The organism is Burkholderia sp. BCC0405 (assembly GCF_902833075.1).
GTDB lineage: Bacteria > Pseudomonadota > Gammaproteobacteria > Burkholderiales > Burkholderiaceae > Burkholderia.
Genome location: NZ_CADFEO010000010.1, coordinates 112,438 through 170,108 on the forward strand (window position 1 = coordinate 112,438; position 57,671 = coordinate 170,108).

At 66.0% G+C, this 57,671-nt stretch carries 51 protein-coding genes, 1 tRNA gene and 1 pseudogene (2 of these 53 only partly in view); 21 read left to right on the forward strand and 32 right to left on the reverse strand.

What is annotated here, in order from left to right:
• Together HWX36_RS18360 and HWX36_RS18365 are read right to left on the reverse strand one after the other, a co-directional pair.
• Positions 1–1,039 carry the 5' portion of an extracellular solute-binding protein gene (locus tag HWX36_RS18360; RefSeq protein WP_175953425.1) on the reverse strand. Its footprint begins 833 nt before the window's first position, so 1,039 of the gene's 1,872 nt are visible here — the first part of the coding sequence; it begins with the start codon at positions 1,037–1,039; its stop codon lies off the left edge, out of view.
• Positions 1,040–1,180: 141 nt separating this feature from the next.
• Positions 1,181–1,528 carry a hypothetical protein gene (locus tag HWX36_RS18365; protein ID WP_175953426.1) on the reverse strand — a complete coding sequence of 116 codons (348 nt, stop codon included), beginning with the start codon at positions 1,526–1,528 and terminating at the stop codon, positions 1,181–1,183.
• A gap of 297 nt (positions 1,529–1,825) precedes the next feature.
• Here HWX36_RS18365 and HWX36_RS18370 point away from each other — a divergent pair.
• Positions 1,826–2,676, forward strand: a pseudogene (locus HWX36_RS18370) (efflux RND transporter permease subunit); the annotation flags it as partial.
• Between the two features lie 82 nt (positions 2,677–2,758).
• On the opposite strand, the gene cyoD reads toward HWX36_RS18370, so the two are convergent.
• The 5 genes from cyoD to HWX36_RS18395 all read right to left on the reverse strand — a co-directional run bounded on the left by cyoD (position 2,759) and on the right by HWX36_RS18395 (position 8,405).
• Positions 2,759–3,091, reverse strand: a complete 333-nt coding sequence (gene cyoD / locus HWX36_RS18375; protein ID WP_011352504.1) for a cytochrome o ubiquinol oxidase subunit IV — start codon at positions 3,089–3,091, stop codon at positions 2,759–2,761.
• Entirely contained in the window at positions 3,092–3,700 is a 609-nt protein-coding gene (cyoC, locus tag HWX36_RS18380) for a cytochrome o ubiquinol oxidase subunit III (RefSeq protein WP_175953427.1), read from the reverse strand.
• Positions 3,700–5,706 carry a cytochrome o ubiquinol oxidase subunit I gene (gene cyoB / locus HWX36_RS18385; RefSeq protein WP_175953428.1) on the reverse strand — a complete coding sequence of 669 codons (2,007 nt, stop codon included), beginning with the start codon at positions 5,704–5,706 and terminating at the stop codon, positions 3,700–3,702. Before cyoB ends, cyoC begins: the two co-directional genes overlap by 1 nt.
• Before the next feature lie 3 nt (positions 5,707–5,709).
• Positions 5,710–6,597 carry a ubiquinol oxidase subunit II gene (gene cyoA / locus HWX36_RS18390; RefSeq protein ID WP_175953431.1) on the reverse strand — a complete coding sequence of 296 codons (888 nt, stop codon included), beginning with the start codon at positions 6,595–6,597 and terminating at the stop codon, positions 5,710–5,712.
• 278 nt (positions 6,598–6,875) lie between these two features.
• On the reverse strand, positions 6,876–8,405 hold the full coding sequence (locus HWX36_RS18395; RefSeq protein WP_175953433.1) for an NADH-quinone oxidoreductase subunit M: 1,530 nt from the start codon (positions 8,403–8,405) through the stop codon (positions 6,876–6,878).
• Positions 8,406–9,454: 1,049 nt separating this feature from the next.
• On the opposite strand from HWX36_RS18395, the gene HWX36_RS18400 reads away from it, so the two are divergent.
• The 6 genes from HWX36_RS18400 (at position 9,455) to zwf (ending at position 18,810) form a co-directional block, all read left to right on the forward strand.
• Positions 9,455–10,450, forward strand: a complete 996-nt coding sequence (locus HWX36_RS18400; RefSeq protein ID WP_244136445.1) for a LacI family DNA-binding transcriptional regulator — start codon at positions 9,455–9,457, stop codon at positions 10,448–10,450.
• Positions 10,451–10,579: 129 nt separating this feature from the next.
• Positions 10,580–11,977, forward strand: a complete 1,398-nt coding sequence (locus HWX36_RS18405) for a sucrose-specific PTS transporter subunit IIBC (protein WP_175953437.1) — start codon at positions 10,580–10,582, stop codon at positions 11,975–11,977.
• 1 nt (position 11,978) lies between these two features.
• Entirely contained in the window at positions 11,979–13,391 is a 1,413-nt protein-coding gene (locus HWX36_RS18410) for a glycoside hydrolase family 32 protein (RefSeq protein WP_175953439.1), read from the forward strand.
• 48 nt (positions 13,392–13,439) lie between these two features.
• The gene (locus HWX36_RS18415) at positions 13,440–14,678 is read left to right on the forward strand and encodes a carbohydrate porin (protein ID WP_175953440.1); all 1,239 of its coding nucleotides are present in this window, start codon (positions 13,440–13,442) and stop codon (positions 14,676–14,678) included.
• 52 nt (positions 14,679–14,730) lie between these two features.
• Positions 14,731–17,259 (forward strand): phosphoenolpyruvate--protein phosphotransferase, encoded by a 2,529-nt coding sequence (ptsP, locus tag HWX36_RS18420; protein ID WP_175953441.1) that lies wholly within the window; start codon positions 14,731–14,733, stop codon positions 17,257–17,259.
• A gap of 75 nt (positions 17,260–17,334) precedes the next feature.
• The gene (gene zwf / locus HWX36_RS18425; RefSeq protein WP_175953442.1) at positions 17,335–18,810 is read left to right on the forward strand and encodes a glucose-6-phosphate dehydrogenase; all 1,476 of its coding nucleotides are present in this window, start codon (positions 17,335–17,337) and stop codon (positions 18,808–18,810) included.
• 563 nt (positions 18,811–19,373) lie between these two features.
• Here the strand turns inward: zwf and HWX36_RS18430 are convergent.
• The 6 genes from HWX36_RS18430 to cysS all read right to left on the reverse strand — a co-directional run bounded on the left by HWX36_RS18430 (position 19,374) and on the right by cysS (position 25,985).
• A tRNA-Ser gene (locus HWX36_RS18430) sits at positions 19,374–19,467 on the reverse strand.
• A gap of 110 nt (positions 19,468–19,577) precedes the next feature.
• A complete protein-coding gene (locus tag HWX36_RS18435) occupies positions 19,578–20,831 on the reverse strand; it encodes an aspartate kinase (RefSeq protein ID WP_027787050.1) in 1,254 nt (417 codons plus the stop codon).
• A gap of 342 nt (positions 20,832–21,173) precedes the next feature.
• On the reverse strand, positions 21,174–22,595 hold the full coding sequence (tilS, locus tag HWX36_RS18440; protein WP_175953443.1) for a tRNA lysidine(34) synthetase TilS: 1,422 nt from the start codon (positions 22,593–22,595) through the stop codon (positions 21,174–21,176).
• A gap of 46 nt (positions 22,596–22,641) precedes the next feature.
• A complete protein-coding gene (locus HWX36_RS18445) occupies positions 22,642–23,613 on the reverse strand; it encodes an acetyl-CoA carboxylase carboxyltransferase subunit alpha (protein ID WP_006478433.1) in 972 nt (323 codons plus the stop codon).
• 103 nt (positions 23,614–23,716) lie between these two features.
• Positions 23,717–24,544 (reverse strand): DNA-3-methyladenine glycosylase, encoded by an 828-nt coding sequence (locus HWX36_RS18450; RefSeq protein ID WP_175953444.1) that lies wholly within the window; start codon positions 24,542–24,544, stop codon positions 23,717–23,719.
• Between the two features lie 43 nt (positions 24,545–24,587).
• Complete coding sequence (cysS, locus tag HWX36_RS18455) at positions 24,588–25,985, reverse strand: cysteine--tRNA ligase (protein ID WP_175953445.1); 1,398 nt, start codon at positions 25,983–25,985, stop codon at positions 24,588–24,590.
• Positions 25,986–26,219: 234 nt separating this feature from the next.
• On the opposite strand from cysS, the gene HWX36_RS18460 reads away from it, so the two are divergent.
• From HWX36_RS18460 to HWX36_RS18475, 4 genes are all read left to right on the forward strand, one after another.
• Complete coding sequence (locus tag HWX36_RS18460; RefSeq protein WP_175953447.1) at positions 26,220–26,942, forward strand: tetratricopeptide repeat protein; 723 nt, start codon at positions 26,220–26,222, stop codon at positions 26,940–26,942.
• Between the two features lie 39 nt (positions 26,943–26,981).
• Complete coding sequence (locus tag HWX36_RS18465) at positions 26,982–27,563, forward strand: peptidylprolyl isomerase (protein WP_011352517.1); 582 nt, start codon at positions 26,982–26,984, stop codon at positions 27,561–27,563.
• Between the two features lie 88 nt (positions 27,564–27,651).
• On the forward strand, positions 27,652–28,143 hold the full coding sequence (locus tag HWX36_RS18470) for a peptidylprolyl isomerase (RefSeq protein ID WP_069257039.1): 492 nt from the start codon (positions 27,652–27,654) through the stop codon (positions 28,141–28,143).
• Between the two features lie 27 nt (positions 28,144–28,170).
• Entirely contained in the window at positions 28,171–28,971 is an 801-nt protein-coding gene (locus HWX36_RS18475; RefSeq protein WP_175953449.1) for a UDP-2,3-diacylglucosamine diphosphatase, read from the forward strand.
• 48 nt (positions 28,972–29,019) lie between these two features.
• Here the strand turns inward: HWX36_RS18475 and cysE are convergent, their stop codons facing one another.
• Positions 29,020–29,793, reverse strand: coding sequence for a serine O-acetyltransferase (gene cysE / locus HWX36_RS37645; RefSeq protein ID WP_175953452.1), 774 nt, complete (start codon positions 29,791–29,793; stop codon positions 29,020–29,022).
• Between the two features lie 302 nt (positions 29,794–30,095).
• The gene (locus tag HWX36_RS18485; RefSeq protein WP_175953454.1) at positions 30,096–30,920 is read right to left on the reverse strand and encodes an RNA methyltransferase; all 825 of its coding nucleotides are present in this window, start codon (positions 30,918–30,920) and stop codon (positions 30,096–30,098) included.
• 280 nt (positions 30,921–31,200) lie between these two features.
• On the opposite strand from HWX36_RS18485, the gene HWX36_RS18490 reads away from it, so the two are divergent.
• From HWX36_RS18490 to HWX36_RS18505, 4 genes are all read left to right on the forward strand, one after another.
• Positions 31,201–32,004: an inositol monophosphatase family protein gene (locus tag HWX36_RS18490; RefSeq protein ID WP_039364710.1), complete on the forward strand. Its 804-nt coding sequence runs from the start codon at positions 31,201–31,203 to the stop codon at positions 32,002–32,004.
• 313 nt (positions 32,005–32,317) lie between these two features.
• A complete protein-coding gene (locus tag HWX36_RS18495; protein ID WP_175953455.1) occupies positions 32,318–33,940 on the forward strand; it encodes an NAD(P)/FAD-dependent oxidoreductase in 1,623 nt (540 codons plus the stop codon).
• Positions 33,941–34,151: 211 nt separating this feature from the next.
• The gene (gene mutS / locus HWX36_RS18500; RefSeq protein WP_175953457.1) at positions 34,152–36,809 is read left to right on the forward strand and encodes a DNA mismatch repair protein MutS; all 2,658 of its coding nucleotides are present in this window, start codon (positions 34,152–34,154) and stop codon (positions 36,807–36,809) included.
• Positions 36,790–38,061 carry a hypothetical protein gene (locus HWX36_RS18505; RefSeq protein WP_175953459.1) on the forward strand — a complete coding sequence of 424 codons (1,272 nt, stop codon included), beginning with the start codon at positions 36,790–36,792 and terminating at the stop codon, positions 38,059–38,061. The genes mutS and HWX36_RS18505 overlap by 20 nt, the downstream gene beginning before the upstream one ends.
• Here the strand turns inward: HWX36_RS18505 and HWX36_RS18510 are convergent.
• Positions 38,041–38,583, reverse strand: coding sequence for a peptidylprolyl isomerase (locus HWX36_RS18510; RefSeq protein WP_175953461.1), 543 nt, complete (start codon positions 38,581–38,583; stop codon positions 38,041–38,043). The genes HWX36_RS18505 and HWX36_RS18510 overlap by 21 nt on opposite strands.
• Before the next feature lie 32 nt (positions 38,584–38,615).
• Here HWX36_RS18510 and HWX36_RS18515 point away from each other — a divergent pair, with 32 nt between their 5' ends.
• From HWX36_RS18515 to HWX36_RS18520, 3 genes are read left to right on the forward strand one after another with little or no spacing between them, the layout of a single operon-like run.
• Positions 38,616–39,836, forward strand: coding sequence for a cupin domain-containing protein (locus tag HWX36_RS18515; RefSeq protein ID WP_175953463.1), 1,221 nt, complete (start codon positions 38,616–38,618; stop codon positions 39,834–39,836).
• Between the two features lie 56 nt (positions 39,837–39,892).
• Positions 39,893–40,138, forward strand: a complete 246-nt coding sequence (locus tag HWX36_RS37790; RefSeq protein ID WP_075122947.1) for a hypothetical protein — start codon at positions 39,893–39,895, stop codon at positions 40,136–40,138.
• Positions 40,068–40,331: a hypothetical protein gene (locus tag HWX36_RS18520; protein WP_021162672.1), complete on the forward strand. Its 264-nt coding sequence runs from the start codon at positions 40,068–40,070 to the stop codon at positions 40,329–40,331. The genes HWX36_RS37790 and HWX36_RS18520 overlap by 71 nt, the downstream gene beginning before the upstream one ends.
• 113 nt (positions 40,332–40,444) lie before the next feature.
• Here HWX36_RS18520 and HWX36_RS18525 read toward each other — a convergent pair whose 3' ends face one another.
• The 10 genes from HWX36_RS18525 to HWX36_RS18570 all read right to left on the reverse strand — a co-directional run bounded on the left by HWX36_RS18525 (position 40,445) and on the right by HWX36_RS18570 (position 49,525).
• Complete coding sequence (locus tag HWX36_RS18525; RefSeq protein ID WP_175953465.1) at positions 40,445–41,221, reverse strand: MBL fold metallo-hydrolase; 777 nt, start codon at positions 41,219–41,221, stop codon at positions 40,445–40,447.
• A 4-nt stretch (positions 41,222–41,225) separates the two neighbouring features.
• On the reverse strand, positions 41,226–42,371 hold the full coding sequence (bamC, locus tag HWX36_RS18530; protein WP_175953467.1) for an outer membrane protein assembly factor BamC: 1,146 nt from the start codon (positions 42,369–42,371) through the stop codon (positions 41,226–41,228).
• 111 nt (positions 42,372–42,482) lie between these two features.
• Positions 42,483–43,388, reverse strand: a complete 906-nt coding sequence (dapA, locus tag HWX36_RS18535) for a 4-hydroxy-tetrahydrodipicolinate synthase (protein ID WP_175953469.1) — start codon at positions 43,386–43,388, stop codon at positions 42,483–42,485.
• 48 nt (positions 43,389–43,436) lie between these two features.
• Positions 43,437–44,039 carry a class I SAM-dependent methyltransferase gene (locus HWX36_RS18540; protein ID WP_175953471.1) on the reverse strand — a complete coding sequence of 201 codons (603 nt, stop codon included), beginning with the start codon at positions 44,037–44,039 and terminating at the stop codon, positions 43,437–43,439.
• 8 nt (positions 44,040–44,047) lie between these two features.
• The gene (locus HWX36_RS18545) at positions 44,048–45,250 is read right to left on the reverse strand and encodes a tryptophan--tRNA ligase (RefSeq protein WP_175953474.1); all 1,203 of its coding nucleotides are present in this window, start codon (positions 45,248–45,250) and stop codon (positions 44,048–44,050) included.
• 8 nt (positions 45,251–45,258) lie between these two features.
• A complete protein-coding gene (locus HWX36_RS18550) occupies positions 45,259–45,921 on the reverse strand; it encodes a site-2 protease family protein (RefSeq protein WP_175953476.1) in 663 nt (220 codons plus the stop codon).
• Positions 45,922–45,970: 49 nt separating this feature from the next.
• Positions 45,971–46,603, reverse strand: coding sequence for an L-threonylcarbamoyladenylate synthase (locus HWX36_RS18555; RefSeq protein ID WP_175953478.1), 633 nt, complete (start codon positions 46,601–46,603; stop codon positions 45,971–45,973).
• Positions 46,604–46,676: 73 nt separating this feature from the next.
• Complete coding sequence (locus HWX36_RS18560) at positions 46,677–47,507, reverse strand: 3',5'-nucleoside bisphosphate phosphatase (protein WP_175953480.1); 831 nt, start codon at positions 47,505–47,507, stop codon at positions 46,677–46,679.
• A gap of 81 nt (positions 47,508–47,588) precedes the next feature.
• Positions 47,589–48,479 (reverse strand): alpha/beta hydrolase, encoded by an 891-nt coding sequence (locus tag HWX36_RS18565; RefSeq protein ID WP_175953482.1) that lies wholly within the window; start codon positions 48,477–48,479, stop codon positions 47,589–47,591.
• A gap of 188 nt (positions 48,480–48,667) precedes the next feature.
• Positions 48,668–49,525 carry a ferritin-like domain-containing protein gene (locus HWX36_RS18570; RefSeq protein ID WP_175953484.1) on the reverse strand — a complete coding sequence of 286 codons (858 nt, stop codon included), beginning with the start codon at positions 49,523–49,525 and terminating at the stop codon, positions 48,668–48,670.
• Positions 49,526–49,673: 148 nt separating this feature from the next.
• Between HWX36_RS18570 and HWX36_RS18575 the strand changes: the two genes are divergently transcribed.
• From HWX36_RS18575 to HWX36_RS18585, 3 genes are all read left to right on the forward strand, one after another.
• On the forward strand, positions 49,674–50,198 hold the full coding sequence (locus HWX36_RS18575; protein WP_071334714.1) for a gamma carbonic anhydrase family protein: 525 nt from the start codon (positions 49,674–49,676) through the stop codon (positions 50,196–50,198).
• 25 nt (positions 50,199–50,223) lie between these two features.
• Positions 50,224–51,174 carry an Hsp33 family molecular chaperone HslO gene (gene hslO, locus HWX36_RS18580; protein ID WP_175953486.1) on the forward strand — a complete coding sequence of 317 codons (951 nt, stop codon included), beginning with the start codon at positions 50,224–50,226 and terminating at the stop codon, positions 51,172–51,174.
• 134 nt (positions 51,175–51,308) lie between these two features.
• Positions 51,309–51,671 carry a hypothetical protein gene (locus HWX36_RS18585; RefSeq protein ID WP_175953488.1) on the forward strand — a complete coding sequence of 121 codons (363 nt, stop codon included), beginning with the start codon at positions 51,309–51,311 and terminating at the stop codon, positions 51,669–51,671.
• A 66-nt stretch (positions 51,672–51,737) separates the two neighbouring features.
• Here HWX36_RS18585 and ftsB read toward each other — a convergent pair whose 3' ends face one another.
• The 6 genes from ftsB to HWX36_RS18615 form a co-directional block, all read right to left on the reverse strand.
• The gene (gene ftsB / locus HWX36_RS18590; protein WP_175953491.1) at positions 51,738–52,181 is read right to left on the reverse strand and encodes a cell division protein FtsB; all 444 of its coding nucleotides are present in this window, start codon (positions 52,179–52,181) and stop codon (positions 51,738–51,740) included.
• An 81-nt stretch (positions 52,182–52,262) separates the two neighbouring features.
• On the reverse strand, positions 52,263–53,546 hold the full coding sequence (gene eno / locus HWX36_RS18595) for a phosphopyruvate hydratase (RefSeq protein WP_011352544.1): 1,284 nt from the start codon (positions 53,544–53,546) through the stop codon (positions 52,263–52,265).
• A gap of 106 nt (positions 53,547–53,652) precedes the next feature.
• On the reverse strand, positions 53,653–54,507 hold the full coding sequence (gene kdsA, locus HWX36_RS18600; RefSeq protein WP_175953493.1) for a 3-deoxy-8-phosphooctulonate synthase: 855 nt from the start codon (positions 54,505–54,507) through the stop codon (positions 53,653–53,655).
• Positions 54,504–56,162 carry a CTP synthase gene (locus tag HWX36_RS18605; RefSeq protein ID WP_175953495.1) on the reverse strand — a complete coding sequence of 553 codons (1,659 nt, stop codon included), beginning with the start codon at positions 56,160–56,162 and terminating at the stop codon, positions 54,504–54,506. Before HWX36_RS18605 ends, kdsA begins: the two co-directional genes overlap by 4 nt.
• Before the next feature lie 180 nt (positions 56,163–56,342).
• Positions 56,343–57,188 (reverse strand): alpha/beta hydrolase, encoded by an 846-nt coding sequence (locus HWX36_RS18610; protein ID WP_175953497.1) that lies wholly within the window; start codon positions 57,186–57,188, stop codon positions 56,343–56,345.
• A gap of 190 nt (positions 57,189–57,378) precedes the next feature.
• Positions 57,379–57,671 carry the end of a DNA internalization-related competence protein ComEC/Rec2 gene (locus HWX36_RS18615; protein ID WP_175953500.1) on the reverse strand. 2,191 nt of this gene lie beyond the right edge of the window, so the window shows 293 of its 2,484 coding nt (coding positions 2,192–2,484); its start codon lies off the right edge, out of view; its stop codon occupies positions 57,379–57,381.

Genomic DNA, 57,671 nt, shown 5'->3' on the forward strand with positions numbered 1-57,671 from the left:
CGCGAAACAGCGGCCGGCGCAGGTTCATGAAGAAGCCCTGCATGCCGGCGCCGTTGTGCTGGCGGAATTCGCGCTTGACGAGCTCGCCGTTGTCGAAACGCTTGCCGACGTCGCGGCGCGTCCAGTTGCGCGCGATGTACTCGACGAGCACGTCGTATTCGCCGGCCTTGAACGCCTCGAGCCGCGCGACGCCGTCGCCATACAGCTTGTAGACGATCCGCTCGAAGTTGTTGGTACCCACCCGCACGGGCAGATCGGCGCCCCAATACGCCGGGTTGCGCCGGTAAGTAATGGTGCGGCCGTTGTCGTAGCGCTCGATCAGGTACGGGCCGCTGCCGATCGGCTGCTCGAACGCGAGCTGGTCGAACGGGATGCGCGAGCCGTCCGCGCGCAATCCCCACTTGCGCGAAAACACCGGCACGCCGCCGGCGATCAGCGGCAATTCACGGTTCGCGCTGCGGAACTCGAAGCGCACGGTAGCCGGATCGACGACCACGGCCTTCGCGATCTCCGCGAAATACGCGCCGAACTGCGGCGCGGCCTGCTTGCTCTTCAGCGTGTCGAACGAGAACTTGACGTCGTCGGCGGTGACGCGGTCGCCGTTCGAGAAGCGCGCGCGCGGATTCAGGTGGAACGTGACCGAACGGCGGTCCGGCGCGATGTCGATGTCGTCGGCGAGCAGCCCGTACGCGGATGCCGGCTCATCCGAGCTGCCGGTCGCGAGGCTCTCGAACAGCATGTCGATGCCCGGCGCGGGATTGCCGCGCATCGTGAACGGGTTGAACTTGTCGAACGACGTCAGCCGGTTCGGGTTCGCGAGCACCAGCGTGCCGCCCTTCGGCGCGTCGGGGTTGACGTAGTCGAAATGCTTGAAGCCCGGCGGATACTTCGGCTCGCCATACTGCGCGATGGCGTAGGCCGCGTGCGCAGCGGTCGCGGCCAGCGCCGCCTGCAACGCGAACACCACGGCCGTGCGGCCTGCAACCTTTATGGCACGGCGGGCACGCGCGACGGCGGCCCGGGGCGAACCCTTCGTCATAGAGGCCCTGTCGGTCGAATGAGGGTAGTAACGAGGGACGATTCTACCCATTCAAGCCTGCGAGCCAAAAGAAAACCGCCACGCGGGCGGTTTCTCCACGAGCGGACCGAGGGCGCGCATCAGGCGGGCGCGCCCTGCCGATCAGTGCCAGCCGTTGTGGCGGCCGTTGTCCCAGCGGCCGCGATCGCCGCCCCAGCCGCGGCCGCGGCCGTGATGGCGGTACCACTCGTCACGGCCCCAGTAGCGACGGCCGTCCCAGTAGCGGTCGCCATGCCAGCCGATCACGATGGCCGGCGCCGGCGCGTAGACAGGGGCCGGCTGATAGACGACCGGCGGCGGAGGCGGCGGCGCATACACGGGTGCGGGCGCGACGTAGACTGGCGCCGGAACGCCGAGATTGATCCCGACATTGACTCCCGCCATTGCTGCGCCCGACACGAGCAAGGCCGTCATACCGGTCAAGAGCGAGGCAACACGCAAGGTCTTCATGGATTCCTCTTCTGGTTGTGTCATGTGTGATTCGACTATAACGGCAAGCGCCGTCTCCGCATATTTCCACTTTGTAAGAACTGATGCGCGGCATCGCAACGGGAAGCCTGCGCTAACGTCTTGTAACAATCGGCGCCCGCCCTGCCCGTCGCGCCCCGTTCCCAAAACACCTTCCATCCTGCCCCGCGGCCCGCGTCAAGCGGCGCCAACGCACACTGCGCGAGCCGAACCGGGCTCCCGCCACGCTTCGGCAATTCGCTGTCGGGCCGGCGCCCCGCGCCGGCGGAAACCTCGCCGATGCTGAAACTCGTCCGACTCGCGCTCGCGCGCCCCTGCACCTTCATCATGCTCGCACTGCTGATCCTGATCGCGGGGCCGCTCGCGGCGCTGCGCACGCCGACCGGCATCTTCCCCGACATCCGGATTCCGGTCATCAGCGTCGTGTGAAATTACGCGGGCCTGCAGCCGGCCGACATGGCCGGGCGCATCGTCACCTACTACGAGCGCACGCTCGGCACGCCGGTCAACGACGTTGCGCACATCGAGTCGCAGTCGTTCCGCAGCTTCGGGATCGTCAAGATCTTCTTACAGCCGAGCGTCGGCATCCGCACCGCGACCGCGCAGGTCACGTCGATCTCGCAGACCGTGCTCAAGCAAATGACGCCGGGCACCACGCCGCCGCAGGTCCTCGACACAACGCATCGACCGTGCCCGTACTGCAGTTGGCGCTGACGAGCGACGCACCGAACGAACAGCGGCTCGGCGACTACGCGACCAACGTGATCCAGCCTCAGCTGCTATCTGTCGCGGGTGTCGCGATTCCGTCACTGTATGGCGGCAAGGTGCGTCAGGTGCAGATCGATCTCGATCCGCAGGCGCTGCAGGCCAAGGGGCTGTCCGCGCAGGACGTCGGGACCGCGCCGGCGCAGCAGAACCAGATCATCCCGGCCGGCACGCAGAAGATCGGCGGCTTCGAATACAACATCCGGCTCAACGACAGCCCGCTGACCATCGACCCAATCAACGTGCTCCCGATCCGGAGCGTGAACGGCGCGGTGATCTTCATGCGCGACGTCGCGCACGTACGCGACGGTTATCCGCCGCAAGGCAACATCGTGCGCGTCGACGGCCGTCGCGCGGTGCCGATGAAAAACAAAAAGGCGGCACTCGCGTGCCGCCTTTTTGTTGCATGAAAACGCATGGATACCGACCGCTGCGCCGCGATGCCGCTCAGCGCGACATCATGTTCATGCTGACGTTGTGCATCACCCACAGTGTGCCGACGATCAGGATCGCCGCGGTCAGCACCGTGTAGCTGAACGCCATCACATTCCAGCGCTGTCCCGACGAGCCGTTCATGTGCAGGAAGTACACGAGGTGCACAACGATCTGCACGAACGCGAGTACGGCAAGCGCGATCAGCGACGCGTGCGGCGACAGCACGCCGCCCATCACGAGGCCGAACGACGCGGCCGTGAGCAGCACCGACAGGATGAAACCGGCGACGTAGCCGCCGACACTGCCGTGCCCTTCTTCGAGTTGAGACGAATGCGAATGGGCCATTTAGATCACGCTCGCGAGATAGACAAAGGAAAACACGCAGATCCACACGATGTCGAGGAAGTGCCAGAAGAGGCTCAGGCACGTCAGGCGTCGCAGGTCGCGATCGGTCAGGTCGCCGCCGCGGAACACGATCTGCCCGGCGAGCACGATCATCCACAGCAGGCCGGCCGTCACGTGCAATCCGTGCGTGCCGACCAGCGTGAAGAACGCGGACAGGAACGCGCTGCGCTGCGGACCCGCGCCTTCCGCGATCAGGTGCGAGAACTCGCGCAGTTCCATCACGAGAAACGCCGCGCCGAGCACGAACGTCACCGCGAGCCATGCGAGCAGCGCACCGCGCCGCTGCTTGTACGCGGCGAGCATCGCGAAACCGTACGTGATGCTCGACAGCAGCAGCGCGGCGGTTTCCACCGCGACGCCAGGAATGTCGAACAGGTCTTTCGCGGTCGGCCCGCCCGCAACCTGCTGGCCGAGCACCGCGAACGTCGCGAACAGCGCCGCAAAGATCACGCAGTCGGTCATCAGGTACAGCCAGAACCCGAACACCGAATGCGACGGCGGATGGTCGTCGTGCTCGAGCAGGGTTGCGCTCAAGGTTTTCTGCAACATCAGTTGGCCTCCAGTTCCACGTCGTCGACGCGCGCGGCCACGCGCTTCGTCGGCTGCTTGTCTTCGATCTTCCGCACCGTCGACGCGGGGATGTAATAGCCGTCGTTATCGCGCGAGCTGTAGATCACGAGCGTCGCGACGATCCCGACGAGCCCGCCGATCGCCATCCACCAGATGTGCCACACCAGCGCGAAGCCGAGCACCAGGCTGAAGATCGCCACCACGAGGCCCGCACAGGTATTCGACGGCATGTGGATGTCGCGAATCGCGGCCGGGTTCGGCCTGCCTTCGCCGCGTGCTTTCATGTCCGCATACGCGTCGAGCGTGCGCACCTGCGGGATCAGCGCGAAGTTGTAGTCGGCCGGCGGCGACGAGGTCGCCCACTCCAGCGTGCGGCCGCCCCACGGATCGCCCGTTGTATCGCGGTACTCGGGCAGGTTGCGGTTGCGGATGCTGACCACCAGTTGCAGCAGCTGGCACGCAATGCCGATCGCGATCAGCACGGCGCCGAACGCGGCGACCAGCAGCCACGGATGCCAGGCCGGGTTGTCGTAGTGGTTGATCCGGCGCGTCATGCCCATGAAGCCGAGCACATAGAGCGGCACGAATGCAACGTAGAAACCGATCTGCCAGAACCAGAACGCCGCCTTGCCGAGCTTCTCGTTCAGCTTGAAGCCGAACGCCTTCGGGAACCAGTAGTTGAAGCCTGCAAGATAGCCGAACAGCACGCCGCCGATGATCACGTTATGGAAGTGCGCGATCAGGAACAGGCTGTTGTGCAGCACGAAGTCCGCACCGGGAATCGCCATCATCACGCCTGTCATGCCGCCGAGCGTGAACGTGACCATGAAGCCGATCGTCCACAGCACGGGAGTCGTGAATTCGATCCGGCCGCGGTACATCGTGAACAGCCAGTTGAACACCTTCACGCCGGTCGGGATCGCGATGATCATCGTCATGATGCCGAAGAACGCATTCACGTTCGCACCCGAGCCCATCGTGAAGAAGTGGTGCAGCCAGACGAGGAACGACAGCACCATGATCGCGCAGGTCGCGTACACCATCGTCTTGTAGCCGAACAGCGGCTTCCTCGCGAACGTCGCGATGACTTCCGAGAAGATACCGAACGCCGGCAGGATCAGGATGTACACCTCGGGGTGCCCCCATGCCCAGATCAGGTTCAGGTACAGCATCGCGTTGCCGCCGGCTTCGTTCGTGAAGAAGTGCATGCCGAGGTAACGGTCGAGGCCGAGCAGCGCGAGCGTCGCGGTCAGGATCGGGAACGACGCCATGATCAGCACGTTCGTGCAGAGCGCCGTCCACGTGAACACCGGCATCTTCATCAGCGTCATGCCCGGTGCGCGCATCTTGATGATCGTCACGAAGAAGTTCACGCCGGTCAGCAGCGTGCCGACGCCCGAGATCTGCAGCGCCCACAGGTAGTAGTCGACCCCTACCCCCGGACTGAACTGCAACTCCGACAGCGGCGGATACGCGAGCCAGCCCGTCTGTGCGAATTCGCCGATCACGAGCGAGATGTTGATCAGGATCGCGCTGACGGCCGTCATCCAGAACGAGAGCGAGTTGATGAACGGGAACGCGACGTCGCGCGCGCCGATCTGCAGCGGCACGACCAGGTTCATCAGGCCGACCATGAACACCATCGCCATGAAGAAGATCATGATCACGCCGTGTGCCGTGAAGACCTGGTCATAGTGGTGCGGCGGCAGGTAGCCGGGCCCGTTGTACGCGAGCGCGAGCTGCATGCGCATCATGATCGCGTCGGCGAAGCCGCGCAGCAGCATGATCAGCGCGACGATGATGTACATCACGCCGAGTTTCTTGTGGTCGACCGTGGTCAGCCATTGCGTCCACAGCCATTTCCACCGGCCGGTGATCGTCAGCGCGGCGAGAATGCCCAGCACGACCAGCCCCATGAAGGCACCGGCCCCCATGATGATGGGCTGGTCGAACGGGATCGCCGAGAGTGTGAGTTTGCCGAACATGCGTTACCCCTTCGTGCCGCAGGCGGCGTCCTTCAGGTCGAGGACGTGGCCATCGTTGTATTTCGCGATGATGTTGTGGAAGAGCCGCGGATCGACCGACGAGAAGTAGCGTACGGGCGCCTTCTCGCTCGGCTGCGCGACGGTGCCGTACACGGTCGCGTCGAGCCGCTCCGGCGACGCCTTCACCTTCTGCACCCATGCATCGAACTGTTCGCGCGGCTCGGCGAGCGTGCGGAACTTCATGTCGGAGAAGCCACGGCCGCTGAAGTTGGCCGACGTGCCCGCAAAGTTGCCGGGTTCGTCGGCGATCAGGTGCAGGCGCGTCTGCATGCCGGCCATCGCATAGACCTGGCCGCCGAGCTGCGGGATGAAGAACGAGTTCATCACCGAATCCGACGTGATGCGGAAGTTCACCGGCGTGCCGACCGGAATCGCGAGCTGGTTCACCGACGCGATGCCGAGTTCCGGATAGATGAACAGCCACTTCCAGTCGAGTGCGACGACCTCGACGTCGATCGGCTTCACCGACGACTCGAGCGGCTTGTACGGGTCGAGCTCGTGCGTGGTCTTCCACGTAAGCACGCCGAGGAACAGGATGATCAGCGTCGGCACCGTCCAGATCACGACCTCGATCGCGGTCGAGTGCGACCAGTTCGGCGCGTAGGTGGCATTGCGGTTCGACGCGCGGTAACGCCACGCGAACCACAGCGTGAGCAGAATCACCGGCACGACGACGATCAGCATCGCCCAGGTGGACGTCGCGATCAGCGCCTTTTCGGCAGCGCCCACGCTTCCTTTCGGATTTAGTACATCTAAATTACAGCCTGACAGGCTCAAAGCCGCGCCGATCGACATCAGCGCCGCCCCGCCTTTTGAAGCTTTTCTTTTCATCACACAGCCCGAGGGTCATTGAATCCGTTTGCGTATGCCCGATGCGCATTCGATCCACGAAAGTGGCCGAATCATACGTCGCGCGAGTGCGATGAAAAACCAGCTAATGCGGAAAATCATCATTGCAGAATCTGCCGTGAGACAGATTGTCGCGGGGCAATTTCACGCAGCCGGAAGCCGGCCCGGCGCGGCCTGCGCCGGGCCAGGACCGGATCGATGTGCGTGCAACGACCGCACCGCCGCCGTGCGATGCGTCCCGCTCGCGCGACGTGCCGCGATCAGCCGTGCGTCGATGCCATGTACGACGGCTGCGGCTGCGCGGGGCCGTCCCCTGTCGGCAGCTTCGAATGGCTCGCGTCCTCGATCAGCCTGCCGACGGTCGGATCGATCGCGTCGGTGAACGGCTTCGGATCGATGCCGACCGCCAGCACGACCAGTGCGAGCGACGCGAACATCACGATCTCGCGACGGTTCAGGTCGGCGAGCTTCGCGATCCGCTGGCTCGCGACCTTGCCGAACACGACGCGCTTGAGCATCCACAGCGTGTACGACGCGCTGAGGATCAGCGTGAGTGCCGCGATGGCGCCGATCCAGAAGTTGAAGCGAATCGCGCCCATGATGACCATGAACTCGCCGACGAACCCCGACGTGCCCGGCAGGCCGACGTTGGCCATCGCGAACAGCACCGTGAAGGTCGCGAAACGCGGCATCACGCCCGCGACGCCGCCATACGCGGCAATCTCACGCTGCTTCGTGCGATCGACGAGCACGTTCACGCACAACAGCATCGCGCCCGCGACGAAGCCGTACGACACGAGCTGCACGATCGCGCCTTCGACACCGATCCGGTTGAACAGGAAGAGCCCGAGCGTGACGATCCCCATGTGTGCGACCGTCGAATACGCGAGCAGCCTGCCGAGATCGGTCTGCGCGAGCGCGATCAGGCTCGCATAGACGATCGCGAACAGCGACAGCGCGATCACGGCCGGCGCGAAGAAGTGGCTCGCATCGGGCGTGACCGGCAGCGCGAAGCGCAGGAACCCGTAGCCGCCGAGCTTGAGCATCGCGAGCATCAGCGCGGCGCCGGTCAGGCCGTCGGTGTAGACGTCGCTCAGCCACGTGTGGACCGGCCACATCGGCACCTTGACCGCGAAGGCGACGAAGAAGCCGAGGAATACCAGCAACTGCGGTGCGAAGCCGAGCTGCAGCGTGCGCCAGACGGCCATGTCGAACGTATGCGACTGCGCGTACAGATACAGCATCGCCATCAGCAGCAACAGCGAGCCGGCGAACGAGATGAAGAAGAACTTCACGGCCGCGTACACGCGACGCTCACGCCCCCACGTGCCGATCAGCAGGTACAGCGGGATCAGCGTCGCCTCGAAGAAGATGAAGAACAGCAGCCCGTCCTGTGCGACGAACACGCCGACCATCAGCCCCGACAGGATCAGGAACGACGCGTAGTACTGCGCGACGCGTACCGTGACCGACTCCCACGACGCCACCACCACCACGAGCGTCGTGAACGCGGTCAGCACGACGAGCCACAGCGACGCGCCGTCGATGCCGACCCGCCATCCGGAATTGAATGCCGCCAGCCAGTTGCGGCTTTCGACGAACTGCATCGCGGCCGAGTGCGCATCGAAACCGGCAACCAGCGGCGCGACCGCCGCAAGCCCCACCAGCGCGCCGACGAGCGCAATCAGCCGCGTACGGCGTGGATGATGATCGGAACCGGCGCGCAGCAGGCCCGCGCCGAACAGGATCGGAGCCCAGATGGCCAGGCTCAGGAAGGGAAAATCATGCATGTCAACAAGGCCTAGATGAAGTCGCGCACTGCATCGGGGACAGGCGAGACGAAAGGAACGAAATCAATTCGATAGATAGATTTCGTGAATCGCCAGTGTTGGCAAAATGTAAAGCGGCATCACCGGAAAACTTGATGTCGCTCAAACGCGATCGGGTTAACCAGCATAAGGCGATTGATTATTTTCTGCAGCGCAGCAGAGCATCATTTTTTCGCATCAGCTTATACCACTGATTTTTATACGTAATTTTTTGCATTGCTCGATGACGCCGATCGCGAAATTCGACGCAGCGCCGCATTTTTGACACTGGCGGCCTATTCCTGAGGGTCGAAACGAGCTAATTGACGCCTTCCAGGACAGCGCGTGTGCGGCTCTCAATCCTTACGCATATGCTTTCATATACATTTCATGTCGACTTGCTCGACGCAGGTCGTGGGAGTGATTTCTCAACCCTCGCCTTCATGTTTCCGCCGCGATCGCGGATGGCTCAGGCGAGCCCATCTGTTCATCTTCATCCCGCGACGATGATCGTGTTGCGCAGGAAATTGGACGAAGCGGCTGTCACGCGTGGCATGGACCGGCGACAATGCGAGCGTCATCGCTCCGGCGCCATGGGGCGCACCGGTCATGCCGCTTGCGGCGAGCTGTGCCGACTTCGATGCGGGCCCGTGACGATCGCGTCGTCGCCATGCAGACATCCTGCAACGCGGCGTGCGTGTCGAACGCGAGAGGGAACGGATAGAGCACGAGTTGCAACGCTGGCCGGGCTCCAGCGCGACACGCTGCGCGGGGATCGCGCAGCACTTGCACTTGCGCAGGATCTGCTGGCGCTCGCCATACGTGTATATGCTGGCGACTGTCGCATGCCGGTAACCGCATAGCCGGGCAACGTCGAATCGCGTATCGCCCCGAACGATCCGAACCGGTCCGTCGGGCGCCTCGGGCATCCGTCGCGGCGCCCCTGCCGCGCCCGCTTCCGTGTTTCCCCTATTTACAGACCGATCCACGTCCCGTACCATCTGAACATGGTAACGATACCACAAAAGAGATTGACCATTCGCGATATCGCCACGCTTGCCGGTGTGTCGACGTCCACGGTCTCGCGCGTGCTGAACAACTCCGGTTACGTGAAGGCCGAGGTACGCGAGCGCATCGAAACCGTGATATCGCAGACGCACTACACCCCGTCGGAACTGGCGAAGCAACTGAAGTCCCATCGCTCGGGGCTGATCGGCGTGATCATTCCGAAGATCAACTCCTATACCACGGGCGAAATCGTGGCAGGCATCTCGTCGACGCTCGAACCACTGCGCTACCAGATGCTGCTGGCCAATACGAACAACTCGGTCGCGGAAGAAGCCGCGGCCTACGATCTGTTCCGCCGGCAGCGGGTCGCGGGCGTCCTGCACCTTGGGACGACCGTCAACGGCGGCCTCGTCGACGCGATCCGCGAAGCGGGCCTGCCGATCGTGATGATCGGGCAGGACGCGAGCCATCTCGGCATCACGAGCGTGATTCAGAACGAGCGCTCGGCGGCATGCCAGATGACCGAGCATCTGCTCGGCCGCGGGCATACGCGCATCGGGCTCGTGACGGTGGGCGAAGAGGATCTCCAGGTCGGCGGCGAGCGAACGGCGGGCTATGGCGACGCATTGCGGGCGCGGGGCATGCCGGTCGATCCGGAGCTGATCGTCCGTGCGAGCTTCCGGGCCGAGGCCGGCGAGGAAGCGGCGGAACGCCTGCTGCGGATGACGGGCGACGCGCGCTGCACGGCGATTCTGGCGGTGACCGACCGGCTCGCGGTCGGCGTGATGGCCTGCCTGCACGACCGCGGCATCCGCGTACCCGACGACATGGCGGTCGCGGGCATGGGCGATAGCGACATGGCGCGCATGGTGCGCCCTGCCCTGTCGACCGTGCATTACGACTACGCCGACACGGGCGCGGAGGCGGCCCGGCTGATGCTGGAAATGCGCGAGACCAAGAACGGCAAGGTGTCGCGTGCCGTGATGCCGTACCGGCTCGTGCTGCGCCGGAGTACCTGACCGGACGCGCAGAACACTGGCGTCCGGCTGAAAGCCCGAGGAACGAACCGATCCGGGCATCGGAGACGATGATGTGGTATCGATACCATATGGCATCGATACCACATCGACCCACTCAAGGAGGAGAACATGACTGAAATCGAAACCGCACATGCGTTGCTGCCGCTGATCGGCGGCGCCGCGAACGTCGCGCGGCTCTCGCACTGCGCGACCCGGCTGAGGCTCGTCGTCCACGACGCGGACAAGGTCGACCATGGCGCGATCGGCGCGATCGATCTCGTGAAAGGGTCGTTCAGCGGCGCCGGACAGGTTCAGATCATCATTGGCCAGGGCATCGTGGAGAAAGTGCACGACGCCCTGCAGCCGCTGCTGGGCGCGTCGGCCGCCGGATCGCTCGACGCGCTGAAGCAGGAGGTCGTAGCGCGGCAAAACCCGGCACAGAAGCTGGCGCGCACGCTGTCGAACATCTTCGTGCCGATCATTCCGGTGATCGTCGCATCCGGCCTGCTGATGGGTCTGCTCGGCATGCTGAAAAGCATGGGCTGGGTCGCCGGCGACAGCGCCGGCTTCCAGATCCTGAATATCTTCGCGAGCACGGCGTTCGTGTTCCTGCCGATCCTGATCGCTTTCTCGGCAGCCCGCGATTTCGGCGTTTCGCCGTTTCTCGCGGCGGCGCTCGCCGGCATCATGATCCATCCCGAGTTGCAGAATGCGTGGACGCTCGGCACCGGCGTCCATGAATACTGGGATCTGTTCGGGCTGCATATCGCGAAGGTCGGCTATCAGGGCACCGTCCTGCCGATCCTGCTGGCCGTCTGGATGATGTCGTGGATCGAGCGGGGCCTGAAGCGGTGCATCCCGGCCTCGATCGACCTGATCTTCACACCGTTCCTGACGCTGCTGATCTCGGGCGCGATCGCGCTGACCGTGGTCGGCCCGATCGGGCGCGCGCTCGGCGACGGCCTGTCGTTCGGCCTGCAGGCGATCTACCAGCACGGCGGCGCGCTTGCGGGCATCCTGTTCGGCGGCCTGTATTCGATGATCGTCATCACGGGCATCCACCACAGCTTCCATGCGATCGAGGCGGGCCTGCTCGCCAGTCCGGCGATCGGCGTCAATTTCCTGCTGCCGATCTGGTCGATGGCCAATGTCGCGCAAGGCGGCGCGGCGCTCGCCGTGTTCTTCACCACGCGCGACGACAAGATCCGCCAGGTTGCGATACCCGCCGCACTGTCGTGCCTGGCAGGCATCACCGAAGCCGCGATCTTCGGCGTCAACCTGCGGTTCTTCTGGCCATTCGTGTTCGCGGCGATCGGCGGCGCGGTCGGCGGCGGCTGGGTGGTGGCGACGCACGTCGGCATGACGGGGCTCGGCCTGACGGCTTTGCCCGGGCTCGCGATCGTGCGCCCGGATGGCCTGCTCAACTATGTGATCGGCGGTGTGCTCGCGTTTTCGGTCGCGTTCGCCGGGACCTGGCTGCGCAGCGTCGGCATGAAGAAGCCCTATGGAGAGCTGTCCGGTGCGTGACATGACCAAGCTCGACATCCGCGACGACCGCTGGCGGCCGTCGTTCCATCTGTGCCCGCCGTACGGACTGATCAACGACCCGAACGGCCTGATTTACTGGCAAGGCGCTTACCACGTCTTCTACCAATGGAATCCGGACGGCTGCGTGCATCAGAACAAGCATTGGGCGCATGTTGTCAGCACCGACCTGATTCATTGGCAGTCCTTTCCGATCGCGCTGGCGCCGGATAGGCCGTACGACGCGCAGGGCTGCTATTCGGGCTGCGCGATCGACGTGGACGACGCGATGCTGCTGATGTACACGGGCAACGTGCGCGACGACTCGGGCGGCCGCGCGAGCCATCAGTGCCTCGCGCGCTCGTCCGACGGCGTGCGGTTCGAGAAGCTCGGGCCGGTGATCGACGGCGCGCCGCCCGGCTACACCGATCATTTCCGCGATCCGAAAGTGTGGCGGCAGAACGGTGCATGGCATGCCGTCTTCGGTGCCCAGCGCAACGATCTGAAGGGAACCGTCGTGCTCGCGACGAGCCCGGATCTGCGTGCGTGGCGCATCGTCGGCGAGCTGCTCGCGCCGACCGATGCCTGCTACATGATCGAATGCCCGGATCTGTTCGCGCTGGACGACGAACACGTACTGATCTGCTGCCAGCAGATCGAGGAAGCGCGCAGCGGCGCCGCGTACCACGAGGATCGGGCCGGCTATCTGGTCGGCCGGCTCGACGTGAATGCCGCGACGTTCGCGCACGGCGGCTTCCGGGTGCTCGACCACGGCTTCGATTTCTATGCGCCGCAAACGCTGCACGCGCCCGACGGGCGTCGGCTGATGATCGGCTGGATGGGGCTGCCGTCCCGGCCGGATACGCCGACCGTCGCGGCCGGCTGGACACACTGCCTGACGCTCCCGCGCGAACTGCGCGTCGAGAACGGGCAGTTGCGGCAGCAACCGCTGCGCGAACTCGAGCGTCTGCGCGGGCCGCTCGTCGGGGTGCCGGAGACCCGGCTTGCCGCCGGCGAATCGTTGACGCTGCCGCCATCACCGGGCGCGGCGTGGGAGCTGGACATGTCGATCCGCGCGGAAGCCGGCGCGGACTGGGTACTGCACCTGTTCGACAGCGACGCGCAAGCATTGCGCGTCGTTCGCGACGGTCGTCGCGGCCGGCTCACGCTCGTCCGGCACTGTCCCGCGGCCGGGCAGTTCGACGAACACGCGGCCTATGAAACCGCATCGGACCTCACCCGGCTGCGGCTGTTCGTCGATGGCAGTGCGGTCGAGCTGTTCGTCAACGACGGCGAGGCGGTCTTCACGACGCGCTGCTACCCGACATCGGCAACAACGTCGCCACGCGTGACCGCCACCCGGCCGCTGACGCTGCACGACACCCGTATGTGGCCATTACAAAAAAGAGACGCGTAGCAACGCCGTTCTCGCCAATCAATACCCATCAGAGGTTTGGAGACAGACATGAAAACGTGGATCGGCGCGCTGATCGCGTCCGTATCGCTTTACCCGTGCGCAAGCGCATTCGCGGTGGATCTCGGCGACGATTTCCAGTTCAACGGCTATGTCCGCGCGGGCTTCGTATCGGAGCGCAGGACCAACGGCGGCGACGTCAACAAATACGCGCTCGGCAACGGCGGCGAAGAGTTCCGCCTCGGCAACGAAGGCGATACGTACACGGAACTCGGCCTCAGGAAAACGTTTCATTTCGACGGCGGCATCACGTGGTCCGCCGCGTATACCGCGACCTACTGGAATCCCGAAGCGAACCGCTTCGTGAGCAGCCACGGACAGTACTTCGCCAAGGAGGCGTACGTGACGACGAGCGGCTACGCGTTCTCGCCGTCGACAATCTTCTGGGCCGGCAAACGCTATATCGAGCGCGAGGATGTCCATATCGTCGATCACTTCTTCTACAGCGTCGGCGGCCCGACGATCGATCCCGGCATCGGCGCGACCAACATTCCGCTCGGCGCGTCGGCCCGGCTCGGCGTCAGCGTGTTCCGCAGCCAGCAGCATTACAGCCCGACCCTGAACCGGAAGGACGCGACCCGCATGAACGTCGACGTCTACGACATTCCGGTTGGGTCGGAGGGCAAGCTTCGCGTGATCGGCGAGGTGCTGCGCGGCGATTTCCCCGGCGGCTCGTTCGGCAGCGCGCTGACGCTCAAGTACGACAAGGCCAATTTCGTGCTGCCCGGCATCACGAATTCGGTGTGGCTGCAAGGCAGCACCGGCTATGCGTCGCTCGAAACGGGATTCGGCGATCTGACCCAGCCGAACGGCACGCGCAGCGTGCGACTGCTCGACTCCGTGACCTGGCAGCTCGGCCGCTTCGGCGGCCAGGCGCTTGCCGAGTACCAGCGCGGGCAAGGCGCGCATGGTTCGGGCAGCACGACGGGCACCTCGTTCGGCGGACGGGTGTCGTACGCGGTCGCGCGCTACGTGAAGCTGTTGTCGGAGTGCGGCTGGTCGACGCTGCGCGTCAACGGCGGCCCGCTGCAGAAGCTCGACAAATATACAGCGGCGATCGCGTTCAGCACCGGCCCCGAGTTCATGACCCGCCCCGAACTGCGGTTCTACGCGACCCGTGTTGCGTGGAATCAGGCCGCACTCGACGCGCAGGGCGCGAACTGGGGTTCGTGGTCGGCCGGCCGGCAATCGACAAACATGTTCGGGGTTCAGGTCGAAAGCTGGTGGTGATCCGTCAATGCAGCAGTTTCATATTCACGATGCAATTCATCTGGAGTGCAATATGTCGACTCAACCGAATCACGTCACCGTGCTGGCGCCGCTCTCCGGGACGATCGTCCCGATCGAGGCCGTGCCGGATCCCGCCTTCGCGCAAAAAATGGTCGGCGACGGCCTGTCGATCGATCCCGAAACCGACGTCGTCCTGGCGCCGATCGACGGCCGGGTCATCGATCTGCACGCATCCCGGCACGCAGTCGTCATCGAGGGCGACGGTGGCATCCGGATCATGGTGCATGTCGGCATCGACACGGTCATGCTCGACGGCGAGGGTTTCGAGGCGCTCGTGCGCAAGGGCGACGACGTGCGCGCCGGGCAACCTCTGTTGCGCGTCGACTTCGCGCACGTCGCCGCGCACGCGGCGAGCGTGCTGACGGAAATCGTCGTCGTCAACGGCGAATGCGTATCGCAAATCGACAAACGCGACGGCCTCGTCGAAGCCGGCAAGAGCGTGCTGCTGACGCTGCATCTCGCGGCGCGCGGGAACGAAGGCCAGGCGCCCGAACCGGACGGCGAGTGGCTGTACGCGCCGTTCGTCGAACTGCCGAATCCGGCGGGCCTGCATGCGCGGCCGGCCGCCGTGCTGGCCAGGGAAGCCCGGTCATTCTCCGCGCACATCGTGCTGTCGTGCGGGACGCTCGGCGCGGATGCCAAATCGGCCGTCGAGGTGATGGCGCTCGCGACGCGGCAAGGCGATCCAGTCCGGCTGAGCGCGCGCGGCCCCGACGCCGCGCAGGCGCTCGACCGGCTCGTGGGCGTGCTGCGGGATGGCTGCGGCGAGCGTCTCGAGCGCGTCGCCGCGGCCGGGCCGTCCGGACTGGCCACGACGCGCAGCGCGGCGGCAGCAACCGATCCGGCGGACGGCGCGTTCGCGGGCGTGCCCGCGTCGCCGGGGCTCGCGGTCGGCCGCATCGTGCAGTGGCGCGCCGCCGAACTCGAATTCGACGAGACCGGCGGCACCTTCGACGAAGAACGGGCGCGCCTGTTCGCGGCGCTGCGGCAGGCGGGCGAGCAGATACAGGCACTGGTGGCCGGTCGCGGCGAAGCCGGCGCCTGTCAGGCCGAGATCATGGAAGCGCATCTCGCGCTGCTCGACGATCCGGCGCTGATCGATGCCGCGGAAGCCGCGTTGCGCGCCGGCTCGAACGCGCCGGGCGCGTGGCACCAGGCATGCCGGGCGGTGGCCGGGCGGCTGGCCGCGCATGCGAGCCCGCTGCTGCGCGAACGGGCGTCGGACATCCGCGATGTCGGCCTGCGCGTGACGTCCCTGCTGACCGGCGTGCGACGCGCGCTGCCGGTGCTGAACGCGCAGTCGATCGTGCTGGCCGACGACCTGACGCCGTCGGACACGGTCGCGCTGGATCGCGACCGGGTCGTCGGCCTGTGCACGGTATCGGGCGGCCCGACCAGTCACGTGGCGATTCTGGCGCGGTCGATGGGAATCCCGGCGATCTGCGGCATCGATACGGCGGCGCTATCGCTGAGCGACGGCGTGACCGCGGTGCTCGACGGCACGGCGGGCACGCTCCGGATCGATCCCGATCCGGCGCTGCTCGCCGACGTGACGCGGCGCATGGACGCCGCCGCCGCGCAGCGCAGCGCGAACGAGCGGGACGCGCACCGGATCGGCAGCACGCGCGACGGCCATCGCGTGGAGGTCGTCGCGAACGTGCGCGACGCGGCGGACACCAGGCAGGCGCTGGCGGCCGGCGCCGAAGGCGTCGGGCTGCTGCGTTCGGAATTCCTGTTCGAGGATCGGGCGGCCGCGCCGGGCGAGGACGAGCAGGCGGCCGCCTACGAGGCGGTCGCAGCCGAACTCGGCCGGCACCGGAAGTGCGTGGTCCGCACGCTCGACGTCGGCGGCGACAAGCCGCTGCGCTACCTGCCGCTGCCGAAGGAGACCAATCCGTTTCTCGGCCTGCGGGGCATCCGCGTCAGCCTCGCCTACCCGGATCTGTTCCGCAGCCAGTTGCGCGCGATGCTGCGTGCGGCGCCCCATGGGGATCTCCACGTCATGTTCCCGATGGTGTCCGATCTCGACGAGGTGCTGGCGGCGAAACGTATCCTGCGGGAGGAACAGCAAACGTGTCCGCATCCTGTAAAGATCGGCGTGATGGTCGAAGTACCGGCCGCCGTCGCGATCGTCGAGGCGCTGGCGCAGGAGGTCGATTTCTTTTCGATCGGCACCAACGACCTTGCGCAATATACGCTGGCGATCGATCGCGGCCACGCGAAGCTGTCGGCGCAGGTGGATACGCTGCATCCGGCCGTGCTGAAGATGATCGACCTGACGGTGTCGGGCGCGCACGCGCACGGGAAATGGGTCGGGGTCTGCGGCGCGATGGCTTCCGATCCCGCCGCGACCGCGCTTCTCGTCGGACTCGGTGTGGACGAGCTGTCGGTCAGCGTGCCGGCGATCGCCGCGATCAAGGCAGAACTGGCGACGCTCGATTTCGATGCCTGCCGGACGCTGGCCCGGCACGCGCTGACGCTCGGCAGCGCGGCACAGGTGCGCCGCGCAATCGCGAGCTGACCGGGCGGACGCGCCACGACGCGCGTGGCGCGCGTCCACTCCCCCCGTTTGTCAACATGGATCAATACCTGCACGATGACTACTTCCGCTTCTTCATCCGCGCTCGATCAGCCGCTCGACATGGTGATCTTCGGCGGCGCCGGCGACCTGTCCGCGCGCAAGCTGCTGCCGGCGCTCTACATGGCGCACCTGCACGGCAGCCTGCCCGACGCGACACGCATCGTCGCGGTGGGCCGCAGCGACTGGTCGCGCGAGCGCTACCTGGACTTCGTCGAGCAGCACTCGCGGCCGTTCGTCGACGACCACGCGCTGAATCCGCAAGCGTGGGATAGCTTCCTGTCGCGCTTCGACTACGCGTGCGTCGACGTCGGCGTCGCGGACGCATATGGCCATCTCGCCGGGAAGATGCGCGGCGACGCGTTGCGCGTGTTCTATCTCGCGACCGCGCCGAGCCTGTTCGAGACGGTATGCGACAACCTGGCCCGCTGCGGACTGGTCGACGACCGCGCGCGGGTCGTGCTGGAGAAGCCGCTCGGACACGACCTCGCGTCGGCGAAGGCCATCAACGCATCGGTCGGGCGCCACTTCCCGGAAGACCGCATCTACCGGATCGACCACTATCTCGGCAAGGAGACCGTGCAGAACCTGATGGTGCTGCGCTTCGGCAACGCGATCTTCGGGCCGCTGTGGCAGACGCCGTATATCAAGAGCGTGCAGATCACGGTCGCGGAATCGGTCGGCGTCGGCAGCCGGGCGGGCTTCTACGACGGCACCGGCGCGATGCGCGACATGGTTCAGAACCACCTGCTGCAACTGCTGTGCATCGTCGCGATGGAGCCGCCGGTCTCGCTCGATCCCGATGCGGTCCGGGACGAGAAACTGAAGGTGCTGCGTTCGCTGCGGCCGATGACGCCCGAGACGATCGCCCGCGACACGGTGCGCGGCCAGTACACGGCGGGCGCGGTGGACGGCGAATCGGTCAAGGGGTACCCGGACGAGACCGACGTGCCGGCCGGCAGCGGCACGGAAACCTTCGTCGCCTTGCGCGCGCAGATCAACAACTGGCGCTGGGCCAACGTGCCGTTCTTTCTGCGAACCGGAAAGCGCTTGCGCGAGCGGCGTTCGGAGATCGTCATCGAGTTCGCGGACATGCCGTTCTCGATCATTCCGCGCGGGCCGTACAGTCACGGAAACCGCCTCGTGATCCAGCTCCAGCCCGAGGAATCGATCCAGTTGCAGATGCTCGCGAAGGAGCCGGGCAGCGGCTTGCAAGTGCTGCCGGTCAGCCTGAATCTCGATTTGCAGCAGGCGCTCGCCGGGCGCCGGGCCGAAGCGTACGAGCGCCTGCTGATCGACGTGATTCGCGGCCGCCTGACGCATTTCATGCGTTGCGACGAACTCGAGGCGGCCTGGGCCTGGATCGATCCGATCCTCAAGGGCTGGAAGGCACTCGGCGACAAGCCGCGCAGCTATATCGCCGGCACCTTCGGACCGGCGGCATCGTCCGCGCTGATGGCGCGCGAAAACATGGTCTGGTCCGAGGAGATCTGAGCGCGCGGTGGCAATGCCGGGGTGGAGGCGGCTCGCGGCACGTGGGGTTGTCGGATGCGGCAAGCGGCGGAGCATCGCGCCGCGCGACGCCGCTCCGGGGCACACCGGCGAGCGGAGCCGTCCGCGCCCGCACCGCCGCCGCCATACGCTCTGCCCATGGCGCGACGACGACGCCGGCCACCGGCTTGCGCCGCGCCGGTCGACCCTACTCCGCCTTGCTCCGCGCGCCCTTCTTCACACGCTTGCCGCGCGGCGCTTCCTTCGCAAGCTCAAGCGGTGAGTTGAAGTTTTTCGCAATTGCGACGGCGCATGACCATGAATATGGTGTCCCGGACGTGAGAACTTCAGCGTCCCGCCCACCGACCTTGGCCTCTCACCATCGCGCGCTTCTTCCCGAGCCAGCCGGCCGCACACCGCAAACTCGACAACGACCTGCCGTTCACGCTCAAGCGATGCGTGTCGCTGGAAGCTGACAGGTCAACGCGCACTGACGGGCCTGCTGAGGGGCTGAAAAAGAAAAAGCCCCGCAAGTCCGAGAACTTGCGGGGCTTTGTCACCGCTTATGGCGGAGACGGAGGGATTCGAACCCTCGATCCAGGTTTTGGCCCAGATGCTCCCTTAGCAGGGGAGTGCCTTCGACCTCTCGGCCACGTCTCCCAAACTTTCGCTCGCACCAGGGAGGCAGTGCGACGAGAACGAAATAATATAGGGTTTCGAACCGCACGTCAATTTCCGTGATGCATTTTCTTCAATGCATCACGAAAAATTCACGATGCCTGGTCGAGTTCGAATGCCTTGTGCAGCGCGCGGACGGCCAGTTCCATGTATTTCTCGTCGATCAGCACCGAAATCTTGATTTCGGACGTCGAGATCATCTGGATGTTGATGCCCTCTTCCGACAGCGTGCGGAACATCTTGCTCGCGACGCCCACGTGCGAACGCATGCCGACGCCGACGACCGACACCTTCGACACCTTCGGGTCGCCCTGCACCTGCTCGGCATTCACATGGCCCTTCACCTGGTTGGTGAGGATGTCCATCGCCTTCTGGTAGTCGCCACGGCCGACCGTGAACGTGAAGTCGGTTTTGCCCTGGACGCTCTGGTTCTGGATGATCATGTCGACGTCGACGTTCGCATCCGCGACCGGGCCGAGGATCTGATACGCGATGCCCGGCTTGTCGGGCACGCCCATCACAGCAATGCGTGCTTCGTCGCGCTGGAACGCGATGCCGGAAATGACTGCCTTTTCCATGGTCTCGTCTTCTTCAAAAGTAATCAGGGTGCCCGAGCGCATTTCTTCGTCGAGCGCAATCAGCGGATCGGTCAGGCTCGACAGCACACGCGTCTTCACCTGGTATTTGCCAGCGAATTCGACCGAGCGGATCTGCAGGACCTTCGAGCCGAGGCTGGCCATTTCCAGCATTTCCTCGAACGTCACGCGATCGAGGCGTCGCGCCTCTTCGACGACGCGCGGATCCGTCGTGTAGACGCCGTCGACGTCCGTATAAATCAGGCACTCTTCGGCACCCAGCGCAGCCGCGACCGCCACCGCCGACGTATCCGAGCCGCCGCGGCCCAGCGTCGTGATGTGACCGTCCGGATCGACGCCCTGGAAGCCCGTGATGATCACGACCTTGCCTGCATTCAGATCGGCCTTCACGCGCTCGTCATCGATCGAGTGAATGCGCGCTTTCGTGAACGCGCTGTCGGTCTTGATCGGCACTTGCCAGCCGGCGTAGCTCACGGCCTCGACGCCGATTTCCTGCAGCGCGATCGACAGCAGGCCGACGCTGACCTGCTCGCCCGTCGACGCGATCATGTCGAGCTCGCGCGGGCTCGGCTGGCTCGAAATCTCTTTCGCAAGACCGAGCAGACGGTTGGTTTCGCCGGACATCGCCGAAGGCACGACCACCATCTGGTGCCCGGCCTGATGCCATTTTGCGACGCGTTTCGCGACGTTCTTGATGCGCTCGACCGAGCCCATCGAAGTGCCGCCGTATTTGTGTACGATGAGTGCCATTGTCGTTCTGAACTGGAGGAGAAACCGCACGGGCGCGCTGGGCAGGCCGCGTAGCCGTTCGGTCACGCGGCTTGTGGCTGTGGACGGACGACGAGAGGGACGGCTGGGACGCAACACGCAAGCGTGACGGATTTTGCCCGGAAGGCCGATCAGGCCGCGCAAACCGGGTACGTCACGCGGAAAACCTGCACAAATCGCTCAAAAATCGAGCCGAGCAAACGACCGAGCGTACCCGATAGAGGCCCGCTTGACAAGCCGCTCGCGGCGTCCGGGGCCGTTCCGGCGCTGTTTACCAAATGGTGAAAATGGGCGTGCCATCGGGCCGCGGGTGGCCTGCCGCCGTCATGCGATCAGCAGGTCCGGACGCCATTCGATCCGGCGCCACGCGCCGTCGCCGGGCGCCCCGCCACCGGTCACGCCGGCATCGCGGTTCACGCCAAGGCGCGGCACATAGATCAGCAAGTCGCCAGCGAACAGCAGCGGCACGTCGCGCTGCCACGCGGGCACGCCGCGCTCCTGGAACAGGTTCTTCAGCGTACGGCCCGGGCCGCCCGGCGACGTGCGCATCCGCTCGCCGCCCGCGCGGGCACGCGCCGCCAGCCGCGCGTGGCGCAGCAGCGCCTCCGGCACCGCATCGGCGCTTCCCGGATCGGCCGGCGCGAACACGAACGTACCGCGCCATCCCGGCAGGTGCCAGACTTCCTGGCCGTCCCACGCGAGCACCGCTTCAGGATACGGGCTCCCGGTGCCGTCATCGGCCGGTTCGCTGCTGTCGGCCGCTTCCCAATAGACGACATCGCGATAAAGGCGCAGGCATTGCCCCGCGTGATCGACGCGCAGCGCATGGGCGACATGTGTGGCACGCAACTGCCGCATCATGTTGGCGAGCCGGGCGGCCGACGCACCCGGCAGACCGAGCCGGCGCATCCAGAAGCGCAGCAGGTTCGCGCCGCGCGTATCGTCGAACGCGACCAGCGCGTCGCGCGACAGCGCCTGCCCGTCATCGCGCACGGCCGCGGCGAAGTCGAGTTCGGCCAGATCGTCGAGCAGTCGCTGTGCCGCCGCCGCATGCTGGGCCGCACGGCCGAGCGCGTCGCGAAAGCCCGGGAAATGCACGGCCAGCGCCGGCAGCACGTCGATGCGCAGCGCATTGCGCGCGTAGCGCGTGTCGTTGTTCGATTCGTCGTCGATCCATGCCAGGTCGTGCTGCGTCGCATAGCGCTCGAGTTGCGCTCGCAACAGTCGCAGCAGCGGGCGCACACGCTCGACGCTCACGCCGTCAGGGCGGTAACGCGGCGCCATGGCGGCGAGCCCCGCGATCCCCGCGCCGCGCAACAACTGCAGCAACACGGTCTCGGCCTGGTCGTCCGCATGCTGCGCGAGCCACAGCGCAGCCGCGCCGTGGCGTTCGCACATCTCGTCGAGCGCCGCATAGCGTCGCTCGCGCGCCGTCGCCTCGACACCCAGGCCGCTGTCGCGCGGCACGTCGACGCGCATCGACTCGAATGCGACCCCGAGCCCAGCCGCGCTCGCCTCGGCATGCGCAACCCACGCGTCGGCATTCGCACTCAGTCCGTGATGCACGTGCAGCGCGACACAGCGCGACGCGCCCGCGACGCGCACTGCCGCGTCGAGCAGCACCGTCGAGTCGAGGCCGCCGCTGTACGCGATCGCGATGCGTGCGTCGGGCGGCATGCCGGAAAGCGCAACGCCGACCGCGTCGAGGACGACGCGATCGGCGGAGAATTCGGTTGGCGGAATCACGAGAGGCACGCGCGCGCAGCGGCGCACGAATAGAGGACGCAGCCGGTCATGCGCCCGGCGTGGTTTCCTTGAACTTGCCGTAGGCCATCAGGCGCTCGAAGCGGCGCTCGCGCAGCGCATCGATACTCATGCCCTGGAACTGGCGCAGCGAATCGGCCAGCGCACGGCGCAGCAGCGCTGCCATGCCCTTCGGATCGCGATGCGCGCCGCCGAGCGGTTCGTTGATGATCTTGTCGATCAGGCCCAGCGCCTTCAGGCGGTGTGCAGTCAGGCCCAGCGCCTCCGCTGCTTCCGGCGCCTTCGCGGCGCTCTTCCACAGGATCGACGCGCAGCCTTCCGGCGAGATCACCGAGTAGGTCGAGAATTGCAGCATCATCACGGTGTCGGCCACCGCGATCGCGAGCGCGCCGCCCGAACCGCCCTCGCCGATCACCGTCGTGATGATCGGCGTCTTCAGCTCGGCCATCACGTACAGGTTGCGGCCGATCGCCTCCGACTGGCCGCGCTCTTCCGCGCCGATGCCCGGGTACGCGCCCGGCGTGTCGACGAACGTGAAGATCGGCAGGCCGAACTTCTCGGCGAGACGCATCAGGCGTTCGGCCTTGCGATAGCCTTCCGGACGCGGCATCCCGAAGTTGCGCGCGGCGCGCTCCTTCGTGTCGCGGCCCTTCTGGTGACCGATCACCATGCACGGATGGCCGCCGAAGCGCGCGAGGCCGCCGACGATCGACAGATCGTCCGCGAACGCCCGGTCGCCGTGCAGTTCGTGAAAATCGGTAAACAGTTCCGCAACGTAATCGAGCGTGTACGGACGCTGCGGATGCCGCGCGATCTGCGAAACCTGCCACGGCGACAGGTTCGCGTAGAGGTCTTTCGTCAGTTGCTGGCTTTTCTTCGACAGCCGCTCGATTTCTTCCGAAATGTCGACAGCCGAGTCGTCCTGCACGAATCGCAGCTCTTCGATCTTGGCCTCGAGTTCGGCGATCGGCTGTTCGAAATCCAGAAACGTGGTCTTCATGTGTTCGAATCCTTGGGTCTTGCGGCAGCGCGTATTCTACCCGCGCGGGCGACGCTCAAAACCGGCTCTCAACTATTGATGTTTAAAACCCGATAGCCAACGCTCAGGCGTCGCCGTCGGGCGCATCGAGGCTGCGCCACATGTACCAGGTCGCGACGGTGCGCCACGGTTCCCAGTTGGCCGCAACCTCGCGCGCCTCGCTGCGCGTGACGGGTTCCCCGCTGAAGTAATTGACGCTGATCGCGCGAATCAGGCCAGGGTCGTCGAGCGGCAGGACGTCCGGCCGCGACAGGTTGAAGATCAGGAACATCTCGGCCGTCCAGCGGCTGATGCCGCGGATCTGCGTCAGTTCCGCGATCACGTCCTCGTCGTCCATCGACGTCCATTTGTCGACGTGCAGCGCGCCCGACACGAAATGCTGCGCGAGATCGAGGATGTATTCCGTCTTGCGCTTCGACAGCCCGCACGCGATCAGTTTGTCCGCGCCGAGCCGGATCACCGGCTGCGGGGCAAGTTTCGGACAGGCATCCCCGATGCGGGCCCACAGCGACTGCGCCGACGGCACCGAAATCTGCTGGCCGACGACCGAGCGTGCGAGCGTGACGAACGGGTCGCCGCGCTTCACGAGATGCGCGGGACCGAACTTCGGAATCAGTTTCTTCAGGATCCGGTCGCGCTTGACGAGGTCGGCGCATGCCTTGTCCCAGTAAGCAGGACGCACGACGACCTCCTCGCGGTCCGCTTCGGACGCACGGGCCTTGCGGGCCGCGTCGGCGGCCGGCAGCGCAGCCACCGGCTGCGCATGACCGTTGAGCGCGCCGTTCGGCACGGCACGCGTCGCGTCCGTCTTCTCCGGCGGCACGCGCTTGGCTGCCGGACGCGCGGCGACCGGGGTCGCGCGCCTGACCGGCGCTTTTCTGGCCGTTGCCATCTTGCCTCCTACCTGACGGATCGGTCAGTGGAACGCACCGCGCTCATACGCGACGCCATTCGGTCGATCCGCCCGGTTTGTCTTCAAGTGCGATACCGGTCTCGAGCAGTTCCGCCCGGATCCGGTCCGCTTCGGCATAGTCCTTCGCTTGCTTCGCCGCGACGCGCGCGGCGATCTTCGCTTCGATCTCGTCGGCGGCAAGCCCGCCCGCCTGCGCGGCGCCCAACGCCTGCTGCAGGAACGCGCGCGGTTCGCGGCCCAGCAGGCCGAGCAGGCCCGCCAGCTGTTTCAGTTGCCGCGCGAGCGATGCGTCGCGCGTGCGATTCACCTCGCCCGCCAGCTCGAACAGCGTCGCCACCGCGACCGGCGTGTTGAAGTCGTCGTTCATCGCGGCTGCGAAACGCTGCGCGTGCGGCTCACTCCAGTCGAGCGCGAGCGGATCGGCTTCAACATCTTTCAGCGCGGTATAGAGACGCGTGAGCGACGCGCGCGCATCGTCGAGATGCACGTCGCTGTAATTGAGCGGCGAACGGTAGTGCGTGCGCACGATGAAGAAGCGCATGACTTCGGCATCGTAGCGCTCGAGCACTTCGCGGATCGTGAAGAAGTTGCCGAGCGATTTCGACATCTTCTCGTTGTCGACCTGCACGAAGCCGTTGTGCATCCAGTAACTGACGAACGTCTGGCCGGTCGCGCCTTCGCTCTGCGCGATCTCGTTCTCGTGGTGCGGGAATTGCAGGTCCTGCCCGCCGCCGTGGATGTCGAAATGCGCGCCGAGCAGCGTGCAGCCCATCGCCGAGCACTCGATGTGCCAACCCGGGCGACCCATCCCGTACTTCGACGCCCACGACGCGCCTTCCGGATCTTCCGGCTTCGCGCGTTTCCACAGCACGAAATCGAGCGGATCTTCCTTTGCATCGTTCGCGGCGACGCGCTCGCCCGAGCGCAGATCGTCGAGCGACTTGCCCGACAGCTTCCCGTAGTTCGCGAACTTACGCACCGAGTAATTGACGTCGCCGTCGGTCGCCTGATACGCGTAGCCGTTCGTCTCGAGCGTCTCGATCATGCCGAGCATCTGCGGAATGAACTCGGTCGCGCGCGGCTCGATGTCGGGCCGCTGGATGCCGAGTGCGCTTTCATCGTCGTGCATCGCGCCGATGAACCGGTCGGTCAGCGACTTGATCGTTTCGCCGTTCTCGACCGCGCGGCGGATGATCTTGTCGTCGATGTCGGTGATGTTGCGCACATACGTGACCCGGTAACCGATCGCACGCAACCAGCGCTGGACGAGGTCGAACACGACCAGCATGCGCGCGTGGCCCACGTGACAATAGTCGTATACGGTGATTCCGCATACGTACATCCGCACTTCGCCGGGCTGGCGCGGCACGAAAACTTGCTTGTCACGCGCGAGCGTGTTGTAGATGCGCAGTGATTCCATAGAGATGAACCGTGAGCCGAAGGAAACCGCCCTGGCGAAGCTCGCCCAGCATGCGAAACGGACGGACCCTCTGCTGCGGCACCAGGCCGAGCGTCCTCGATATCACATGGGGCGGTCAGGCTGCAAGCACAGCGGTGACGGCCACGAGAGGCAAAGAAAGACTGTCTGCCGCTCGCCGGAACGCGCAGACGTTTTGTTAGAATGGCTCGGAGTATAACATTCCGATTTACGCCTATGAAACCTCATCGCGGCCGCGCGCAGAGCGCTGCGACCCTCGTTGCGACCACCGTCATGGGCGTCGCGCTGACGCTTTTCGCGGCTCCCGCGGCGCATGCGCAGAAGGCCCCGGCCACCGCCGACGGCACGCCCGAAATCGACTCGTCGATCGCCGGCAAGCAGTGGAAGCAGGCGCTCGCGCAGCTCGACGCGCGCATCGCATCGAACCCGCACGACGTGCAGGCGCAGTTCAAGCGCGGCACCGTGCTGGCACGCCTGAACCGCGATGACGACGCGATCCAGCAGTTCGTCGCGATCACGCAGGCCTACCCCGAACTGCCCGAGCCGTACAACAACCTTGCGGCGCTTTACGCGAAGCATGGCCGTTACGACGAAGCGCGCACCGCGCTCGTCACGGCGACGCAATCGAACCCGAGCTACTCGCTCGCGTACGAAAACCTTGGCGATCTCTACCTGCGCCTCGCGGCCGAGTCGTACAAGCGTGCGCAATCGCTCGGCCGCACGAGCGGCGCGACCGCGCAGCGCCTCGCCGATCTCCAGAAGATCGTGTCGCCGCCGAAGCCCGCGCCGAACGCCCGCGCGGCCGCACCGGCCACGCGCGACTACACCGACCGCGCAGCCGCGAACGTGGGCACCACCACGCTGCCGATGTCGCCGACGTTCCAGTTCAACGGTCCGTCGGGCGCACTGGCGGCGCCGTACGTCGCGCCGTCGCAATAAGCGGCGCGGCCTTCTTTCCCTCCCAACCTGAGGATCGCAATGAAACGTCTGTTGCTGGCGCTTGGCGGCGCCGCCCTTCTCGCGACCGCGACCGCCCCTGCGTTCGCGCAATCGGCTACCGCGCACCCCGTCGTGCAACTGAAGACCTCGCAGGGCGACATCCGCGTCGAGCTCTACCCGGAGAAGGCGCCGAAGTCCGTCGCCAACTTCCTCGATTACGTGAAGGCCGGCCAGTACAACGGCACGATCTTCCATCGCGTGATCAAGGGCTTCATGATCCAGGGCGGCGGCTACAAGACCAACTTCGAGGAGAAGCCGACCCGCGCGCCGATCCCGCTGGAGAGCCGCAATGGTCTGAAGAACCTGACGGGCACGATCGCGATGGCACGCACGAGCGATCCGAACTCGGCCACCGCGCAGTTCTTCATCAACACGGTCGACAACAGCGGCCTCGACTACCCGAACCCGGACGGCAACGGCTATGCGGTGTTCGGCAAGGTCGTGTCGGGTCTCGACGTCGTGAAGAAGATCGAAGGCGTCGCGACGACCTCGCGCGGCCCGATGCAGGACGTGCCCGCGCAACCGATCGTGATCGAATCGGCCAGCATCGTCTCGAAGTAAGAACCTGCCGGCCCGTCCGGCGACTCACGCGGCCGCGTCGCACGACCGGCCGCGTGCCATTTAAACCGCCTCACCGAAGGAATTCATCATGGTTGAACTGCATACGAACCACGGCGTGATCAAGCTCGAGCTCGACGCCGAGAAGGCACCGAAGACGGTCGAGAACTTCCTGAACTACGTGAAGAAGGGCCACTACGACGGCACCGTGTTCCATCGCGTGATCAACGGCTTCATGATCCAGGGCGGCGGCTTCGAGCCGGGCCTGAAGCAAAAGCCGACCGATGCGCCGATCGACAACGAGGCGAACAACGGCCTGAAGAACGACAACTACACGGTCGCGATGGCGCGCACGAACGATCCGCACTCGGCGACCGCCCAGTTCTTCATCAACGTGAACGACAACGACTTCCTGAACCACTCGTCGCCGACGCCGCAAGGCTGGGGCTACGCGGTGTTCGGCAAGGTCGTCGAAGGCCAGGACGTGGTCGACAAGATCAAGGGCGTCAAGACGGGCAACGCTGGGTTCCACCAGGACGTGCCGACTGACGACGTCGTGATCGAGAAGGCCGTCGTAGTCTGACGCGCAGCAAGTAACGGAGGCACTTCGATGTTGCAGGAGAGTCCGCCGCGAAGCGTCTCCGCGGGCGTGCCTGGCGAGCGCGAATACGCGCAAGCCGCACGCCCGTTCCTGTTTCTCTCCGATCTGCACCTGAGCGAAGCGATTCCGAAGACAGTCGCCGCGTTCGAGCATTTCGTGAAATACACCGCCGACAGCGCCGACTCGGTGTTCATCCTCGGCGACCTGTTCGAATACTGGATCGGCGACGACATCCTCGACGACGATCCGTTCGCGGCACGCATGGCCGCGCTGATGCACACGTTCTCGGAGCGCGGCATTGCGCTCTACGTGATGCACGGCAACCGCGATTTCCTGCTCGGCAGGCGCTTCATGAAGGCAGCCGGCGCGATGCTGCTGCCGGATCCTTCGCTGATCATGGCGTTCGGCCAGCGCATCGTGCTCGCACACGGCGACGCGCAATGCACGGCCGACCGCGGCTACCAGCTGTTCCGCCGCTTCGCACGCAACCGCGTCGCGCAATGGCTGTTTCTCGCATGGCCGTTCCGCTGGCGCCGCGCGCTCGCGCAGCGCATGCGTTCGAACAGCGAAGCGGGCCGGGCCCGCCCTGCTTCGGCGATTTACGATGTCACGCGCGAAGGCGTGGCTGCACTGTTCCGGAAAAGCCGCGCGAGCGTAATCATTCACGGCCATACGCACCGGCCCGCGCGGCACATGGAACCGGGCGGCATTCGCTGGGTGTTGCCCGACTGGGATCTCGACCACGGCAGGCCGCGCGGCGGCTACCTGCGCGTCGACGCGGAAGGTATCCACGCGATGCCGCTCGACTGACACGGCGGCTGCCGTCGCACCGACCGGCCGCCGCCGGCGCCCATCGCATTACACGTGGCGTTCGACCGACTTGCCTTCCAGCACGGCCGACAGCCGGCGCAGATCGAGACGCGCCGCGTCGGCACCCTGCAGCGTTTCCAGATGCGTGCCGAGCTGTTCGAGCGCGGCGACGATCTCGTCGACGCGGCGGCTTTCCTTCGCCGCATGATCGATCAGCCCGTGAATCGCGAGTGACATCGGATCGTCGGCATTCGGCGTGATCCCGTATGCGCAGAATGCCGCACGTTCAGGCTGCGGCTTCGGCTGCGCCGGCATGACGACGCGCGCCGGATTGCCGACCGCCGTGCCGCCTGCCGGCACCGGCTTCACGACGACTGCGTTCGAACCGATCTTCGCACCCGCACCGACCGTGAAGCCGCCGAGCACCTTCGCGCCCGCCCCGACGATCACGCCGGCCTCGAGCGTCGGGTGGCGCTTGGCGCCGCGCGTGAGCGACGTGCCGCCCAGCGTCACGCCCTGATAGATCGTGCAGTCGTCGCCGACGATCGCCGTCTCGCCGATCACGACACCCATCCCGTGATCGATGAACACGCGCCGGCCGATCGTCGCGCCGGGGTGGATCTCGATCCCCGTCAGGAACCGGCCGGCCTGCGACGCGAAACGCGCGAGCCAGTAGCGCTTCGCGCGCCAGCATGCGTGCGCGAAACGATGCAGCAAGAGCGCATGCAACCCCGGATAACAGGTCAGCACTTCCCATGCACTGCGAGCGGCGGGATCCCGCTCGCGAATCGTTGCAACGTCTTCGCGCAGTCTCGTGAACATGATTGTGGTCTGGGAAAAGGCCGACGCGCATCGCCGGCAATGACCGGCCGTTATCGCGCCAGGTAATTTACTTATGACGTTTGGCGATTGTAGGGCGAGTCACGAACGGCCGCACGAGCCCGCCAGTTCACCCCGCTGCTGGCGCGGGTATTCGGGTGAAACGCTTGCTGTTGCTGGGTTTGCGGGGGTGGCCGACCGGGTGGAACGATCGGCCCCGGCGCTTGCGGCGGCCGACATCGCACCGGCCCGACGGGGCGGTTGCCCCGCGCGCCGAGACATCCGGCAACCCGTGCGCCGGCCGCTTACGCGTCGCCGTCGGGCTTGCCAGATTTCAGCAGGATGTGCTTCGCGACGCCGCGCAGGATGTTGACCTCCTCGCGCTCGAGACCCGTGCGCGCGAACAGGCGCCGTAGCCGCGGCATCAGCTTCTTCGGGTTGCGCGGATCGAGGAAATCGAGCGCGATCAGCGCGTTCTCGAGGTGCACGTACATCCGCTCGATCTCGTCGCTCTGCGCAAGCGTGCCGGCTTCGGCCGACGGTTGCGTCGGCGGCTCGCTCGCCTGTTCGAGAAACGCGACACGCAGCTCGTACGCGAGCACCTGCACGGCCTGTGCGAGATTCAGCGAACTGTAGGCCGGGTTCGCCGGGATATGCGCCAGCGCGCTGCACTGCTCGACATGCTCGTTCGCGAGGCCCGTGCGCTCGTTGCCGAATACGAGCGCGATGTCGCCCGTGCCGACCTGTGCGCACGCCTGCGTGGCAGCGGCACGCGGCGCCAGGCGCGGCGGCCCGTATTCGCGCGTGCGCGCGGTCAGCGCGATCGACCAGTGAACGCCGGACAGCGCGTCGCCGAGCGTCGGCACGACATGGGCGGACGCGAGGACGTCGTCCGCGCCGCTGGCCATCGCGATCGCCTCGGGATCGCTCTGCACGTGCGGCACGCGCGGCGCGACCAGCACGAGACGCGAGAAGCCCATCGTCTTCAGCGCGCGGGCGGCCGCCCCGACATTGCCGGGATGGCTCGGCTCGACAAGCACGAAACGGGTGGACGTGAAGCCGCCGGACGGCGGCCAGGACGAGGCCGCGCCCGGCTCGGACGGCGCGGCGGTGATCTGCGGGGTTTCCACTACGATACGACTCGGTTCATCAGAATGGCAGTATGGTATCGCCATCGCCGCGGCAAACCCACTCGTCCGGACGGATAGTGGGGGTTTCCCCGTATTCCGGCCGCCTGAAACCGCCGAAAATCGGGTAAAATCATGCCTTTACGCGTCGCGCACCGTGCGGCGCGGGTCGTACCCCGTTCTTTGTCAATTCGCGTCTCACCTCGCCTGCCGCGCTTGCGCCGTGCCGGGCGGTTGTTCCACTTCGTGGCGGCCCATGCCGCCGGCTACAGGATCCAGGCTCATGCATCCCATGCTCAACATTGCTGTCAAGGCTGCGCGCCGCGCCGGACAGATCATCAATCGCGCGTCCCTCGATCTCGACCTGATCGAGATCCGCAAGAAGCAGCAGAACGACTTCGTCACCGAAGTGGACAAGGCCGCCGAAGACGCGATCATCGAGACGCTGAAGACCGCCTACCCCGACCACGCGATCCTCGCGGAAGAATCGGGCGAGTCGGAGAACGAGTCCGAATTCAAGTGGATCATCGATCCGCTCGACGGCACGACCAACTTCATCCACGGCTTCCCGTACTACTGCGTATCGATCGCGCTCGAGCACAAGGGCGTCGTCACGCAGGCTGTCGTCTACGACCCGAACAAGAACGACCTGTTCACGGCCACCCGCGGCCGCGGCGCGTACCTGAACGACCGCCGCATCCGCGTCGGCCGCCGCGACCGCCTGTCGGACGCACTGGTCGGCACGGGTTTCCCGTTCCGCGAAAAGGACGGCCTCGATGCCTACGCGCGCCTCTTCACCGAAATGACGCAGGCCTGCACGGGCCTGCGCCGTCCGGGCGCGGCCGCACTCGATCTCGCGAACGTCGCGGCCGGCCGCCTCGACGCATTCTTCGAGCAGGGCATCAACGTGTGGGACATGGCAGCAGGCAGCCTGCTGATCACCGAGGCCGGCGGCCTCGTGGGCAACTACACGGGCGACGCCGATTTCCTGCATCGCCATGAAATCGTCGCCGCGAACCCGAAGATCTACGCGCAGATGATCCCGATCCTGAAAGGTTACACCCACGTGCATCCGGCGGCGGAGTAAGCCCCGGCCGCGCCTGCATGGCGCGGCTTTCGCGCATACCGCTCGCGGGCACCTTCGTGACGGCGCACCGTTCGCCTCCCGGTTGCCGGGAGGCGGGACAATCTTCCCGCACGAGGAGCGCTTCGTGCGCCTATCCTGAAGTTGCTTGAGTGGTTCGGGCCGGTCGGCGTACTGCCGCTTGCACCGCCTTCCCCGCAATGACAGTGAATGGCTTGCGTCCGGCATGCCCGCACGGCGGACAACACCGCCGGCCTCCCGGCCCCTGACCGTATCAACACCGCCACGACGCCGTGGCAATCGCATCCGAGTCCCCATGTTACGGCTAAGCGAAATTAAACTCCCCCTCGACCACCCCGAAAGCGCGCTCGAAGCCGCGATTCGCGAGCGCCTTGCGGAGCTTGGCGTGGCCGCGGACGGGCTCCTCCGTTACACCGTGTTCCGCCGTGCGCACGATGCGCGCAAGCGCGCCGACATCAAGCTCACGTATATCGTCGATGTCGAACTCACGGACGAAGCCGCCGCGATCAAGCGCCTCGCCGGCAAGCCGCATTGCGGCGTGACGCCCGACATGGCGTACCACTTCGTCACGAAGGCGCCCGAGCACGGCAATTTCCTGCGCCCGGTCGTGATCGGCATGGGGCCGTGCGGCCTGTTCGCGGGGCTGATCCTCGCGCAGATGGGTTTCCGCCCCATCATCCTCGAACGCGGCAAGGCCGTGCGCGAGCGCACCAAGGACACCTTCGGCCTGTGGCGCAAGAGCGTGCTCAACCCCGAATCCAACGTGCAGTTCGGCGAAGGCGGCGCCGGGACGTTCTCCGACGGCAAGCTGTACAGCCAGATCAAGGATCCGAACCACTACGGCCGCAAGGTGCTGGACGAATTCGTCAAGGCGGGTGCGCCGGACGACATCCTGTACCTGAGCCGGCCGCACATCGGCACGTTCCGACTCGTCAGCATGGTGGAAAAGATGCGCGCGTCCATCCACGAACTGGGTGGTGAAGTGCGTTTCGAAACGCGGGTCGACGACATCGAGATCGATCAGAGCAAGGTGCGCTCGCTGAAGCTCTCGAACGGCGAAACGCTACGGTGCGACCATGTGGTGCTGGCCGTGGGCCACAGCGCGCGCGACACCTTCCAGATGCTGCACGATCGCGGCGTCTATATCGAAGCCAAGCCGTTCTCGCTGGGTTTTCGCATCGAGCATCCGCAGGGGCTGATCGACCGCAGCCGCTTCGGCAAGTTCGCGGGACACAAGCAGCTCGGTGCGGCCGACTACAAGGTGGTGCACCACTGCAGCAATGGCCGCGCCGTCTACAGCTTCTGCATGTGCCCGGGCGGCACGGTGGTCGCGGCGACCTCCGAGCCGGGCCGCGTGGTCACCAACGGGATGAGCCAGTATTCGCGGGCCGAGCGCAACGCCAATGCGGGCATCGTCGTCGGCATCACGCCGGACGACTATCCCGGCGGCCCGCTGGCCGGCATCGCGTTCCAGCGCAAATGGGAGGAGCGCGCGTTCGAACTCGGCGGCGGCGATTACCGCGCGCCGGGCCAACTGGTCGGCGATTTCATCGCAGGCCGGCCGTCGACGTCGCTCGGCTCCGTGGAGCCGTCGTACAAGCCGGGCGTGAACCCGACCGATCTCAGCACCGCGCTGCCGGACTACGTGATCGAAGCGATCCGCGAAGCCCTGCCCCAGATCGACAAGAAGATCGCCGGCTTCGCGATGCACGATGCGGTGCTCACCGGTGTCGAGACGCGCACGTCGTCACCGATCCGGATTCGACGCAAGGACGATTACCAGAGCATGAACGTCGAAGGCCTGTATCCGGCTGGTGAAGGTGCGGGGTATGCAGGTGGCATCTATTCGGCAGCCATCGACGGGATCGAAGTCGCGCAGGCGGTGGCGCTCAGCATGACGTCGGCGCACGCGGCCTGATGGACGAAACGAGTCGGCGCGCAAAGGTTCTCGACCTGAGCGGCGCCGACTTTCGCTTGGCCGCTCGTGAGCGCGGTTGGACAGCGGCATGAGAACGACCGCCGCCGGTCGCGCAATCTCCGGCAACCTGGCCGAATGGCGAACTTCGCGCGTGCATGCCGAAGCCACTGGTAAACTCGGGCAACCCAAGCAACAACTTCACGCCTGACTTATGACCACGCTGTCGCCCGACGCCTTCGCCGGCCACACCCCGATGATGCAGCAGTACCTGCGCATCAAGGCCGACCATCCCGACACGCTTGTCTTCTACCGGATGGGCGACTTCTACGAGCTGTTTTTCGAAGACGCGGAGAAAGCCGCGCGCCTGCTCGACCTGACCCTCACGCAACGCGGCGCATCGGCCGGCACGCCGATCAAGATGGCCGGCGTACCGCATCACGCGGTCGAGCAGTATCTCGCGAAGCTCGTGAAGATGGGCGAGTCGGTCGCGATCTGCGAACAGATCGGCGACCCGGCCACGTCGAAGGGCCCCGTCGAACGCAAGGTCGTGCGCGTCGTCACGCCCGGCACGCTGACCGATGCCGCGCTTCTGTCCGACAAGAACGACGTTTACCTGCTCGCGATGTGCACGGGCCACAACAAGCGCGGTGTGGCGGTGAACATCGGCCTTGCGTGGCTGAACCTCGCGAGCGGCGCGCTGCGCCTCGCCGAAATCGAACCCGACCAGCTCGCCGCCGCGCTCGAGCGCATCCGGCCGGCCGAGATCCTGACGCCGGACGGCGCGACCGACGCCGTACCCGCAGGCGCGGGCGCAAGCAAGCGCGTGCCGGCATGGCACTTCGACACCGCGTCGGGCACGCAGCGCCTGTGCGACCAGCTCGATGTCGCAAGCCTCGACGGTTTCGGTGCGCATTCGCTCACGAGCGCGTGCGGCGCAGCCGGCGCGCTGCTGCTCTATGCGGCAGCCACGCAGGGCCAGCAACTGCGGCACGTGCGCAGCCTGAAGGTCGAGAACGAAACCGAGTACATCGGTCTCGATCCGGCCACGCGCCGCAACCTCGAACTGACCGAGACGTTGCGCGGCACCGAGTCGCCGACCCTGTATTCGCTGCTCGACACCTGCTGCACGACGATGGGCAGCCGTCTGCTGCGTCACTGGCTGCATCACCCGCCGCGCGCGTCGGTCGCCGCGCAGTCGCGCCAGCAGGCAATCGGTGCGCTGCTCGACGCACCGGCAAACGCAAGCCTCGATGCGTTGCGCAGCGCGCTGCGCCAGATCGCCGACGTCGAACGGATCACCGGGCGTCTCGCGCTGCTCTCAGCACGCCCGCGCGACCTGTCGAGCTTGCGCGACACGTTCGCCGCACTGCCGGCGCTGCGCGAGCGCATCGGCGCGATCGTCGCGAATGCGGACGCGCTCACTCGTGTCGACGCGGCGCTCGCACCGCCCGCCGAATGCCTCGACCTGCTGACGAGCGCGATTGCACCCGAGCCGGCCGCCATGGTGCGCGACGGCGGCGTAATCGCGCGCGGCTACGACGCCGAGCTCGACGAGCTGCGCGACATCTCGGAGAACTGCGGGCAGTTCCTGATCGATCTCGAAGCGCGTGAACGCGCGCGCACCGGCATCGCGAACCTGCGCGTCGAATACAACAAGGTGCACGGCTTCTACATCGAGGTCACGCGCGGCCAGACCGACAAGGTGCCCGACGACTACCGCCGCCGCCAGACGCTGAAGAATGCCGAGCGCTACATCACGCCCGAACTGAAAACCTTCGAGGACAAGGCGCTGTCCGCTCAGGAACGCGCGCTGGCGCGCGAGCGCGCGCTGTACGACGCGGTGCTGCAGGCGCTGTTGCCGTTCATCCCCGAGTGCCAGCGCGTCGCCTCGGCGCTCGCCGAACTCGACCTGCTCGCCGCATTCGCCGAACGCGCCCGCGCACTCGACTGGGTCGCACCGACCTTCACCGACGAGATCGGCATCGAAATCGAACAGGGCCGCCACCCGGTCGTCGAAGCGCAGGTCGAACAGTTCATCGCGAACGACTGCCGCTTCGGCACCGAGCGCAAGCTGCTGCTGATCACCGGCCCGAACATGGGCGGTAAGTCGACGTTCATGCGGCAAACCGCACTGATCGCACTGATGGCTTACGTGGGCAGCTACGTGCCCGCCAAGTCGGCATGCTTCGGCCCGATCGACCGGATCTTCACCCGCATCGGCGCGGCGGACGATCTCGCGGGCGGCCGCTCGACGTTCATGGTCGAAATGACCGAAGCCGCTGCGATCCTCAACGACGCGACGCCGCAAAGCCTCGTGCTGATGGACGAGATCGGCCGCGGCACGTCGACGTTCGACGGCCTCGCGCTCGCGTGGGCCATCGCGCGCCACCTGCTGGCGCACAACGGGTGCTATACGCTGTTCGCGACGCACTACTTCGAGCTGACGCAACTGCCGGCCGAATTCCCGCAAGCGGCCAACGTCCATCTGTCGGCCGTCGAGCACGGCCACGGCATCGTGTTCCTGCACGCGGTCAACGAAGGCCCGGCCAACCAGAGCTACGGCCTGCAGGTCGCGCAACTCGCGGGCGTTCCGGCGCCCGTGATCCGCGCCGCGCGCAAGCACCTCGCGTATCTCGAACAGCAGTCGGCGTCGCAGCACACGCCGCAACTCGACCTGTTCAGCGCGCCACCGGTGGCGGCCGACGATCTCGAATGCGCGGACGCGCCGGCGCTGCCCGACACACCGCATCCGGCGCTCGAAAAACTGCGCGACATCGATCCCGACGATCTCAAGCCGCGCGAGGCGCTCGACCTGCTGTACGAACTGCGCACGCTGGTCCGGTCGCACGATGTCGACGGGCACGCGTAAGCGCCCCCCGCGCGGCCTGCCGGCTCGCATGGCCGCCGCGCTCGTCGCGGCCGTGCTCGCGCTCGCGCAAGCCACCGCTTCGGCCGCGCCGCCGAAGCGCAGCACCCCGCCCTACTCGTTCGCGGTCGTGTCGGGTGTGATCAACGCCCCTGCGGACGAACCGGCCGCCCAGCGGCTGCTCGACGCGATCGCGCGCGAGCGCAACCTCGCGTTCGTCGTCTATGCGGGCAATCTCAAGGGTTCGAAGGAAGCGTGCCGCGATGCGCTGTATTCGCAGCGCGGCGCGATCCTGGATGCGGCACGCGTGCCGCTCGTGTTCATTCCTGGCCACGACGACTGGGTAACGTGCAACACCGCGGCCGGCGGCGGCTACGACCCGGTCGAGCGGCTCGACTTCCTGCGGCAGACGCTGCTCGCCGATTCGGCACTGCCCGACCCCGGCGCACTGCAGATCACGCGGGAAAGCGAAGTCGCACGGTTCCGGCCGTATCGGGAAAACGCCCGCTGGATGCGCGACGACATCGTCTACGTCGCGCTCAACGCGCCGGCGCCGAACAACCACTACCTGACGGCCGGCGGCCGCAACGGCGAATTCGAGGATCGCATCATCGCGAACGGTTTCTGGATCGACCACGCGGCCGAATACGCGAAGCGGCGCGAGGCACGCGCGATGGTGGTGATGTTCGAAGGCGATCCACAGTTCGAACGCTATGAACGCGCGGAACGCTTCGCATGGCTGCGCTTCAACCGGCCGCGCGTGCGCGACGGCTTCCGTGAGTTGAAACGAACGCTGGTGAAGGCGGCGGCGACGTTCCGCGGCCCGATACTCGTGATGCACGCAAGCGGCGAACCGCTTGCGAACGGATTTCTGATCGACCGTCCGCTGCGCGCAGACGACGGTGAACTGGTAGGAAACGTCACGCGCGTCGCGATCGGACCGCGCCATCCGACGAATCAGTGGGTCAAGGTGAGCGTGTCGCCGGCACGGCAGACGATCTTCAACGTAAGCCTGCAGGAGGTGCCGAAGAACCTCCCCGTGCCGCCCGCGCTGCCGCTCGTGCCGCGTGACGACGTGCCGCTGCCGCAGATGCCGGAAATCCCCGCGTTGCCGGCGCTGCCCGACTCGTCGTCGGTCGCGCCGCCGTTGCAGGGTGACAGCGCCGCACCGGGCGGCGCGTCGTGGCCGGCGCCGGTCCCTGCGTCGGGGCCGGCACCCGGCCTGCCTGCGAGTTCAGTGCAGGGTACGCCCTGACGGCGCCTCACCGTCTTCGTCTTCGTCCTCGTCGACGATCTCGAGCCCTTCTGCGCCATGCGCGTGCTCATGCTCGATTTCGTCTTCGGTTGCTTCGCGAACGTCCTTCACGGTAAGTGCGAAACGCAGCGCCATGCCTGCCAGCGGGTGGTTGCCGTCGAGCACGACCTTGTCTTCGGCGATATCGGTGACCGTATAGATCAGCGAATCGACTTCCTCGTCGCCGTCTTCCGGCGTGCCTTCGAACTGCATACCCACTTCGAGCGGCTCGGGAAAACGGTCGCGCGGCTCGATCTTCACGAGTTCGGGATCGTAGTCGCCGAATGCGTCCTGCGGCTCGAGCTGAACCTGCGCCTCGTAGCCGGGCTCGTGGCCGTCGAGCTGTTCCTCGATCTTGGGGAACGTGCCATCATAGCCGCCGTGCAGATAGACCATCGGCTCGTCACTTTCCTCGATCAGATTGCCCTGTACGTCCGACAGCTTGTAAGTGACCGACACGACGGTGTTTTTTGCGATTTTCATCCAATTCTCCCAAATACAACTCTCATTATACGATGCGTAACCGGTCTCAAGCCGAACCGCGGGATGCCGCTGCCACCCCGCACGGCGCGCCGCCTTCCGATCTTCCCACACCGCTGCTCGGCGGTCTTACGCCGGCGCAATTCATGCGCGGCTACTGGCAGAAGAAGCCGCTCCTGATCCGCCAGGCGATCCCCGGCGTCGCGTCGCCGGTCTCGCGCGACGCGCTGTTCGAGCTCGCTGCAGACTATGACGCGGAATCGCGACTGATCACCCATTTTCGTAACAAGTGGCAACTGAAGCACGGCCCGTTCGAGCCCGACACGCTGCCGGCCGTCACGCGCAAGGCCTGGACCCTGCTCGTGCAGGGGCTCGACCTGCACGTCGATGCCGCGCGCGCACTGCTTGACCGCTTCCGCTTCATCCCCGACGCGCGTCTGGACGACCTGATGATCTCGTATGCGACGGACGGCGGCGGCGTCGGCCCGCACTTCGATTCATATGACGTATTCCTGCTGCAGGTCGAAGGCCGGCGCCGCTGGCGCGTCGGTGCGCAGAAGGACCTGTCGCTGCAGCCGGACGTACCGCTGAAGATCCTCGAAAACTTCGAGCCGAGCGACGAATGGGTGCTGGAACCCGGCGACATGCTCTACCTGCCGCCGCACATCGCGCACGATGGCGTCGCCGAAGGCGAATGCATGACCTGCTCGATCGGCTTCCGGGCCCCGTCCGCCGGCGAACTGGGCGCCCAGTTCCTGTACTATCTCGCGGAGCGTGGCGGACTGCGCGATGGCCGCGGCGACGACCTGTACCGCGATCCGAAGCAGCCGGCCGTCGACACGCCCGCGCAGCTGCCGCCGGCGATGGTCGAGCGCGTTGCCGAGATCGTCGACGCGATCCGCTGGCGCAAGCGGGACGTCGCCGAATTCCTCGGCTGCTACCTGAGCGAGCCCAAGCCGAACGTCGTTTTCGACCCGCCGGCGCGCCCGCTGTCCGAGGCCGCGTTCGTCACGCAAGCATCACGTCGTGGCGTGTGTCTCGACAGAAGGGCCGCATTGATGTATAACGCGCGCTCGTACTTCATTAATGGCGAAGAAGGATCACTCGAGCAGGCCGGCGAATGGCTGCCCGAACTGGCCAATCAACGCAAGATGGAGGCGAAACGGTTTGTAACACTATCCCGGGTTCCCTCGATGACAGCCTTGTTGCACGAGTGGTATTGTGCGGGCTGGATACGGGTCGGAAGCCGGAATTAGTGTGAGTCGCCCCGTATACCCGTACGGATCAAATTCTGTATGGGAAAGACAACGTATTGACCCCGCATTTGTCGACGGTCGATAGGAAAGTGCATATAATTTCCGCCCAAGCCGTAGGGAAGATTCACGCTCTAGAAGTGCATCTCCACCAGCGGCCCAGGTCGGTGTTGGAGCACATTACCGGTATTGTTTCGCGCTGTTGCTTACCTTTAACCATAAAAGGACGTGATCATGAAGAAATCCCTCCTCGTAGCTTCCCTGTTGGCTGCTGTTGCACTGGCTGCTTGCAACAAGAGCGCTGATCAAGCTGCTTCGTCGGCTGCAAGCGACGCGGCTGCTGCTGCTTCGTCGGCTGCTTCGGCAGTTGCTGGTGCTGCGAGCGACGCTTCGGCTGCTGCTTCGTCGGCAACGGCTGCTGCGAGCGACGCTGCTGCTGCAGTGGCGTCGGCTGCTTCGGCAGCGACGGCTGCTCCGGCTTCGGGCGCAAGCCAGTAAGCCTCAGCGTCAGCTGAAAAAAAACCGGCCCGAGGGCCGGTTTTTTTACGTCTGCCGTTTCCGCGTCTGTCGCACGGCAGCCACACCGGGCCGCCGCAGCGGCCCTGCCCCGCTCATCCGAGCGCCAGCCAGTCGAAGCCCGCGTCCTGCGTGGCCACGACCACGTCTTCCCCGGTCGTCCCCAATACGCCGCCAAACGCCTGACGGACCAGTTCCGGCAGATTGTTCTGCTGACTCAGGTGCGCCGCGACCAGGTGCTTGAGGCGGCTGCGTTCAAGCGACGCAAGGATGTCCGCCGCGGCGTCGTTGCTCAGGTGGCCGTGGTTGCCGCCGATACGTGCCTTCAGCGATTGCGGATAGCGGCTCGCAGCCAGCATCGCGGTGTCGTGGTTGGATTCGAGCACCAGCGCGTCACAGCCGCTCAGCACGGCCGTGATGTGAGGCGTGGCCATTCCGACGTCCGTCAGCACGCCGAGCCGGCTGGAGCCGTCCATAAAGACGAACTGGAGCGGTTCGCGCGCATCGTGAGGGACCGTATAGGGCATTACGGCCAGATCGCGTATCGCGGCCGTCTCGTCGCCCCACAGCACGTGGAGATCGACATCCGCCTCGTCCGCACCGACCGCGCGCGCGGTACCCCAGCTCATGTAGAGCGGCAGCGATGCGCGACGGGCGAGCGTCAGCGCACTGCCGACGTGGTCGCTGTGTTCGTGGGTAATGAGGATCGCATCGAGATCCCCGATGCAGAGATTCAGTCGGCCGAGCCTGCGCTCGACCTCCTTGGCGGAAAAGCCGCAGTCGAGCAGCACGCGGGTGGTCGTCGTGCCGCTCGAGGCCTCGACGACCAGCGCGTTGCCTTCGCTGCCGCTTCCGAGGCTGGAGAATCGCACGCGCTCAGTTCAGCTGCGCGTGGAGCAGCGAAATGATCCGCTGCGCGTCCGACGAGTTGTCGACCTGGCCGTCTGCGCCGACCACTGCGACCAGCGTGCTGCCATTGCCCTGAGCACGCACGTTGACCAGGAATTCCTTGCCCGGCTTCGCGGCCGACGGGCCGCCGTAGAACAGCTTGCCGAACAGGCCGTCACGCTTGAGCTCTTCCATCGTGTTCGCATAGCGCACAGTATACACACCCTTCTCGCGATCGCGATTGTCGACCGCGAAGTTGGTGCGGTCGAGCGCCAGGCCCACGCGCAGCCAAGCGCGGTCGAACGACTCGGCCAGCTGCAGCGTCGCCCCGCCGCTGCTCGTGTCGCTGACCTGCGCCGGCGCCGTTGCGGGACGTGCATCGGTCAGCAGCTGCTTCGCCTGCGCATCGGTCAGGCCGAACTTCTGCATCAGCTTCGACAGGAATACGGCTTCGAGCACCGGGTTGCGCGGACGCTCTTCCCAGCGCGACGACGTGCCGCCCTGCGGGCCGACCATCTTTTCTTCCATCGCGCTGTGCGTAATCGAGATATCGGTGTTGCCGTCCGACGTGCGGTTCACGAGCGTACGGAAGCGGTCGCGCGTGCCCGACGAATACGCGAAATCGATGACCTTGCCGATCGTGCGGCGGAACCAGTCGTCGGGAATACTCGCACGGTTTTCAGCCCAGTCGGTCGCCATGATGCCCGTCGACGGCGCATCGGTCTTCAGCGAGAAGCCGTTCTCCTGCCAGAACTCCTTCAGGATCGGCCACAACTGCTCGGGCGTCCGGCCATCGACGACAAGCCAGCGGCGGTCGCCGTCGCGCTCGATGTGCATGCCCAGCGGATCCTGCGCGCTCGGAACGCCGTCGGTCGCGTTGCCGGCCTGCGTCGTGACCCGCTGCGGCAGCGTGCCGAGGCCGGCGTTGGTCGGCGGCGCGACGAACTGCTGGGTCGTCGGCACCGGCTTCAGATCGCTCGGCACCGCGAGCGGCGGCGCCGAACCGGTGTTCTTGTAGTTGACCCGGTCAGGGGCCAGGTAGTCGTTCAGCGTATCGCAGCCGGCGAGCGCGCCCAGCGCCAGCACCACCACCGACATCTGGATGGCGCGAGAGGAAAAGGCGAAACGTTTCATGAAATCCTTCGTCTTGCTAGAACGCTCGTCAGGAGCGGCGCCGGACGGAGCCGGCCGGTGCGGGTTGATCAGGGTTCGAGCCGGCGGCCGCAGGACGCGGCCGCCTCGGCATCAGGCGAGGACGCCGGCCTCGACGAGGGCCGAACGCACGGCTTCGTGGCAGCGCTCGTCGAGCGCCGTGAGCGGCAGCCGGATGCCGCCCTGCATCTTGCCCATCGCCTGCAGCGCCCACTTCACCGGAATCGGGTTCGCCTCGATGAACAGGTTCTTGTGCAGCGACAGCAGCTTCATGTGCAACGCACGGGCCGTCTGTACGTCACCGGCCAGCGCCGCGCGGCACAGGTCGCTCATCGCACGCGGTGCGACGTTCGCCGTCACCGAGATGTTGCCGTGGCCGCCGAGCAGCATCAGCGCGATCGCGGTCGGATCGTCGCCGCTGTAGATCGCGAAATGCTTCGGCGCGGCCTTGATCAGGTGCGCGGCGCGATCGATATTGCCGGTCGCCTCCTTCACACCGATGATGCCCGGCACGCCCGCGAGGCGCAGCATCGTCTCGTTCGCCATGTCCGCGACCGTGCGGCCCGGTACGTTGTATAGGATCACCGGCAGATCGACCGCTTCGGCGATCGTCTTGAAGTGACGGTACATGCCTTCCTGCGTCGGCTTGTTGTAGTACGGCACGACCTGCAGCGTCGCGTCCGCGCCGACAGCCTTCGCGTGCTTCGTCAGCTCGATCGCCTCGGCGGTCGAGTTGCCGCCTGCGCCCGCGATGATCGGGATGCGTTTCGCCGCATGCTCGACCGCCGTGCGGATCATCAGGATGTGCTCTTCGACGTTGAGCGTTGCCGATTCGCCGCTCGTACCGACCACGACGAGCGCATCGGTGCCTTCCGCGATATGCCAGTCGATCAGTTTGCGAAACGCCGGCAGGTCGAGACTGCCGTCTTCGAGCATCGGGGTGACGATCGCGGGGATGCTGCCGCGGATTTGAATGCCGTCTTGGGTGCCGTTAGCCATGAAACGCGATTGAGATTATGTACCGGTAAACATTGAGATTGTAGCGGATTAGCCGGGCAGTTCGTAACGTGGAATTCCCGCCCCCGCCTTCGGGGTCGCGCCCTCGCGCACTGCGCAGAGACGCTGGACGAACGCCTCGCGCGGCGCGGCGACGAACCCGTCCTCGTACGCGACCACCCGCAGGCGGCCATGCACGGCGTCCAGCAGCTCGCCCGGGGCGAGCAGGAACGCGGGATTAGACGGTTTCCCGACCGTTTCGTTTCCTTGCGCGAAGGTTTCGTAGATGAGCACGCCGCCCGGCGCCACCGCATCGAGCAGATGGGGCCAGAGCGGACGATGCAGATAATGGGTAACGACCACCGCCGCAAACTGTTCGCCGGCCGGCAGCGGCCAAGGCGCGCCTTCGAGATCGGCATCGCGTGCATCGACGCCCGATATCGCCCGCAATGCGGCCAGTGCGGCCGGATCGCGATCGAGTGCGACGACCGGATGCCCGTGCGACGCGAACCAGCGCGCATGGCGGCCGCCGCCCGCAGCAACATCCAGCACCGCGCCGCCTGACGGCACGAGCCGCGACCATTGCGCGACCCAGCGCGACGGCTCAGCCTGGGCGACGTGGCCGCCCGCGGCGGCGATGACGGATGCACTCATGCGGTCGATCAGTTGTACGACAGGCCCATCGCGTCGCGCACGTCGCGCATCGTTTCCGTCGCGTACTTGCGCGCCTTGTCGCAACCGTCCGCGACGATCGCGCGCAACAGCGACGGATCGTCCATGTACTTCTGGGCGCGCTCGAGCATCGGCTGCTGTTCGCGCAGGATGCCTTCGACGACCGGCTGCTTGCAGTCGAGGCAGCCGATGCCCGCCGAGCGGCAGCCCTTCTGCACCCAGTCGTGCGTCGCTTCATCGGTATAGACCTGGTGCAGCTGCCACACCGGGCACTTGTCGGGATCGCCCGGATCCGTGCGGCGCACGCGCGCGGGATCGGTCGGCATCGTGCGGACCTTCTTCGTGATCGTCTCGGCGTCCTCGCGCAGGCCAATCGTGTTGCCGTACGACTTCGACATCTTCTGCCCGTCGAGGCCGGGCATCCGCGATGCTTCGGTCAGCAGCGCCTGCGGCTCGACCAGGATGATCTTGCGCGCGCCTTCGAGATAGCCGAACAGGCGCTCGCGGTCGCTCATCGACAGGCTCTGCGATTCCTGCAGCATCGCGCGCGCCTGTTCGAGCGCCTCGTCGTCGCCCTCCTGCTGATACGCGTTGCGCAGCTCGTGATAGATCTTCGCGCGCTTGCCGCCGAGTTTCTTTGCAGCGTCGAGCGCCTTCTCCTCGAAGCCCGGCTCGCGGCCGTATAGGTAGTTGAAGCGGCGCGCGATCTCGCGCGTCATCTCGACGTGCGGCACCTGGTCTTCACCGACCGGCACGAGCGAGCCGCGATACAGCAGGATGTCGGCCGCCATCAGCACCGGATAGCCGAGGAAGCCGTAGGTCGACAGATCCTTGTCCTTCAGCTTCTCCATCTGCTCCTTGTAGGTCGGCACGCGTTCGAGCCAGCCGAGCGGCGTGCTCATGCCGAGCAGCAGCGCGAGTTCGGCATGCTCCGGCACCTTGCTCTGGATGAACAGCGTGGCCTGCGCCGGATCGATGCCGGACGCGAGCCAGTCGATCAGCACGTCCCACACGTTCTTCTCGATGACCTCGGGAGTCTCGTAGTGCGTCGTCAGCGCATGCCAGTCGACAACGCAGAAGAAGCACGGGTACTCGGACTGCAGTTTCACCCAGTTTTTCAGCACGCCGTGGTAATGACCGAGGTGCAGCGACCCGGTGGGTCGCATGCCGGAGAAAATACGTTCAGGGAACATGATTGTCGTTAGAGAAGCGAAGCGAATGGGGACAGGATGGCGCTCAGGACGGCATAGCCGACGTTGACGAGCGGGCGCAGCCAGAAGTTCGTCAGTACGCCCGTCGCGACCAGCAGGAGGACGATGATGAAACCGTACGGCTCGATGCGCGACAGCGCGATCGATTGCTTCGTCGGCAGCAGCGCCGCCAGGATGCGGCCGCCGTCGAGCGGCGGCAACGGAAACAGGTTCAGCACGCCGAGCACGAGGTTCGCGCTGACGCCCGCAAACGCCATCCGCGTGAAGAACGGCTCGTCGATGCCGACGGCAGGCAGCACGAGGGTCAGCACGCCCCAGATCAGCGCCTGCACGAAGTTGCAGGCCGGCCCCGCGAGCGATACCCACAAGCTGCCCCAGCGCGGATCGCGCAGGTTGCCGAACGACACCGGCACCGGCTTCGCATAGCCGAACAGGAACGCGCCGCCCGTCAGGAAATACATCGCGAGCGGGATCGCGATCGTGCCGAGCGGATCGATGTGGCGCATCGGGTTGAACGACACGCGCCCCATCATGTAGGCGGTGTTGTCGCCCAGCAGGCGGGCGGCGTAGCCGTGCGCGGCCTCGTGCAACGTGATCGCGAAGATCACGGGCAGCGCGTAGACGGCGATGGTCTGTATCAGGGAAGCATCCATATCGCGTTATTGTAACAAGCGCACTCGCGCAAAAAATGGAACGGCGCGCTTACGCGGCCGAGAGTCCGAACGGTTCGAGCGCGCCACGCCCCGCACGCACGAGCTCGGGTTCGTCGCCAGTCAGGTCGATCACCGTCGACGGCTCGCGCGGGCATGCGCCGCCGTCGATCACGAGATCGACCTGTTTCTCGAGCCGCATGCGGATTTCTTCGGGATCGTTGAGCGGCTCGTCGTCCGGCGGCAGGATCAGCGTCGTGCCGAGCAGCGGCTGGCCGAGCGATTCGAGCAGCGCGAGCGTAATCGCGTGATCGGGCACGCGCAGCCCGATCGTCTTGCGCGACGGGTGCGACAGCCGGCGCGGCACTTCCTTCGTGGCCTGCAGGATGAAGACGTACGGGCCCGGTGTCACCGACTTGATCTGCCGGTACTGGCGGTTGTCGACCATCGCGAAGTTGGCGAGCTCCGACAGGTCGCGCACGAGCAGCGACAGGTGCTGCCTCTCGTCGAGGCCACGAATCCGGCGCACGCGCTCGACCGCGTCCTTGTCGTCGAGATGGCAAGCGAGCGCATAGCTCGAATCGGTCGGCATCGCGATCACGCCGCCCTTGCTGACGATTTCCACGGCCTGCTTGATCAGGCGCGGCTGCGGATTATCCGGATGAATCCTGAAGAACTGGGACATGGGGGTACGTAAAGGGGGAGAAGTCGGGTGCGCGCGGCCGGCAGCAACGCGGGTGGCAGGCCGCCGCCCGGTGTCAGAGCCAGCGCTCCCAGACCGGCGTCAGGTCGGGCGGCAACGGCGGCAGGCCGCCGAGCTCGACACGGCCCTCGCCTGGCGCATGGAAATCCGAGCCGCGCGACGCTTCGAAGCCGAAGCGGCGTGCGACGTCCGCGTATTCGCGGTACTGGTCGGGTGTGTGGCTGCCCGTGACGACCTCGATCGCGCGGCCGCCCAGATCGATGAACTCGCCGAAGAACGCGTCGAATTCGACGGGCGTATAGCGGTAACGGCCCGGATGCGCGACCACGGCTTCGCCGCCGGCCGCCCGAATCCATGCGACGGCGTCGGGCAGCGTCGCCCAGCGGTGCGGGACGAACCCGGGCTTGCCGTCGCCGAGCATACGATCGAACACGTCGGACGTCGACGTGGCGTGACCGTTCTCGACGAGAAAGCGGGCGAAGTGCGTGCGCGAGATCAGGTCGGGATTCGACACGTACCTCAACGCGCCTTCGTACGCCCCGGGAATGCCGAGCGTGGCGAGCTGCTCGCCGATCGCTACCGCGCGCGCCGCACGGCCGTGGCGCGTGCGGTACAGGCCGTCGACCAGCACCGGATTCGCGGGATCGACATTCAGGCCGACGATGTGCACGGTGCGCGACGCCCACGTGACCGAAATCTCGACGCCGCTCAGGTAGCGCATGCCGAGCGCTTCCGCTTCGCTGCGCGCCGCCGCCTGGCCGCCGATCTCGTCGTGGTCGGTCAACGCCCACAGGGTCACGCCGCCGGCATGGGCGCGGCGCGCGACGTCGGCAGGCGGCAGCAACCCGTCGGAAACATTCGAATGGCAGTGGAGATCGGCGTTCATTGTCGGTATGGCAGGTAAGCCTTTATTCTACTGCAACGCGGCAATGCGCCGCCCGCCTGCCCTGCCGCTGCCGCCGTGCGCTCACGCGCAGAACGCCTCGATCAGCGCCGCGATCTGCTCGGGCTGGTCGTGATGCACCATGTGGCCGGCATCTTCGACGAGCTTCTCGCGCCAGTCGGGGAACGCATTGAAACGCGCCTTGAATTCCGGCAGCGGGATGTCGCCAGCGATATGTGCCAGCGTCGGCGAATTGACGGCCTCGACGTGCAGCACCTTCGCGCGTACCTGTGCCCAGGTGGCCATCACTTCGTCGAGCCGGTACAACTGCGGGCCCGGCATCTTGTGCGCGGGGTCGGCCAGCAGGTGGTAGAGGCCGTCGTCGCCGCGCTTCGACCAGTGCGCGGCGAGGAACGCCGCCCGGCGCGGGTCGAGGCGCGGATTGGTCTTGGTCAGGCGCGCCGCCACGTCGTCGAGTGACGCATAAGGACGCAGGGCGGGCGGTTCGCGCAACTCGTCGAGCCAGGCGCGCAGCCGGCGCGGCGCCTGTTCGGCCCGCGCGGGCGCCAGTCCGAAACCCTCGAGATCGACCACGCGCCGCACGCGCTCCGGCCGCGCGCCGGCATACAGGCACACGACGTTCGCGCCCATGCTGTGCCCGACCAGATTGACTTCGCCGGTCGGCGCATAGTGGTCGACGAGCGCATCGAGGTCGCCCAGGTATTCGTGGAACCAGTAGTGACCGCCGCCCTGCCGGGCGACCGGCCAGTCGGACAGCCCGAAACCGCGTGCATCGGGCGCGATCACCTGCCAGTCGCCCGCGAGTGCATCGACGACGAACTGGAACGACGCCGCAACGTCCATCCAGCCGTGCAGCATGAACAGCGTCGGCGCATCGGGCCGGCCCCAGCGCCGGACATGCAGCTGGACGCCGCGCACCGTGACGAAATCGGAAACAGAACTCGAGGCACTCATTGCAGCCGCCAGAAAAAAGAATGGTCGTTCGATTATAGCGGCGCCGCCCTCTTTCCGGCGTCCGGCAATCGAGGCGCCGCTCTAGCGGTGCGTCGGCTCGAAGGTCCGACGAAACGGCCGGGAAGTGCCATCAGCCGGGTGCGCGGGCCGGCCTGGCGGCAGGCGACACGCAACTGGACACGATCCGGCTAACGCGCCGCGTTTCCGTCCGCGGCGTCCTGCGCGGCCAGTTCGTCGAGTTCAGCCTGCTCGAATCCGGCATCGCGGCGCGCATCGAAATTGAACGGGCCACGCAGCCGTGGCGCATGGTATTGCTCGGCGAGGTGTCGGTAGGTCGGCACGGGATCGCAGCCGGCTTCGTCGCACAGATGCCGGAACCAACGGTTGCCGATCGCGACATGGCCGATTTCGTCGCGCAGGATCACGTCGAGGATCGCGGCCGACGCATCGTCGCCCGCCTGCACGAGCCGCGCGCGGATCGGCGGCGACGCGTCGAGCCCGCGGGCCTCGAGCGTGCGCGGCACGAGCGCCATGCGCGCCAGCACGTCGCCCTTGGTCCGCTCGCACATCTCCCACAGACCGTTGTGCGCGGGAAAATCGCCGTACGCCTGCCCGAATGCCGCCAGCCGGTCGGACAGCAGCGTGAAGTGATAGGCCTCCTCGGCCGCGACCTTCAGCCAGTCCGCGTAAAACGCGTCGGGCAGGCCCGCGAAACGCCAGACCGCGTCGAGCGCCAGGTTGATCGCATTGAACTCGATATGGGCAAGCGCGTGCAGCAGCACGGCGCGCCCTTCAGGCGAACGCATGCTGCGTCGCTCGAGCTGGCGCGGCTCGACGAGCGGCGGCCGCGCCGGGCGCCCGGGCAGATCGGCCGGCTCGGGCAATTCGAGCGACGGAGCGATCGCCGCCTGCCCGGCCAGCAGCGCATCGTGGAGCGCGCGCACCTGTGCGGCCTTGGCCGCGGGTTCGGCGTCACGCAGCGCGGCAAGCGCGGCGCGGCGCACGCAGGCCGGTGCAGTATCGAAAGAAGAAGACTCCATGCTCATAAACGGGGACACCCTGCGCGCGCATCGCGGGAGCGCATGCACGCGACGGTTTACAATAGGCGATTGTTCCGCGGCGCATGCGAATGCGCCGGGCAAACCAGACGCGCCATTCTACCGGCGCCCTTCATCGAAGAGACAAGGAGACTCCGTGACGATCTACAAGCTGGGCGATACGGCCCCGACGATCCACGAAAGCGTATTCGTCGCCGATACGGCGGCCATCATCGGCAAGGTCGTGCTCGAGGAGAACGCGAGCGTCTGGTTCGGCGCGACGATTCGCGGCGACAACGAGACGATTACCGTCGGTGCAGGCAGCAACGTCCAGGAAGGTGCGGTCCTGCACACGGATCCCGGCTTTCCGCTGACGATTGCCGAAAACGTGACGATCGGGCACCAGGCCATGCTGCACGGCTGCACGATCGGAGAAGGTTCGCTGGTCGGTATCCAGGCGGTGGTCTTGAATGGAGCGGTGATCGGCCGCAACTGTCTGGTCGGTGCCGGCGCGGTCGTGACGGAGGGCAAGACGTTCCCGGACAACTCGCTGATTCTCGGCGCACCGGCGAAAGTCGTGCGCGAGCTGTCGGCGGAAGACATTGCGCGACTACGCACGAACGCGAAGACGTACGTCGAGCGGCGTGCGCATTTCAAGGAGCAACTCGTGCGGATCGGGTGATTCGCACGGATTTCAAGGAAGAAGAGTGAGCGACCAGTTACAGAAATTCATGTTCAATGCGGCGCCCGTGCGCGGCGAGATCGTTTCGCTGCGCAATACGTGGCAGGAAGTGCTCTCCCGCCGCGACTACCCCGCCCCCGTGCGCACGGTGCTCGGCGAGATGATGGCCGCGTGCGCGCTGCTGTCCGCGAACCTGAAATTCAACGGCACCCTGATCATGCAGATCTTCGGCGACGGGCCGGTCCAGATGCTGGTCGTCCAGTGCGGTTCGGATCTGTCGATGCGGGCCACCGCGAAGTTCGCCGGCGATGCCGCCCAGACGATCGGCGACGACACGAGCTTCGCGTCGCTCGTCAATGCCAGCGGTCACGGCCGTTGCGTGATCACGCTCGACCCGGCCGACAAGCTGCCGGGCCAGCAGCCGTACCAGGGCATCGTGCCGCTGAACGGCGTCGACGGCCCGCTCGAATCCGTCTCGCAGGTGCTCGAGCATTACATGCATCACTCGGAGCAGCTCGACACGCGGATGTGGCTCGCGGCCGATCGCGACCGCGCGGTCGGGATGCTGCTGCAGAAGCTGCCGGGCGACGGCGGCATCGTGCCGCGTAACGCCGAAACCGATACCGATACGTGGGAGCGCGTCTGCACGCTGGGCGGCACGCTGTCCGCGCAGGAACTGCTCGAGGTCGAACCGGAAGTCGTGTTTCGCCGGCTGTTCTGGCAGGAAAACGTGCAGCACTTCGAACCGGCCGGCACGCGCTTCCAGTGCTCGTGCTCGCGCGAGAAGGTCGGTGCGATGCTGCGCATGCTCGGCCGTGAAGAAGTCGACAGCGTGATCGTCGAGCGCGGCCACGTCGAGATCCATTGCGAGTTCTGCAATCAGCGCTATGAATTCGATCCGGTCGACGTTGCACAGCTGTTCGCGGCACCCGGCGTCGAGACGGGCATCGCGCCCGCGACCGGGCAGCGCCACTGAGCAGGAGCCCGATGCCCGCCGTCCGGGCACGGGCGCATAATGACGCACGAGCGTCGCACGCACGGCCCCGGCGCCGAAGTCGCGCACTTCGGCGCAAGCCGCTTCCCGTCGTCGGCGCGCTGCAGGAGAAACACATGAATCGCCCGCTTCATCGACCGTTTCGCACCATCGTCCTGACGAGCGTTGCAGCCGGCACGCTCGCGCTTGCCGGCTGCGCGATGCCGCCGCCGACATCCACGATCCTGAGCCGCCTGCCCGAACCCGCTGCATCGGGCGGCCAGCCGCCCGCGCTGTCGAGCGCCGAACGCAAGCGCTATGACGAGATCGACCAGCAGGTGCTGCGCGAACAGAACAACGCGATGGCGGCCGAGGCCGCCGCGCGCGCGTGGGCCTATTACTCGCCGCCGCCCGTGACCGTCTACGGCGGGTATTACGGCGGATGGGGCAATCGCTGGGGCACGGGCATCAGCTACGGCTACCCGGGATGGTGGTGGTGAGCGTGCATCGCTCAGTCGATTGACTACCGGCAGGAAATAAAAAAGCGCGGCATTTCCCGCGCTTTTTCAATGGGTTCGAGCCATCGTGCTCAGTGATGCGCGGCCTTGGTCGCCGCCATGATGCCGCGACGGCTTCGCGATCGACTGCGGATTCGGCACGACACGCACCGGTGCCGCCGATACGGCGCCGCGCGTCGACGTATTAGACGGCGTGTTGTTCAGCGGTGCAGCAGGCGCATTCGGCGATACGAACTGCACGAATACCTCGCCGTCCTTCACCATGCCCATCTCGTAGCGCGCGCGCTCTTCGATGGCCGCGGTGCCGCTCTGCAGATCCTGCACTTCGCCTGCGGTGCGCTCGTTGCGCAGCTTCTCGTCCGCGTTCTTCTGGAGCTGGTCGTCGAGCTGCTGACGCAATTCATGCACCCGCAGCCAGCCGCCGTGTCCCCACCATAGGGGATACTGAATGAGCGCCAGCAAGGCAATCAGGACGACAGTGACAAGCCGCATGTAAGAACCGCAGATATAAGAAGCGCCGCTCCGCGCACATGCACAGAGCGGCGTCGATATGACGAACCCGATAGTAGCGCGTTAGCGCAGGTTATAGAAAGCCGATTTACCCGGGTAGCTTGCGATGTCGCCGAGATCTTCCTCGATGCGCAGCAGCTGGTTGTACTTCGAAATACGGTCGCTGCGCGACAGCGAACCCGTCTTGATCTGACCGGCGTTCAGGCCGACCGCGATGTCCGCGATCGTCGAATCTTCCGTTTCGCCCGAGCGGTGCGAGATCACGGCCGTGTAGCCTGCGCGCTTCGCCATTTCGATTGCCGCGAACGTTTCGGTCAGCGTACCGATCTGGTTGATCTTGATGAGGATCGAGTTCGCGATGCCCTTCTCGATGCCTTCCTTCAGGATGCGCGTGTTCGTGACGAACAGATCGTCGCCGACCAGCTGAACCTTCTTGCCGAGGCGATCGGTCAGCAGCTTCCAGCCTTCCCAGTCGCTTTCGTGCATGCCGTCCTCGATCGACACGATCGGGAACTTGTCGGCAAGCGTCGCGAGGTAATCGGTGAATTCGGCCGACGACAGTTGCAGGCCTTCGCCCGCGAGCTGGTACTTGCCGTCGTGGTAGAACTCGGATGCCGCGCAGTCGAGCGCGAGCAGCACGTCTTCGCCTGCACGATAGCCGGCCTTCTCGATCGCCTGCAGGATCGTCGACAGGCACTCGTCGTTGCTGCCGAAGTTCGGCGCGAAGCCGCCTTCGTCGCCGACTGCCGTGCTCATGCCGCGGTCGCTCAGGATCTTCTTCAGTGCGTGGAACACTTCAGCGCCGCAACGCAGGGCTTCACGGAACGTCGGCTGGCTCACCGGGACGATCATGAATTCCTGGATGTCGAGGCTGTTGTTCGCGTGCGCGCCGCCGTTGACGATGTTCATCATCGGCACCGGCAGTTGCATTGCGCCCGAGCCGCCGAAGTAGCGGTACAGCGGCAGGCCTGCCTCTTCGGCGGCTGCCTTCGCGACGGCCATCGACACGGCCAGCATCGCGTTCGCGCCGAGGCGCGACTTGTTGTCGGTGCCGTCCAGCTCGAGCAGCGTCTTGTCGAGGAACGCCTGTTCCGACGCGTCGAGGCCCATGATGGCTTCGGAGATTTCGGTGTTGATATGCTCGACTGCCTTCAGCACACCCTTGCCGTTGTAGCGGCCGGCTTCGCCGTCGCGCAGTTCGATCGCTTCACGCGAGCCGGTGGAGGCGCCCGACGGCACCGCCGCGCGGCCCATCGTGCCCGATTCGAGCAGCACGTCGCATTCGACGGTGGGGTTGCCGCGCGAATCCAGAATCTCGCGGCCGATGATATCTACGATTGCACTCATGGGTTTCCTCTGAGAATGACGATGGATTCTTCAAACTGCGACGGCGCACGCGCCCGGACCGCTTTCGCTACTGACGCGCGAAGCCGTCGCAAGGTTCATTCGATCTTTAATTGAAATCGTTTTCCAGGAACGGACTGCGCTTCACCGCCTGGTCGAGCGTGACGAGGGTCTCCAGCAGCGCGCCCATCCGGTTCAGCGGAACCGCGTTCGGGCCGTCCGACTTTGCTTCGGCCGGATTCGGATGCGTCTCCATGAACAGGCCCGCGACGCCCGTCGCGACCGCCGCACGTGCGAGCACCGGCACGAATTCGCGCTGGCCGCCCGAGCTCGTGCCCTGCCCGCCCGGCAGCTGCACCGAGTGGGTCGCATCGAACACGACCGGGGCGCCCGTCTCGCGCATGATCGCGAGCGAACGCATGTCCGACACCAGATTGTTGTAGCCGAACGAGACACCGCGCTCGCACGCCATGAAGCGATCCTCCGACAGCCCCGCTTCACGCGCCGCTTCGCGCGCCTTGTCGATCACGTTCTTCATGTCGTGCGGCGCGAGAAACTGGCCCTTCTTGATGTTGACGGGCTTGCCCGAGCGCGCGCACGCATGGATGAAATCGGTCTGGCGGCACAGGAAGGCCGGCGTCTGCAGCACGTCGACCACCGACGCGACCTGCTCGATCTCTTCGATCGAATGCACGTCGGTCAACACCGGCAGGCCGAGCTGGCGCTTCACCTCGGAAAGAATCCGCAGGCCCTCGTCCATTCCAAGGCCCCGAAACGACTTGCCCGAGCTGCGGTTCGCCTTGTCATACGACGACTTGTAGATGAACGGAACGTTCAGCTTCGCGCAGATCTCCTTCAGGCGGCCCGCCGTGTCGATCGTCATTTGCTCCGATTCGACGACGCAGGTACCCGCGATCAGGAAGAAAGGCTGGTCGAGACCGACCTCGAAATCGCACAGCTTCATGCTTGCACTCCGCGCGCCTGCTTGTTGGCAAGCGCAGCTTCGACGAACGACTTGAAGAGGGGATGACCGTCACGCGGGGTGGACGTGAATTCCGGGTGGAACTGGACGCCGACGAACCACGGGTGCATCGAACGCGGCAATTCCATCATTTCCGGCAGATCCTCGCTCGGGGTACGGGCGCTGATGATAAGGCCGCCGGCTTCGAGCTGGGGCACGAAGCGGTTATTGACTTCATAACGGTGGCGATGGCGCTCGTTCACGTCCTTGCCATAGATTTCTTCCGCCATCGTGCCCGGCTTGATCGGGCAGCGCTGCGAACCCAGGCGCATCGTGCCGCCGAGATCGGATTCCTCGGTGCGCGTCTCGACCTTGCCGTCACGGTCGTACCACTCGGTGATCAGCGCGACCACGCGTTCCGGCGTATCCGGTTCGAATTCCGTGCTGTTCGCCTGCTTCAGGCCGACGACGTCGCGCGCGAACTCGATCACCGCGAGCTGCATGCCGAGGCAGATGCCGAGATACGGCACCTTGGCTTCACGCGCGTAGCGGATCGCCGCGATCTTGCCTTCCGTGCCGCGACGACCGAAACCGCCCGGCACCAGCACGGCGTCGAGGTGCTTCAGGCTGTCGACACCGTTCGTCTCGATCTCTTCCGAGTCGATGTACTCGATGTTGACCTTGGTCGACGTGTGCAGCGATGCATGGCGCAGCGCTTCGATCAGCGACTTGTACGACTCGGTCAGGTCGACATACTTGCCGACCATGCCGATCGTCACTTCGTGCTTCGGGTTCTCGAGCTTCTCGACGAGCTCCGACCACATGGTCAGGTCGGCGTCCTTCGGCGACAGCTTCAGTTCCTCGCAGATGATGCGATCGAGGCCCTGGTCGTGCAGCATCTGCGGAATCTTGTAGATGCTGTCGGCGTCCCACACCGAGATCACGGCGTCTTCCGGCACGTTGGAGAACATCGAGATCTTCTTCGATTCGTCGTCCGGAATGCGGCGGTCCGCACGGCACAGCAGCACGTGCGGCAGAATGCCGATCTCGCGCAACTTCTGCACGCTGTGCTGGGTCGGCTTCGTCTTCAGCTCGCCGGCCGTCGCGACGTACGGCACCAGCGTCAGGTGCACGAAGCACGCGCTGTTGCGGCCGAGGCGCAGGCTCATCTGGCGCGCGGCTTCCAGGAACGGCAGCGATTCGATGTCGCCGACCGTGCCGCCGATCTCGACGATCGCGACGTCCGGCTCACCGCAGGTGGCCGACGCGGCCCCGCGCTCGATGAACGCCTGGATTTCGTTCGTGATGTGCGGAATGACCTGCACGGTCTTGCCGAGATAGTCGCCGCGGCGTTCCTTGCGGATCACCGATTCGTAGATCTGGCCGGTCGTGAAGTTGTTGGCCTTGCGCATCTTCGTGCTGATGAAGCGCTCATAGTGGCCGAGGTCGAGGTCGGTCTCCGCTCCATCTTCCGTCACGAACACTTCCCCGTGCTGGAACGGGCTCATCGTGCCGGGGTCGACGTTGATGTAGGGATCGAGTTTGAGGAGGGTGACTTTCAGACCGCGCGATTCAAGGATCGCGGCGAGGGAAGCGGCGGCAATACCCTTGCCAAGGGAAGAAACTACGCCGCCGGTGACGAAAACATATTTGGTCATCGCTGGATGCTCGCGGGAAAAACGGATTATACCGTAAAGCCCGCCCTTCTCTCAGCAATTGACTCGATGATCGCGCCCTTTCCCGCCAGCCCGAACCGGCCGTGCGCGCCGGGGCCAAGCCGCCCGCCGGCCGGTGCAACCGTGCGTGCCGGGGGGCGCGCCCGGCCGCCACATCGCGCGTCAGGCGCGCTTCGCGAGCGGGGTGGCGCCCTGTGACACTTCACCCTCGGCCGCCTTCAGCGAATTCAGCATCCGCTGCAATGCGCGGGCGGTCTCGAGCGGCCGCTCCATCGGGAACAGGTGACTGCCCTCCAGCCATTCGACGCGGCCGCGCGCCGCGCGGCGCGTCGCATCGAGCCCGACCTGGCGCACCTCGCGCGACCGCGTGCCGGCGAGAAAACCGAGCGGCACCGGCGCGCCGTGCGCGAGCCGCGGGCCGAGCGTGTGCGGCAGCGTCCGGTAGATCAGGTATTCGACCTGCCGGTCGAACGCGAGCGCCCGCTCGCCGTCGGCGCCGGCTTGAGGAATCCCGTAGTCGATGTAGTCGGCCAGCATCCGTTCGTCCCAGCGCGCGAACGCCGGTTTCTCGCGGAAGTGCCGCCAGGCTTCGTCGCGGCTCGCCCAGCGCGTGCGCCGGTTACGCGTCGCGGCCGCCGGCGACAGCCGCTCGTCGAGCCCCGCCCATTGGCTCGCACGCAATGCGCCGGCGCGCCAGCCCGCGATGATCGGCGAATCGATCATCACGACGCCGCGCACCCATTGCGGCTTCTTCAGCGCAGCCATCAGCGACAGGTAGCCACCGAGCGAATGGCCGACGAGCCAGACGGGACGCTCGTAGCGGCTGCCGATGTCGTCGAGCAGTTGCTCGACGAGATGCGGCCAGTCGCGCGTCACCGGATAGCGACGGTCGTGGCCGATCCGTTCGATGTAGCGCAGCTCGTAGTCGTCGGCCAGTTCGGCGAAGATCGTCCTATACGTCGACGCCGGAAAACCGTTCGCATGCGAGAAATGGAGGATGTCCTTCAAACGCCGATGTCTCCTTTGTCGACCGGAGTGGGTGCTTGAGTGCCTACTCCGGTCTTATGCTTCGCTGTCGGCCGGGGTTGGTGCTTTAGCGCCTACTCCGGTCTTATGCTTCGCGGCCTGCCGGGCCCATGCTTCGGCATCGTGCGCGGAGCCCTGGCCTCGTTTCCCGATACGCCGGCTCTCGCCGCGCTCACCGATCCATCCAGTACCGTCGGCGAACGTCACGATGACGCTCGAACGCAAACCCGCCGTCGGCCGGCGCGACGTCGAACCGCACCGCGCCATCTCGATCGGTGCGCGGCAACGGAATCCCGCGCGCCGCGTAACGGGCGAGAACCGTGCGGTGCGGATGCCCGAAACGATTGCGATAGCCTACAGGAAATACTGCGACGCGCGGCCCGACCGAATCGAGGAAAGGCTCGACCGACGACGTGCGGCTGCCGTGGTGCGGAACGACCAGGATCTGCGCGGCCAGCGCGTCGC

Coding starts and splice junctions, on each gene's coding strand:
- HWX36_RS18365 (WP_175953426.1), bottom strand. CDS start 1,528: ATGAAGACCTTGCGTGTTGCCTCGCTCTTGACCGGTATGACGGCCTTG.
- cyoD (WP_011352504.1), bottom strand. CDS start 3,091: ATGGCCCATTCGCATTCGTCTCAACTCGAAGAAGGGCACGGCAGTGTC.
- cyoC (WP_175953427.1), bottom strand. CDS start 3,700: ATGTTGCAGAAAACCTTGAGCGCAACCCTGCTCGAGCACGACGACCAT.
- cyoB (WP_175953428.1), bottom strand. CDS start 5,706: ATGTTCGGCAAACTCACACTCTCGGCGATCCCGTTCGACCAGCCCATC.
- cyoA (WP_175953431.1), bottom strand. CDS start 6,597: ATGAAAAGAAAAGCTTCAAAAGGCGGGGCGGCGCTGATGTCGATCGGC.
- HWX36_RS18395 (WP_175953433.1), bottom strand. CDS start 8,405: ATGCATGATTTTCCCTTCCTGAGCCTGGCCATCTGGGCTCCGATCCTG.
- HWX36_RS18405 (WP_175953437.1), top strand. CDS start 10,580: ATGACTGAAATCGAAACCGCACATGCGTTGCTGCCGCTGATCGGCGGC.
- HWX36_RS18410 (WP_175953439.1), top strand. CDS start 11,979: ATGACCAAGCTCGACATCCGCGACGACCGCTGGCGGCCGTCGTTCCAT.
- HWX36_RS18415 (WP_175953440.1), top strand. CDS start 13,440: ATGAAAACGTGGATCGGCGCGCTGATCGCGTCCGTATCGCTTTACCCG.
- ptsP (WP_175953441.1), top strand. CDS start 14,731: ATGTCGACTCAACCGAATCACGTCACCGTGCTGGCGCCGCTCTCCGGG.
- zwf (WP_175953442.1), top strand. CDS start 17,335: ATGACTACTTCCGCTTCTTCATCCGCGCTCGATCAGCCGCTCGACATG.
- HWX36_RS18435 (WP_027787050.1), bottom strand. CDS start 20,831: ATGGCACTCATCGTACACAAATACGGCGGCACTTCGATGGGCTCGGTC.
- HWX36_RS18445 (WP_006478433.1), bottom strand. CDS start 23,613: ATGAAGACCACGTTTCTGGATTTCGAACAGCCGATCGCCGAACTCGAG.
- HWX36_RS18450 (WP_175953444.1), bottom strand. CDS start 24,544: ATGGCAACGGCCAGAAAAGCGCCGGTCAGGCGCGCGACCCCGGTCGCC.
- cysS (WP_175953445.1), bottom strand. CDS start 25,985: ATGGAATCACTGCGCATCTACAACACGCTCGCGCGTGACAAGCAAGTT.
- HWX36_RS18460 (WP_175953447.1), top strand. CDS start 26,220: ATGAAACCTCATCGCGGCCGCGCGCAGAGCGCTGCGACCCTCGTTGCG.
- HWX36_RS18465 (WP_011352517.1), top strand. CDS start 26,982: ATGAAACGTCTGTTGCTGGCGCTTGGCGGCGCCGCCCTTCTCGCGACC.
- HWX36_RS18470 (WP_069257039.1), top strand. CDS start 27,652: ATGGTTGAACTGCATACGAACCACGGCGTGATCAAGCTCGAGCTCGAC.
- HWX36_RS18475 (WP_175953449.1), top strand. CDS start 28,171: ATGTTGCAGGAGAGTCCGCCGCGAAGCGTCTCCGCGGGCGTGCCTGGC.
- cysE (WP_175953452.1), bottom strand. CDS start 29,793: ATGTTCACGAGACTGCGCGAAGACGTTGCAACGATTCGCGAGCGGGAT.
- HWX36_RS18490 (WP_039364710.1), top strand. CDS start 31,201: ATGCATCCCATGCTCAACATTGCTGTCAAGGCTGCGCGCCGCGCCGGA.
- HWX36_RS18495 (WP_175953455.1), top strand. CDS start 32,318: ATGTTACGGCTAAGCGAAATTAAACTCCCCCTCGACCACCCCGAAAGC.
- mutS (WP_175953457.1), top strand. CDS start 34,152: ATGACCACGCTGTCGCCCGACGCCTTCGCCGGCCACACCCCGATGATG.
- HWX36_RS18505 (WP_175953459.1), top strand. CDS start 36,790: ATGTCGACGGGCACGCGTAAGCGCCCCCCGCGCGGCCTGCCGGCTCGC.
- HWX36_RS18510 (WP_175953461.1), bottom strand. CDS start 38,583: ATGAAAATCGCAAAAAACACCGTCGTGTCGGTCACTTACAAGCTGTCG.
- HWX36_RS18515 (WP_175953463.1), top strand. CDS start 38,616: ATGCGTAACCGGTCTCAAGCCGAACCGCGGGATGCCGCTGCCACCCCG.
- HWX36_RS18520 (WP_021162672.1), top strand. CDS start 40,068: ATGAAGAAATCCCTCCTCGTAGCTTCCCTGTTGGCTGCTGTTGCACTG.
- bamC (WP_175953467.1), bottom strand. CDS start 42,371: ATGAAACGTTTCGCCTTTTCCTCTCGCGCCATCCAGATGTCGGTGGTG.
- dapA (WP_175953469.1), bottom strand. CDS start 43,388: ATGGCTAACGGCACCCAAGACGGCATTCAAATCCGCGGCAGCATCCCC.
- HWX36_RS18540 (WP_175953471.1), bottom strand. CDS start 44,039: ATGAGTGCATCCGTCATCGCCGCCGCGGGCGGCCACGTCGCCCAGGCT.
- HWX36_RS18545 (WP_175953474.1), bottom strand. CDS start 45,250: ATGTTCCCTGAACGTATTTTCTCCGGCATGCGACCCACCGGGTCGCTG.
- HWX36_RS18550 (WP_175953476.1), bottom strand. CDS start 45,921: ATGGATGCTTCCCTGATACAGACCATCGCCGTCTACGCGCTGCCCGTG.
- HWX36_RS18555 (WP_175953478.1), bottom strand. CDS start 46,603: ATGTCCCAGTTCTTCAGGATTCATCCGGATAATCCGCAGCCGCGCCTG.
- HWX36_RS18560 (WP_175953480.1), bottom strand. CDS start 47,507: ATGAACGCCGATCTCCACTGCCATTCGAATGTTTCCGACGGGTTGCTG.
- HWX36_RS18565 (WP_175953482.1), bottom strand. CDS start 48,479: ATGAGTGCCTCGAGTTCTGTTTCCGATTTCGTCACGGTGCGCGGCGTC.
- HWX36_RS18570 (WP_175953484.1), bottom strand. CDS start 49,525: ATGAGCATGGAGTCTTCTTCTTTCGATACTGCACCGGCCTGCGTGCGC.
- HWX36_RS18585 (WP_175953488.1), top strand. CDS start 51,309: ATGAATCGCCCGCTTCATCGACCGTTTCGCACCATCGTCCTGACGAGC.
- ftsB (WP_175953491.1), bottom strand. CDS start 52,181: ATGCGGCTTGTCACTGTCGTCCTGATTGCCTTGCTGGCGCTCATTCAG.
- eno (WP_011352544.1), bottom strand. CDS start 53,546: ATGAGTGCAATCGTAGATATCATCGGCCGCGAGATTCTGGATTCGCGC.
- kdsA (WP_175953493.1), bottom strand. CDS start 54,507: ATGAAGCTGTGCGATTTCGAGGTCGGTCTCGACCAGCCTTTCTTCCTG.
- HWX36_RS18605 (WP_175953495.1), bottom strand. CDS start 56,162: ATGACCAAATATGTTTTCGTCACCGGCGGCGTAGTTTCTTCCCTTGGC.